This window comes from Pseudomonas sp. KCJK9058, assembly GCF_046230975.1.
Taxonomy (GTDB): domain Bacteria; phylum Pseudomonadota; class Gammaproteobacteria; order Pseudomonadales; family Pseudomonadaceae; genus Aquipseudomonas; species Aquipseudomonas alloputida.
In genome coordinates, this window is sequence record NZ_JBJJLR010000007.1 from 57,256 (window position 1) to 111,801 (window position 54,546).

General features: G+C 63.1%; 59 protein-coding genes and 1 riboswitch (2 of these 60 cut by a window edge). Of the genes, 19 read left to right on the top strand and 40 right to left on the bottom strand.

Translation table 11 applies throughout. From position 1 onward, the window contains the following. Positions 1-357, top strand: partial view of a PAS domain-containing hybrid sensor histidine kinase/response regulator gene (locus ACK59Z_RS06625; protein WP_012053438.1) — the 3' end only. Its footprint begins 3,123 nt before the window's first position; only the last 357 of its 3,480 coding nucleotides appear in the window; its start codon lies off the left edge, out of view; it ends in the stop codon at positions 355-357. Here ACK59Z_RS06625 and rmuC read toward each other — a convergent pair. Both rmuC and ACK59Z_RS06635 read right to left on the bottom strand, forming a co-directional pair. Further along, positions 329-1,702, bottom strand: a complete 1,374-nt coding sequence (gene rmuC, locus ACK59Z_RS06630) for a DNA recombination protein RmuC (RefSeq protein WP_161774447.1) — start codon at positions 1,700-1,702, stop codon at positions 329-331. The genes ACK59Z_RS06625 and rmuC overlap by 29 nt on opposite strands. A gap of 675 nt (positions 1,703-2,377) precedes the next feature. Further along, complete coding sequence (locus ACK59Z_RS06635; RefSeq protein WP_012053440.1) at positions 2,378-2,797, bottom strand: tetratricopeptide repeat protein; 420 nt, start codon at positions 2,795-2,797, stop codon at positions 2,378-2,380. Between the two features lie 950 nt (positions 2,798-3,747). On the opposite strand from ACK59Z_RS06635, the gene ACK59Z_RS06640 reads away from it, so the two are divergent. From ACK59Z_RS06640 to ACK59Z_RS06650, 3 genes are all read left to right on the top strand, one after another. Further along, on the top strand, positions 3,748-3,972 hold the full coding sequence (locus tag ACK59Z_RS06640) for a hypothetical protein (protein WP_010952743.1): 225 nt from the start codon (positions 3,748-3,750) through the stop codon (positions 3,970-3,972). A 249-nt stretch (positions 3,973-4,221) separates the two neighbouring features. Further along, a complete protein-coding gene (locus ACK59Z_RS06645; RefSeq protein WP_003252489.1) occupies positions 4,222-4,704 on the top strand; it encodes a hypothetical protein in 483 nt (160 codons plus the stop codon). Positions 4,705-4,850: 146 nt separating this feature from the next. Beyond that, entirely contained in the window at positions 4,851-6,131 is a 1,281-nt protein-coding gene (locus tag ACK59Z_RS06650) for an OmpP1/FadL family transporter (protein WP_003252486.1), read from the top strand. A 42-nt stretch (positions 6,132-6,173) separates the two neighbouring features. Here the strand turns inward: ACK59Z_RS06650 and ACK59Z_RS06655 are convergent, their stop codons facing one another. Continuing rightward, positions 6,174-7,103, bottom strand: coding sequence for a LysR family transcriptional regulator (locus ACK59Z_RS06655; protein ID WP_004575321.1), 930 nt, complete (start codon positions 7,101-7,103; stop codon positions 6,174-6,176). Positions 7,104-7,217: 114 nt separating this feature from the next. On the opposite strand from ACK59Z_RS06655, the gene ACK59Z_RS06660 reads away from it, so the two are divergent. Then, the gene (locus ACK59Z_RS06660) at positions 7,218-7,478 is read left to right on the top strand and encodes a DUF2798 domain-containing protein (protein ID WP_004575322.1); all 261 of its coding nucleotides are present in this window, start codon (positions 7,218-7,220) and stop codon (positions 7,476-7,478) included. 144 nt (positions 7,479-7,622) lie between these two features. Here ACK59Z_RS06660 and ACK59Z_RS06665 read toward each other — a convergent pair whose 3' ends face one another. From ACK59Z_RS06665 to ACK59Z_RS06760, 20 genes are all read right to left on the bottom strand, one after another. Continuing rightward, positions 7,623-8,174, bottom strand: coding sequence for a glutathione peroxidase (locus tag ACK59Z_RS06665; protein ID WP_003252479.1), 552 nt, complete (start codon positions 8,172-8,174; stop codon positions 7,623-7,625). A 46-nt stretch (positions 8,175-8,220) separates the two neighbouring features. Beyond that, positions 8,221-8,343 (bottom strand): hypothetical protein, encoded by a 123-nt coding sequence (locus ACK59Z_RS06670; protein ID WP_258229846.1) that lies wholly within the window; start codon positions 8,341-8,343, stop codon positions 8,221-8,223. After that, positions 8,340-9,542 (bottom strand): MFS transporter, encoded by a 1,203-nt coding sequence (locus ACK59Z_RS06675; protein WP_003252475.1) that lies wholly within the window; start codon positions 9,540-9,542, stop codon positions 8,340-8,342. Before ACK59Z_RS06675 ends, ACK59Z_RS06670 begins: the two co-directional genes overlap by 4 nt. A 63-nt stretch (positions 9,543-9,605) precedes the next feature. Further along, positions 9,606-10,010, bottom strand: coding sequence for a MarR family winged helix-turn-helix transcriptional regulator (locus ACK59Z_RS06680; RefSeq protein ID WP_003252473.1), 405 nt, complete (start codon positions 10,008-10,010; stop codon positions 9,606-9,608). A 62-nt stretch (positions 10,011-10,072) separates the two neighbouring features. Then, on the bottom strand, positions 10,073-11,188 hold the full coding sequence (locus tag ACK59Z_RS06685; protein WP_003252471.1) for a glycoside hydrolase family 5 protein: 1,116 nt from the start codon (positions 11,186-11,188) through the stop codon (positions 10,073-10,075). A gap of 225 nt (positions 11,189-11,413) precedes the next feature. After that, complete coding sequence (locus ACK59Z_RS06690) at positions 11,414-12,136, bottom strand: adenosylcobinamide-GDP ribazoletransferase (protein WP_108191545.1); 723 nt, start codon at positions 12,134-12,136, stop codon at positions 11,414-11,416. Position 12,137: 1 nt separating this feature from the next. After that, entirely contained in the window at positions 12,138-12,704 is a 567-nt protein-coding gene (locus tag ACK59Z_RS06695) for a histidine phosphatase family protein (protein WP_409292658.1), read from the bottom strand. After that, the gene (cobT, locus tag ACK59Z_RS06700) at positions 12,701-13,756 is read right to left on the bottom strand and encodes a nicotinate-nucleotide--dimethylbenzimidazole phosphoribosyltransferase (protein WP_060538690.1); all 1,056 of its coding nucleotides are present in this window, start codon (positions 13,754-13,756) and stop codon (positions 12,701-12,703) included. The genes ACK59Z_RS06695 and cobT overlap by 4 nt, the downstream gene beginning before the upstream one ends. Then, positions 13,753-14,274, bottom strand: coding sequence for a bifunctional adenosylcobinamide kinase/adenosylcobinamide-phosphate guanylyltransferase (cobU, locus tag ACK59Z_RS06705; protein ID WP_003252463.1), 522 nt, complete (start codon positions 14,272-14,274; stop codon positions 13,753-13,755). The genes cobT and cobU overlap by 4 nt, the downstream gene beginning before the upstream one ends. Position 14,275: 1 nt before the next feature. Then, positions 14,276-15,730, bottom strand: coding sequence for a cobyric acid synthase (locus ACK59Z_RS06710; protein WP_108191547.1), 1,455 nt, complete (start codon positions 15,728-15,730; stop codon positions 14,276-14,278). Further along, positions 15,727-16,719 carry a threonine-phosphate decarboxylase CobD gene (gene cobD, locus ACK59Z_RS06715; protein ID WP_108191548.1) on the bottom strand — a complete coding sequence of 331 codons (993 nt, stop codon included), beginning with the start codon at positions 16,717-16,719 and terminating at the stop codon, positions 15,727-15,729. Before cobD ends, ACK59Z_RS06710 begins: the two co-directional genes overlap by 4 nt. Beyond that, positions 16,712-17,620 carry an adenosylcobinamide-phosphate synthase CbiB gene (cbiB, locus tag ACK59Z_RS06720; protein ID WP_108191549.1) on the bottom strand — a complete coding sequence of 303 codons (909 nt, stop codon included), beginning with the start codon at positions 17,618-17,620 and terminating at the stop codon, positions 16,712-16,714. Before cbiB ends, cobD begins: the two co-directional genes overlap by 8 nt. Next, positions 17,617-18,267 carry a 5,6-dimethylbenzimidazole synthase gene (bluB, locus tag ACK59Z_RS06725; protein WP_003252453.1) on the bottom strand — a complete coding sequence of 217 codons (651 nt, stop codon included), beginning with the start codon at positions 18,265-18,267 and terminating at the stop codon, positions 17,617-17,619. Before bluB ends, cbiB begins: the two co-directional genes overlap by 4 nt. Further along, positions 18,264-19,559 (bottom strand): cobyrinate a,c-diamide synthase, encoded by a 1,296-nt coding sequence (locus ACK59Z_RS06730; RefSeq protein WP_012053452.1) that lies wholly within the window; start codon positions 19,557-19,559, stop codon positions 18,264-18,266. Before ACK59Z_RS06730 ends, bluB begins: the two co-directional genes overlap by 4 nt. Beyond that, positions 19,556-20,167, bottom strand: coding sequence for a cob(I)yrinic acid a,c-diamide adenosyltransferase (gene cobO, locus ACK59Z_RS06735; RefSeq protein WP_014754250.1), 612 nt, complete (start codon positions 20,165-20,167; stop codon positions 19,556-19,558). The genes ACK59Z_RS06730 and cobO overlap by 4 nt, the downstream gene beginning before the upstream one ends. A 119-nt stretch (positions 20,168-20,286) precedes the next feature. Beyond that, a riboswitch (cobalamin riboswitch) is annotated at positions 20,287-20,508 on the bottom strand. Positions 20,509-20,727: 219 nt separating this feature from the next. Next, a complete protein-coding gene (locus ACK59Z_RS06740) occupies positions 20,728-21,261 on the bottom strand; it encodes a C40 family peptidase (protein WP_003252446.1) in 534 nt (177 codons plus the stop codon). A 139-nt stretch (positions 21,262-21,400) separates the two neighbouring features. Continuing rightward, complete coding sequence (locus tag ACK59Z_RS06745; protein ID WP_003252444.1) at positions 21,401-22,039, bottom strand: C40 family peptidase; 639 nt, start codon at positions 22,037-22,039, stop codon at positions 21,401-21,403. A gap of 127 nt (positions 22,040-22,166) precedes the next feature. Then, positions 22,167-22,874, bottom strand: a complete 708-nt coding sequence (gene hda / locus ACK59Z_RS06750; RefSeq protein WP_003252443.1) for a DnaA regulatory inactivator Hda — start codon at positions 22,872-22,874, stop codon at positions 22,167-22,169. Positions 22,875-23,113: 239 nt separating this feature from the next. Further along, complete coding sequence (locus tag ACK59Z_RS06755; RefSeq protein ID WP_409292662.1) at positions 23,114-24,187, bottom strand: AI-2E family transporter; 1,074 nt, start codon at positions 24,185-24,187, stop codon at positions 23,114-23,116. A gap of 12 nt (positions 24,188-24,199) precedes the next feature. After that, positions 24,200-25,252: a DUF2066 domain-containing protein gene (locus ACK59Z_RS06760; protein WP_409292664.1), complete on the bottom strand. Its 1,053-nt coding sequence runs from the start codon at positions 25,250-25,252 to the stop codon at positions 24,200-24,202. Between the two features lie 320 nt (positions 25,253-25,572). On the opposite strand from ACK59Z_RS06760, the gene purM reads away from it, so the two are divergent. The 4 genes from purM to ACK59Z_RS06780 all read left to right on the top strand — a co-directional run bounded on the left by purM (position 25,573) and on the right by ACK59Z_RS06780 (position 28,386). After that, positions 25,573-26,631 (top strand): phosphoribosylformylglycinamidine cyclo-ligase, encoded by a 1,059-nt coding sequence (gene purM / locus ACK59Z_RS06765; RefSeq protein WP_003252437.1) that lies wholly within the window; start codon positions 25,573-25,575, stop codon positions 26,629-26,631. Next, complete coding sequence (gene purN / locus ACK59Z_RS06770) at positions 26,631-27,284, top strand: phosphoribosylglycinamide formyltransferase (RefSeq protein WP_409292666.1); 654 nt, start codon at positions 26,631-26,633, stop codon at positions 27,282-27,284. The genes purM and purN overlap by 1 nt, the downstream gene beginning before the upstream one ends. 8 nt (positions 27,285-27,292) lie before the next feature. Continuing rightward, the gene (locus ACK59Z_RS06775) at positions 27,293-28,003 is read left to right on the top strand and encodes a DUF3108 domain-containing protein (protein WP_070096280.1); all 711 of its coding nucleotides are present in this window, start codon (positions 27,293-27,295) and stop codon (positions 28,001-28,003) included. A gap of 200 nt (positions 28,004-28,203) precedes the next feature. After that, positions 28,204-28,386, top strand: coding sequence for a hypothetical protein (locus tag ACK59Z_RS06780; RefSeq protein WP_181318783.1), 183 nt, complete (start codon positions 28,204-28,206; stop codon positions 28,384-28,386). A 100-nt stretch (positions 28,387-28,486) separates the two neighbouring features. Here ACK59Z_RS06780 and ACK59Z_RS06785 read toward each other — a convergent pair whose 3' ends face one another. From ACK59Z_RS06785 to ACK59Z_RS06830, 10 genes are all read right to left on the bottom strand, one after another. Further along, complete coding sequence (locus tag ACK59Z_RS06785; protein WP_108191552.1) at positions 28,487-30,745, bottom strand: GMC oxidoreductase; 2,259 nt, start codon at positions 30,743-30,745, stop codon at positions 28,487-28,489. Beyond that, positions 30,742-31,233, bottom strand: a complete 492-nt coding sequence (locus tag ACK59Z_RS06790) for a hypothetical protein (RefSeq protein ID WP_003252427.1) — start codon at positions 31,231-31,233, stop codon at positions 30,742-30,744. Before ACK59Z_RS06790 ends, ACK59Z_RS06785 begins: the two co-directional genes overlap by 4 nt. A gap of 4 nt (positions 31,234-31,237) precedes the next feature. Then, positions 31,238-32,578, bottom strand: a complete 1,341-nt coding sequence (locus ACK59Z_RS06795; protein WP_108191553.1) for a cytochrome C — start codon at positions 32,576-32,578, stop codon at positions 31,238-31,240. Between the two features lie 310 nt (positions 32,579-32,888). Then, a complete protein-coding gene (locus tag ACK59Z_RS06800; RefSeq protein WP_003252424.1) occupies positions 32,889-33,428 on the bottom strand; it encodes a DUF2058 domain-containing protein in 540 nt (179 codons plus the stop codon). A 26-nt stretch (positions 33,429-33,454) separates the two neighbouring features. After that, on the bottom strand, positions 33,455-34,288 hold the full coding sequence (gene mazG, locus ACK59Z_RS06805) for a nucleoside triphosphate pyrophosphohydrolase (protein WP_003252422.1): 834 nt from the start codon (positions 34,286-34,288) through the stop codon (positions 33,455-33,457). 124 nt (positions 34,289-34,412) lie between these two features. After that, positions 34,413-36,653 carry a GTP diphosphokinase gene (relA, locus tag ACK59Z_RS06810; RefSeq protein WP_003252420.1) on the bottom strand — a complete coding sequence of 747 codons (2,241 nt, stop codon included), beginning with the start codon at positions 36,651-36,653 and terminating at the stop codon, positions 34,413-34,415. A 96-nt stretch (positions 36,654-36,749) separates the two neighbouring features. After that, positions 36,750-38,108 (bottom strand): 23S rRNA (uracil(1939)-C(5))-methyltransferase RlmD, encoded by a 1,359-nt coding sequence (gene rlmD / locus ACK59Z_RS06815; RefSeq protein WP_003252418.1) that lies wholly within the window; start codon positions 38,106-38,108, stop codon positions 36,750-36,752. Beyond that, positions 38,109-39,008: a cysteine synthase CysM gene (gene cysM / locus ACK59Z_RS06820; protein ID WP_003252416.1), complete on the bottom strand. Its 900-nt coding sequence runs from the start codon at positions 39,006-39,008 to the stop codon at positions 38,109-38,111. It lies immediately after the preceding gene. 141 nt (positions 39,009-39,149) lie between these two features. Continuing rightward, positions 39,150-40,541, bottom strand: coding sequence for a cell wall metabolism sensor histidine kinase WalK (locus tag ACK59Z_RS06825; RefSeq protein WP_108191555.1), 1,392 nt, complete (start codon positions 40,539-40,541; stop codon positions 39,150-39,152). 3 nt (positions 40,542-40,544) lie between these two features. Then, complete coding sequence (locus tag ACK59Z_RS06830; protein WP_004575336.1) at positions 40,545-41,264, bottom strand: response regulator transcription factor; 720 nt, start codon at positions 41,262-41,264, stop codon at positions 40,545-40,547. Positions 41,265-41,457: 193 nt separating this feature from the next. Between ACK59Z_RS06830 and ACK59Z_RS06835 the strand changes: the two genes are divergently transcribed. The 4 genes from ACK59Z_RS06835 to ACK59Z_RS06850 all read left to right on the top strand — a co-directional run bounded on the left by ACK59Z_RS06835 (position 41,458) and on the right by ACK59Z_RS06850 (position 46,147). Continuing rightward, a complete protein-coding gene (locus ACK59Z_RS06835; RefSeq protein ID WP_004575337.1) occupies positions 41,458-44,211 on the top strand; it encodes a response regulator in 2,754 nt (917 codons plus the stop codon). Between the two features lie 76 nt (positions 44,212-44,287). Then, the gene (locus tag ACK59Z_RS06840; protein WP_409292670.1) at positions 44,288-45,277 is read left to right on the top strand and encodes a 2-hydroxyacid dehydrogenase; all 990 of its coding nucleotides are present in this window, start codon (positions 44,288-44,290) and stop codon (positions 45,275-45,277) included. 31 nt (positions 45,278-45,308) lie between these two features. Next, positions 45,309-45,746, top strand: a complete 438-nt coding sequence (locus tag ACK59Z_RS06845; RefSeq protein WP_108191557.1) for a hypothetical protein — start codon at positions 45,309-45,311, stop codon at positions 45,744-45,746. After that, positions 45,743-46,147, top strand: a complete 405-nt coding sequence (locus tag ACK59Z_RS06850; protein ID WP_003252405.1) for an META domain-containing protein — start codon at positions 45,743-45,745, stop codon at positions 46,145-46,147. Before ACK59Z_RS06845 ends, ACK59Z_RS06850 begins: the two co-directional genes overlap by 4 nt. A 117-nt stretch (positions 46,148-46,264) precedes the next feature. On the opposite strand, the gene ACK59Z_RS06855 is transcribed toward ACK59Z_RS06850, so the two are convergent. Continuing rightward, complete coding sequence (locus ACK59Z_RS06855; RefSeq protein WP_003252403.1) at positions 46,265-46,729, bottom strand: peroxiredoxin family protein; 465 nt, start codon at positions 46,727-46,729, stop codon at positions 46,265-46,267. An 85-nt stretch (positions 46,730-46,814) separates the two neighbouring features. On the opposite strand from ACK59Z_RS06855, the gene arsC reads away from it, so the two are divergent. From arsC to ACK59Z_RS06870, 3 genes are read left to right on the top strand one after another with little or no spacing between them, the layout of a single operon-like run. Then, a complete protein-coding gene (arsC, locus tag ACK59Z_RS06860; protein ID WP_004575340.1) occupies positions 46,815-47,168 on the top strand; it encodes an arsenate reductase (glutaredoxin) in 354 nt (117 codons plus the stop codon). Beyond that, the gene (wrbA, locus tag ACK59Z_RS06865) at positions 47,165-47,770 is read left to right on the top strand and encodes an NAD(P)H:quinone oxidoreductase (protein ID WP_003252400.1); all 606 of its coding nucleotides are present in this window, start codon (positions 47,165-47,167) and stop codon (positions 47,768-47,770) included. Before arsC ends, wrbA begins: the two co-directional genes overlap by 4 nt. Then, a complete protein-coding gene (locus ACK59Z_RS06870; protein ID WP_108191558.1) occupies positions 47,763-48,176 on the top strand; it encodes a DUF2069 domain-containing protein in 414 nt (137 codons plus the stop codon). Before wrbA ends, ACK59Z_RS06870 begins: the two co-directional genes overlap by 8 nt. A gap of 103 nt (positions 48,177-48,279) precedes the next feature. On the opposite strand, the gene ACK59Z_RS06875 is transcribed toward ACK59Z_RS06870, so the two are convergent. After that, the gene (locus ACK59Z_RS06875; protein WP_108191559.1) at positions 48,280-48,951 is read right to left on the bottom strand and encodes a DNA-3-methyladenine glycosylase I; all 672 of its coding nucleotides are present in this window, start codon (positions 48,949-48,951) and stop codon (positions 48,280-48,282) included. A gap of 4 nt (positions 48,952-48,955) precedes the next feature. Next, positions 48,956-49,780, bottom strand: a complete 825-nt coding sequence (gene ttcA, locus ACK59Z_RS06880) for a tRNA 2-thiocytidine(32) synthetase TtcA (RefSeq protein ID WP_012053468.1) — start codon at positions 49,778-49,780, stop codon at positions 48,956-48,958. Between the two features lie 263 nt (positions 49,781-50,043). Here ttcA and ACK59Z_RS06885 point away from each other — a divergent pair, with 263 nt between their 5' ends. Together ACK59Z_RS06885 and ACK59Z_RS06890 are read left to right on the top strand one after the other, a co-directional pair. Next, positions 50,044-50,643, top strand: a complete 600-nt coding sequence (locus tag ACK59Z_RS06885; protein WP_003252385.1) for a Yip1 family protein — start codon at positions 50,044-50,046, stop codon at positions 50,641-50,643. Between the two features lie 131 nt (positions 50,644-50,774). Beyond that, a complete protein-coding gene (locus ACK59Z_RS06890; protein WP_003252383.1) occupies positions 50,775-51,269 on the top strand; it encodes a SprT family zinc-dependent metalloprotease in 495 nt (164 codons plus the stop codon). A 186-nt stretch (positions 51,270-51,455) separates the two neighbouring features. Here the strand turns inward: ACK59Z_RS06890 and fpr are convergent, their stop codons facing one another. Further along, positions 51,456-52,235, bottom strand: a complete 780-nt coding sequence (gene fpr / locus ACK59Z_RS06895) for a ferredoxin-NADP reductase (protein ID WP_003252381.1) — start codon at positions 52,233-52,235, stop codon at positions 51,456-51,458. Positions 52,236-52,352: 117 nt separating this feature from the next. Between fpr and finR the strand changes: the two genes are divergently transcribed. Continuing rightward, positions 52,353-53,279 carry a LysR family transcriptional regulator FinR gene (gene finR / locus ACK59Z_RS06900; protein ID WP_004574844.1) on the top strand — a complete coding sequence of 309 codons (927 nt, stop codon included), beginning with the start codon at positions 52,353-52,355 and terminating at the stop codon, positions 53,277-53,279. On the opposite strand, the gene ACK59Z_RS06905 is transcribed toward finR, so the two are convergent. The 3 genes from ACK59Z_RS06905 to ACK59Z_RS06915 form a co-directional block, all read right to left on the bottom strand. Continuing rightward, on the bottom strand, positions 53,276-53,641 hold the full coding sequence (locus tag ACK59Z_RS06905) for a diacylglycerol kinase (protein ID WP_003252377.1): 366 nt from the start codon (positions 53,639-53,641) through the stop codon (positions 53,276-53,278). The two genes, finR and ACK59Z_RS06905, sit on opposite strands and share 4 nt — an antisense overlap. Positions 53,642-53,714: 73 nt before the next feature. Next, positions 53,715-54,365, bottom strand: coding sequence for a response regulator transcription factor ErdR (gene erdR, locus ACK59Z_RS06910; RefSeq protein WP_003252375.1), 651 nt, complete (start codon positions 54,363-54,365; stop codon positions 53,715-53,717). A 179-nt stretch (positions 54,366-54,544) separates the two neighbouring features. Beyond that, on the bottom strand, positions 54,545-54,546 hold a 2-nt sliver of the coding sequence (locus tag ACK59Z_RS06915) for a tRNA-uridine aminocarboxypropyltransferase (RefSeq protein WP_004574842.1). The gene runs 709 nt beyond the window's last position; only 2 of the gene's 711 nt are visible here; the start codon falls outside the window, past its right edge — the gene reads right to left on this strand; its stop codon straddles the right edge of the window (only 2 of its three bases are visible, at positions 54,545-54,546).

Sequence of the window (54,546 nt, forward strand, 5' to 3'; positions counted from 1 at the left end):
TGCGTGGACAACGAAGACAGCATCCTGATCGGCATGAACAGCCTGCTGAGCCGCTGGGGTTGCCAGGTATGGACCGCGCGCAACCAGGCCGAATGCGAAGCCCTGCTGGCCAAAGGCATGCGCCCGCACCTGGCATTGGTGGACTACCACCTGGACGACGGCGAGACCGGCACCGGACTGATGGGCTGGCTTCGAGCACGGCTGGGTGAGCCGGTACCCGGTGTAGTGATCAGCGCCGACGGCAGCAAGGAAACCATCGCCCTGGTACATGCATCAGGGCTGGACTACCTGGCCAAACCGGTCAAGCCCGCGGCCTTGCGCGCCCTGCTCAATCGCCATCTGAGCCTGGCTCAGTAACCGCTACGTCGGGCAGCGCCTCGTCGGACAGCGCCCGCTCCAGCAGGTCTGCCGGCAAGCTCTTGCTGGCACGGGCGCCCAGTAGCTTAAGCTGCTCGCTGCGGCTGACCAGGTTGCCACGCCCTTCGCACAGCTTGTTGCGCGCGGCGGCATAAGCCTTGTCTACCTGCTGCAAGCGGCTGCCCAGCTCGTCCAGGTCCTGGATGAACAGCACGAACTTGTCGTAGAGCCAGCCGGCACGCTCGGCAATTTCGCGGGCGTTCTGCCCTTGACGCTCCTGCTTCCACAGGCTGTCGATCACTCGCAAGGTCGCCAGCAACGTGGTAGGGCTGACAATCACGATCTGCCGGTCGAAGGCCTCCTGGAACAGGTTCGGCTCAGCCTGCAGGGCCGCCGAAAAGGCCGCCTCGATGGGCACGAACAACAACACGAAATCCAGGCTGTGCAGGCCTTCAAGGCGGCTGTAGTCCTTGCTCGACAGGCCTTTGACGTGGCTGCGCAGCGACTGCACATGCTGCTTGAGCGCAGCTTCGTCGTTGCCGGCAACGAACTGCTGGTACGCAGTGAGGCTGACCTTGGCGTCCACCACCACCTGCTTGTCGCCGGGCAGCATGATCAGCACATCCGGCTGGAAACGCTCGCCATCGGCGCTTTTCAGGCTGACCTGGGTCTGGTATTCGCGGCCCTTTTCCAGGCCAGCATGCTCCAGCACGCGTTCGAGGATAAGCTCACCCCAGTTACCCTGGGTTTTCTGGCCCTTCAAGGCCTGGGTAAGGTTGGTGGCTTCGTCGGACAGGCGCAGGTTGAGCTGTTGCAGGCGCTCCAGCTCCTTGCCCAGCGAGAAGCGCTCGCGGGCCTCTTGTTGATAGCTTTCCTCCACGCGTTTTTCGAAGGCCTGGATGCGCTCCTTGAGCGGGTCGAGCAACTGGCCAAGGTGCTGCTGGCTGGTCTGGGCGAAGCGCTGCTCGCGCTCGTCGAAGATCTTGGTGGCCATGTCGGCGAACTGGGCGCGCAAAGTGTCACGGGCCTCCTGCAGGTCTTCCAGGCGTTGCTGGTGGCTTTCCTGCTGTTCACGCAGTTCTGCGTCCAGGCGCGCGGTTTGCGCTTCCAGGCGGCGCAGTTCGGCTTCGCGGTTGGCGCGCTCAAGGCTCCAGGCGTGGGCCGCATCACGGGCATTGTCGCGGTCGATCTGCAGCAGCTCCAGCTCACGGCCTTGGGCGGCCAGCTGGGCCTGTTTGACGGCGTTGGCCTCACTGAGGTCGCTGACCTCGTCGCGACTGGCGTCCAGTTGTGCCTGCAGGCCAGCCTGGGCAAGTTGGGCAGCGTTGAGGCGCTCTTCGAGCAAGGCCTGCTCACCTTGCCGTGCGCCCTGGCGGCGCTGCACCTGCATGACCCACACCAGGCAGGGTATTACGCCTGCCACCAAGCCCAGCAGAATGCTGGCCAGATCCACTGTCATGCTTACCCCGAACGCTCTGATGCAAATTGAGTGCAGCTTATCAGCCTGACTGGCGTGTTGCCTGCATCGGCCTCATCGCGGGCCTGCCCGCTGCGCAAGCCTGAAGGCAAAGGTAATGCCTGCACGGTCGCCCGTAGGAGCGGGTTCACCCGCGAAGAGGCCGGCCCTGCTGGCCAATCTCCACCCGCCGTTCACCGTTGCCGCCACCACCGTATTCGCGGGTAAACCCGCTCCTACACACGCATTGGAGGTTGAACACAGGCCGCCGTAGGAGCGGGTTTACCCGCGAAAGGGCCGGGCCTGCTGGCCAATTTCCACCCGCCATTCACCGTTGCTGCCGCCACCATATTCGCGGGTAAACCCGCTCCTACACACGCATCGGGGGTTGAACACAGGCCGCCGTAGGGACGGGTTTACCCGCGAAAGGGCCGGGCCTGCTGGCCAATTTCCACCCGCCGTTCACCGTTGCCGCCGCCACCGTATTCGCGGGTAAACCCGCTCCTACCACGGTGGACACACATCGGTGATTGCTCGCGAAAGGGCCCGCGCAGGCAAAAAAGCTCAGACAGAAAACCACTGTCGCAACAAGCGCCGCGCTTCCTGCGACCCCTGCCCTGCCGCAAGCTCAAGCCAATAGCGCGCCTGCTCCGGCTCGTTGTGCTGACACAGCCGAGCGTACTCCAGCTGCGCCCGCCGATCCCCTGCGCGGGCAGCCTGACGCAGCAGCTCATGGCCTATACGCCGGTCACGGGCGTTGCCACAATCGCGGCACAGCATCTGCCCCAGGCGGCTCTGCGCCACAACCACACCTTGGCGCGCCGGCTGCTTCAGCAAGCGCCCGGCCAGGTGCTTGACCTGAGGGTTGTCGCCTAGGCGCGGGCTGTCGAGCAACCACAAGGCCACTTTCAGGGAAAAGCGTTTGGCAGGAGGTGCAGGTGTCGATGCAGCGGGGCTGGAAAGGTGTTTACCGCGAAACTTCATGAGCAACAGGTTTGGTAACTCGAAAGGCGCGCCACTCTACTCTTTTTTTCTCGCCCTGGCCTGTCGATTTCTGGAGGATTGAAAAAAATTTCAATGATCTTTTCTTGACGTTTCCAGGTGGATGACCAACCGGTCTGTTGGAGCATGGCGATTGTCGGACAGTTCATCCCATTGCTGGCACGCCCGTGCTAGAGCAAGCGCTCGGGACAATCCACAGTTCCTGTGGATAACTCGGTGGACAACCCCCTCTCACACCCCTCAAACCCCCGTGAATTGGGGGCTTTGGTCAAACTGACGATTTTTTCACCAGCTAAAAATAGTGTTTTTTTTCATTGACTTAACCACGCAGTCAAGGCATTGGCGAGGCTGCTGGGTGGTGTTGCCAAGCCGTTACAAGCGCTGCCCCGAATGTGAACAAGTGCACCATAAACCTCCATTTGGGTGCACGAAAAGGGCACATCGGACGGCATTCGGGCCATTTACCCCCTCTTCCCAGCAGCGAAAATTCGCGCCATACTGCGCGGCTCACCTGAACAAACGTAGTGCTTGCCAAACATCTTCGCTTCCGGTAAGGTGCCCCTCGTTAGTACCAAGCTGAAAGTCAATTCTGGCCGCAAGCGTCCTTGCAGACTCGCTCCCCCCAAGAGCGTCCCTGCTGAAACAAGGACCGGCCCATTCAATGATTCCCTCGCCAGCCTTACGCTGCGCAAGCACGAATCACATGACAGATTGATCAGGATCCCACCTCGACGGCCTAGAACCTTGGCCCCGGCGTGCTGCCTGCCTTCCGAAGTACCTACCAGTCAGCCCAAGCGCCCACATTTGATTGCGCCCCCTCTGGCTGCCCTGTTCCAGTCAGGTTCGTTCGTCCCTTAATAAAGGCGTCACTGGAACGTTTCTATCATGCACGGATCATATCCCCCGTGTTTAAAGCAGGAACCTCCAACAATATGCAAACTCATCATCAGATTCAGGCTGCCATTGGCACCCTCTCCCAGGCCTTCTCGCCGTTGAAGTGCCTTATCGTTGCCCCACGCAAGGGCAGCTTCAGCTTTACCTTGGTAGACGAACACGGCGTTGCCTGCCACACCGAACGCCTGTACCACGAGCAGTACAGCCGTCATGAACCGCTGCAGGCGGTGATCGCCCGGACGCGTCAGTCGCTCACCGCGTGACCGGCGAATACCGGGGTATTCAAGCGCTGAATCATCCAATCGCAAGACTGCCTGAACGCTTTTGGCGTAATTGCCTTAGGGCATATAGCCCGGAGCATCAGGCAGTAATCGATTTAAAAACAGCTCTTTACACCACGATTATCACACTACACTTCAACTCGAGCGGTGCTTTCCGCTCCCGGCGGGCCTGACCATTCACCAGCTGCCAAGCTCCAGCGCCCGTCCGGCCCTTACCTGCTCGAGGGCATCATGGGTATTGCGGCGAATGAATTGTGTCAGTATGTGATCCGACCCACCCTGGTCTACCTGAACCGTCACTGCGCCAGCGCCGAAGCCTTGCTACTGGGTATCGCCGCCAGCCAGTCAGCACTCGGCTCAGCCCTGCACGACCGACGTGGGCACGGCCTTTACCGCATCGGCGAACATCGTCACCAGGCGCTCTGGGACGAATACCTGGCCCGTGACCCCGACCTGGCCAGCCTGGTCCGCGGCCTGGCCAGCCAGCACGCCTTCCTGGGTGGCCCGCACCTGGAGCTCACCGTCAACCTGCGCTATTCCACTGCCATTGCCTGGATGCTCATCGAAGAGCAGGCCACCCCATTGCCTGCGGCGGACGATCTACTGGCACTGGCGCGAATCTGGCGGCAGATTTTCAACCCCCAGGGTCGTCTGCGCGACTTCACCCACGCCTGGCATGCCTGCATAGATCAGAAATTGCCACAGGCATCTTGAGACGCGTCCTACAAGTAAACCGGAAAAAATGGAATTTTGGTCGGATTGTCCTACAAAACCGCACTAACTCCTGCGATTGAGCCTATAGCGCGGCGCGTGATTTGTTGGTAGCTTTTCGCCCCGGAGACCCAAGGAGTTTTCTAATAATGAAAAAAGTAATGCTCAAAACCTCCCTCGGCGTAGCTGTTGCGCTTGCTTCCAGCCAACTGCTCGCCGCCGGGTTCGCGCTGAACGAACAAAGTATCAGCGGCATGGGAACCGGTTTTGCGGGGCGCTCGTCCTCTGCCGAAGATGCCAGCACTGTGTATGGCAACCCGGCCGGCATGTCCCGCCTCAAGCGCGAACAATTCACCGTGGGCGGCGCTGCCGTCATCGCCAAGACCGACATATCGGGCCCAGGCAGCAACTTCGGGGGGGAAACCGATGGTGACATGGTGCCTCTCGTCGGCGTACCCATGGGCTATTACGTCAAACCGATTGATGATCACTGGAGCGTTGGCTTCGGCGTTTACGTGCCATATGGCCTGATCACCGACTACGGCAGCGATGACGCTGCACGCTACTGGGGCAAGAAGAGCAAGGTCGAGGTTGTCACCTTCCAGCCAACCGTCAGCTACGCATTCAACGACAAAGTGTCGATCGGTTTTGGCCCGACTATCAACCGTATCAAGGGTGAACTGGGTTCGAACCTGAGCAGCAAGGCCCTCCTGGGGCCCAATGGCCCTGATGGCGAGACCAAGATCAAGGGCGACGACACTGCGATCGGTTACAACATCGGCGTTATGGTGCAAGCTACGGACCGTACCCGTCTGGGCCTGACCTATCACTCGATGGTCGACTACAAGCTTGAAGGCAATACCCGCGTTTCCTACCCGATTCCACAGCTTGGCCTGAACGGCAAGTTCGACGCCAGCCTGAAAATCAAGACACCAGAGTCAGTGGACTTCTCGGTCACTCATGAACTGGATGACCATTGGACACTGTATGCGGGTAGCACCTGGACGCGCTGGAGCCGCCTGGAAAGCATCGTCGTCGAGAACGAAGCGCCGGCAGGCTACCCGTTGAAGACCATCACCGAAGAGCAGAACTGGCACGACACCTGGGCCCACGCCATTGGTGCGTCCTACAAGGTGAACAAGGAGTGGACCCTGCGCGCAGGCTTCTCCGTCGACCAGTCGCCCACCAACAACCATGATCGCTCGCCACGCATTCCGACTGGCGATCGTAAAGCGGTCAGCTTTGGTGCCGGCTGGAGCCCGAACGATGACATGACCATCGACGTTGCCTATTCGTATCTGTGGGAAGAGGATACCAAGGTCAACAACCTGCCAAGCTCGCAACAACAAGGGCTGTTGAAAGGCAGCTACCAGGCCAAGTACGAGAACAGCGCTCACGGTATCGGTGCATCCCTTACCTACCGCTTCTGATTCCTGTGCGTTACATGAAAACCGCCCTCGTGGCGGTTTTTTTCATGCCTGCACTTGCCAGCTGTCGCCCAGGCATTCGCGCAGATAGTCCATGAATGCGCGCACCTTGGTGGTCATGGCAAAGCGATCGGCCAGGCACAGGTAGATGTCCATGGGCTCGGTCTGGGCGTAAGCCTGGCTGCTGTCGCAGTATTCGAACAGCGGCACCAAGGCCCCCGAGGCCAGGTGCGGCCGCACGATGAACTCGGCCAGACGGGTGATGCCACCATCGTGCAAGGCCATCTGGGTCAGGGCATCGATATCGTCGCTGATCAATACAGTGCCGAATTCCGCTTCGAAGCGCAGGCCGTCCCGCATGAAGCCCCAGCGCAAGAAGCGGCCATCCACCGGATAGCGAAACACCAGGCAACGGTGCCCGCGCAAGGCCTCGGGCGTGGCAGGTACGCCAGCACTTTGCAGGTATCCGGGTGAGGCACAACAAATGAACGGGATGCGGGCGATGCGCCGGGCCAACAGCTGGTCTTCGAGCTGCGGGGCAATGCGCAGGCTCACGTCAACGTCTTCACGGGCATGGTTGACCCGACGATCAGTCGTTACCAACTCTATCGAAAGTAAAGGGTAGCGGGCACTGAAAGCAGGAATCAATGGCGCCAGCACATGGCGGCCGAAGGCAGAGGTCGAGGCAATGCACAGCCGCCCCTGAGGCTCGCTGTCGGGCGTTGTCACCGCCTGTTCGGCCAGGGCCAAATCACGCTCGATATGCTTTACACGCTCGTAATACTGGGCGCCAGAGGGCGTCATGGCCATGCTGCGGGTGGTTCGACTGAGCAGGCGAACTTGCAGGTGGCTTTCCAGCCGCGCCAGGTTCTGGCTGACGGCTGCCGGACTAAGGCCGAGGATACGGGCACCAGCGGCGATGCTACCGGCTTCGACCACTTTGATGAAGCAGCGAATGGCGTTGAGCAGGTCCATGGGGAGCGCCTGGATTCGTAAGAATTTCTTTATAAAGAACTCAATGCCGCGGGTCTACAGCTGCAGGCGTGCAGGTTGCTAATCTGCGCTTCCACTCAGTTTTCAGGAGTTCGCATGAGCAACCTGCCCCGATCGCGCAGTCGACGTAAATTGCACCCGGTCGCTACCCCCTACGTTTTCGCGTTCTACATGTCGTCGATCATGGCGCTGTTGATGTGCTTCGTGATCACGGCGGCCAATGCCGGGGTTACCCCGGAGTATCTGGGCAATGTGCTCAAGGCCTATCAGCTGGCGATGCCGGTGGCATTTGTGTGTGTGCTGGTGGTCCGGCCGGTGGTGGTGCGGTTGGTGGCGATTACCGTGCATGCCCGGTGAAGTCACCCGCAGCCAGCCACTTCCTGTTTTTGATCTTGATCTTCGCGACTTCAGGAGGCCTGCGCTCGGCCTCCTGAAGCCGCAATCTGCGTCGCCTGAACTACCGCGCGCTTAGACGCAAAAGCCGCACCAAGCACAGCCTGGTTACTGCTGTGAGGCGATGGCCTTTTCGATAGCGGCGCGGAACGCAGGATCATCCGGTTTGGTCAGGCTGGAGAAGTTACCGATCACCTTGCCCTTGCGATCGACAACATACTTGTAGAAATTCCACTTCGGCGCACTGCTCTGGCTGGCCAGCTCCGCAAACAGCGGTATCGCATCCTTGCCCCGCACCGCCTGCGTCTTGGTCATGGTGAAGGTGACACCGTAGTTGGCATAGCAAACCTTGGCAGTCTTCTCACTGTCGGCGTCTTCCTGCTTGAAGTCATTGGACGGTACGCCGAGCATTTCCAGGCCTTGCTCGTGATATTCCTTGTACGTCGCCTCAAGCCCCTCGAACTGCGGGGCAAAACCGCAATAACTGGCAGTATTCACCACCACGAGCGGCTTGCCGGCAAAGCGCTCGCAGAGGTCGACCTGCCCCTTACCGCGCAATTCCGGCAGGCTGCCCTGCAACAACGCCGGGCAATCTGCAGCCCAGCTTGATGTACTGGCAAGCAGGGCCAGCACCGGCACCGTCAACCAATGTGCACGCATGACTCGTCTCTCCTGCATCGCTACCTTTGAACTTGCAGGGTAGCGCCTAACAAACACCCATGCCCAGTTGCATCAACGCCATCCCTCCCTGATGCCAGCCCCACCACACCAGTGCCAGCACCAGCACCACGGCAATAGCCAACAGCCCGCGGACCAGGTAACGGTTCATGCAGCCTGTGCCTGCAGGCGTGAAACCGGGCGTTCGCGCACCGGCCAGTTAAGGGCAGCGGCCAACAAGCTGAGCAGGATGGAAATCTGCCAGACCAGGTCGTAGCTACCGGTACGGTCATACACCACCCCACCCAGCCAGCCCCCCAGGAACGCACCCAACTGATGGAACAGGAACACGATACCGCCCAGCATGGACAGGTTACGCACCCCGAACACCGTGGCCACGGTGCCATTGGTCAACGGAACCGTGGACAACCACAGCAGCCCCATGGCAATGCCGAACAGGTAAGCACTGAACTCGCTCACCGGCGCCCACAGGAACAGCACGATCACCACCGCACGCAGCAGGTACAACCCGGTCAGCAGGCGCGGCTTGGACATGCGCCCGCCCAACCAGCCAGCAGTGAAGGTACCGACGATGTTGAACAGGCCGACCAGCGCCAGCACTGTCGTACCGGTGGCCGCAGCCAGGTGCTGATCAACCAGGTAGGCCGGCAGGTGAACGCCAATGAATACGACCTGGAAGCCACAGACAAAAAAGCCCAACGCCAGCAACCAGAAGCCAGAGTGCGTGCACGCCTCGCGCAGCGCCTGGCCCAGGGTCTGCTCGGCACCGTGACTGGGTAACGGGCGATCGCGCAGCAGGCCGACGAAAGGCACGATGAACGCCACCAAAAGGCCCAGTACCAGCAACGCTGCCGACCAGCCCAGCCACTGAATCAGGCCTTGGGTGCCCGGCAACATGGCGAACTGGCCGAATGACCCGGCAGCGCTGGCGATCCCCATGGCCATGCTGCGCTTTTCGGCCGGCACGGCACGCCCGACCACACCGAGAATGACCGAGAACGACGTGCCAGACAGGCCGATGCCGATCAGCAAGCCCGCACTCAGCGACAACGACCAGGGCGAATCAGCCAAGCCCATCAAGATCAAACCGACGGCATAGAGAATACCGCCGATGATGACCACCCGCGCCGCGCCAAGCCGGTCGGCCAAGGCGCCGGCGAACGGCTGCGCCAGGCCCCAGATCAGGTTCTGCAGGGCAATGGCGAAGGCAAACACCCCACGCCCCCAGCCGAAATCAGCACTCATCGGCCCCAGAAACAGGCCAAAGCCGTGCCGTACGCCCAGAGACAGCGCCAGTATCAAGGCCGCCCCCACCAACACCCATCCGCTGGTTCGCCACACCGAAGTCATTGTCGTTATCTCCAGCACATCGCAAGGTTTTGCGGGTATATACCCGCTTATAGTCGTTTCACTTCAGGCCAGTTGTTCCAGCAGTCGCACCAGTTCATCCCGCTGCCCCACCCCAAGCCGTTCAACCAGTTCTTTCTGGGCCTGCTCCCAGGCTGGGTGGGCAACGTGCAGCAGTTGCTTGCCCGCCTCGGTCAACAGCACCACGCGGTTACGCTGGTCGTCACCATCCCCCAGCGCTACCAGCCCATCCGCCTCCAGCACACGCAGGTTGCGGCCCAGGGTACTGCGCTCGAGCCCCATGGCTTCGGCCAGGGCTGTGATGCTGGGTCGGTCGAGCCGCTGCAGGTGCCGCAGCAGGGAAAACTGGGCGACATTGACCCCGAAGCCGGCAAGGGCTTCGTCGTAATGCCGGCTCACCCCGCGGGCGGCGCGACGTAGGTGGGTACAGATGCATTCACTGGTCAGCATGGATACGTGTATATACCCGCGTACTGAGTGTTGCAAGAAGTTTCACGAAAGAGTGAGAAGCGTCAGTCCGGGTTCAAGCGCCTGCGGATCGGTTCGAACTCAACCGTGGCCTTGCGCGCCAAGGGGTCTGGCGCGCCCTGCTCGACCGCCTGCCAGTAGCGCCACGGCACCTTCGCCGTGCCCAGCTCGTAGTCCATGCCATCCCAGTTGTCTTCACGAAAGCTATAGAACGCCCAGTGCAACCGGTTACGATCCAGCACGACGAGCACATCTTCAAGGTACTGCCGGCAACCCGGCAGCCTGCGCATGCAGCCAAACTCACCCACCACCAGGCGAGAAAGCGGCAGCCCCATGGCCTCGGCCCATGCCAGCGGCTGGCGCAGGTAGCCTTCAACTCGCCGCCCATCCCACAGCTGTGTCTGCCCGGCAAAAGATACGGGGCCTGGATAGGCGATGGGCTGTTTGCGCGCCATATTCGGCGCACTGGTTGCGGCATAGGGCTCGTACATGTGCACGCTGTACAGCACTCGCGGGTCTTCCAGCGGCGCCGACCAGTAGCCGAACGCGTCTGCGCCTGCATACCAGCCGGCATCGACCATGATCGGCGTGTCAGTGTCTTCTTCGCGTATGGCCGCTATCAGTTGCCGGTACAGCAAGGGCAGATCGCGCGCACCGCCCTGCGCTTGCGCATACCACTGCTGCATCTGCCCGAGTTCGGCATGTTCAGCAAGGCCGCCCTGTTTCTCCGGTGCTGGCTCATTGATCAGGTTGTAGGCCGCGATGGCCGGATGACTTTTCAGTTCGCGCGCCATATCTCGCCAGAACGCCGCAGCCTGGGACCAGTAGCGTTTGTCTTGCCACAGGCGATCATCGAACTGGCCCTGGTTGTTTTGCGACCAGCGCATACCCGGTAGCGAGAGTGGCGCGATGACCACCTTGAGCCCCGCCTGGTGCGCCCGGTCGAGGGTGGCACGCAGCACAGCCAGGTCGGCGTCGGGCAGGCCTTCATAGGTATCGGCGCTGCCGAGGAGGAAATCACGTTTCACGGGTTGCCATTTGTCGTACGACAGCCGCACCCATGTGGCGCCGTACCCCCTCAGGGCATCGAAGTAGGCTTGATCGGGTGGTAGCCGGTTGAAGCTGTTGCCGCCGTGGCGTGGGGTGTCCCAGAACGCCATGAGGTCTGCAGCAGAGGCTGGGAGGGTGGACAGGGCCAATAGACTGGCAAAGATCCAGTGACGCACGGGAAGCCTACCTGGTTGCTTGGGGGAGGCTGAAGATACGCCGACAAGGAAGAGGCAGGCGCTTCCGGACCGTTTCTGGAAGTTACTGCCCCTCCACACCTATGGCGTGCTGCGAAAGCACCGCAAAGCAGCCACTAAAGGGCCGTCCAGATCAAGCGCTCAAAGCCCCAGCGCCAACCCGAGCACGATGGCCAGCTCCAGCAGCTCCAGCAACGCACCGGCGGTATCACCGGTGGTCCCGCCCAGGCGCCGGCACATCAGATGCCGCAACCAGGCAAACACCGCCAGCGCCAGCAGCACGCTCCATCCGCCCAAGAAGAGGCAGAACAGCACACAAACCAGCAACACCCACCCCGCCGCGCGCCGGGGCAAATGTTCGGCCAACGCCTGGCCCAACCCGCCAGGTCGCACATAAGGTGTGCCAAGGAACAGGCCCAACATCGCCGCCCGCCCGATCAACGGCGCCAGCAGTAATTGCGCGCCGATGCCCTGCCCGACCAGTACCCACAATGCGCAAAACTTCAGCAACAACACCAAGACCAGGGTGACCACGGCAATCGGCCCACTGCGCGGGTCTTTCATGATCCGCAAGGTGCGCTCACGGTCGCCGAAACCACCTAGCCAGGCGTCGGCACTGTCCGCCAGGCCATCCAGGTGCAAGGCACCACTGAGCAGTACCCACAGTGTCAGCAGCAAAGCCGCGTGCAGCGGCGACGGCGTGCCCTGAAGCAGATGACTGGCCAACCACAGCAGCAAGCCGAACAGCAACCCGACCAGCGGGTAGTACAGCAGCGAACGCCCTACCTCACGCGGTGCCGGCATGCCCGGCAGGCTCACCGGCAGGCTGCTGAGAAATTGCAGGGCGATCCAGAACGGCAACATCTCAGGGTGCCTCGACCAGTTGCCCATCGCCACCTGGCACCAGCCGCATCAACGCGCCATGGCCCACCTCGACCTGCAGCAACTGCTCCCTGGGCAAGCCACGGGCACGGGCCAGTAACAGCCGCATGACGCCGCCATGGGTGACCAGCAGCACGCGCTTGCCGGCATGTTGAAGGCGCAAACGCTCGACAGCCGCCAGCACCCGTTCGGCAAACGCTTCGACCGGCTCGCCATTGGGCGGTGTGAAGGCGTAAGGGTCGGCCCAGAAACGGCCCAGTGCATCAGCCTGGTGCTCCATGATCTGCGCGGCACTTTGGCCCTCCCAATCACCGAAGTGCAGTTCCTGCAGGGCGGGCTCACGCTGCACAGGCAGGTTCAACTGCGCACCCAGCTCATCGGCAAAGCGCCCACAGCGTTGCAGCGGCGAACTGACCAGCACCTGCCACGGGCCGGCGTCGGCCACGGCGCGGTGCATCTGCGCCCAGCCCTTGTCGGTCAAGGCATCATCAAGGCTGCCACGCAGGCCGCCCTGTTCCGTTTCACCATGGCGCAGCAAGTCGAGGATCATGCCGGGCGGTCCGCCACCGCGGCCTCGGCAAAGGTCGCCATCTGCCCATGCAGCGCACAGGCCAGGCGCAACAGCGGCACCGCCAGGGCAGCGCCACTGCCCTCACCCAGGCGCAAGCCCAAGGCCAGCAAGGGCTCGGCCTGCAGCGCAGCAAGCAAGGCCTTGTGCCCGGGCTCAGCCCCCTGGTGAGCGAACAACAGCCAGGCCCGACACTGCGGGTTGAGGCGCACTGCCACGAGCGCAGCGACACTGCAGATAAAGCCATCCACCAACACCGCGACACCCGCCTGCGCGCAACCTATGTAGGCACCGACCAACGCCGCGATCTCGAAACCGCCAACACAGCCCAGTACCTGCAACGGGTCTTCAGCACGCAGGCCATGCAGGCGCAGCGCCCTCTCGATGACTTCAGCCTTGTGCTGTACCCCGGCGTTGTCCAGGCCAGTGCCAGGGCCACTCAGCTCCGACGCCGGACACCCCAGCAGAACACTGGCCAAGGCTGCGGCGGCTGTGGTGTTACCAATGCCCATCTCGCCACCGATGAACAGCTGTGCGCCCTGTTCGGCGCCGCGCTGGGCACTGTCGCGACCGGCCTGCAAGGCCGCTTGCAGCTGGTTTTCGGTCATCGCGGGTTGACGGGCAAAGTTGGCAGTACCGGTGCCCAGGCGCAGATGGCGCACGCCGGGCAACTCTAACTGCGCGTCAATGGTGCCCAGGTCGACCACGTCCAGGCTGGCCTGCAGCTGCCGCGCCAGCACACTGATCGCCGCGCCCCCGCCGACGAAGTTACATAGCATCTGCCCGGTTACCGCCTGCGGATAGGCCGAGATGCCCTCTTCGACCACGCCGTGGTCGCCGGCAAAAATGGTGATGGCGACCTGATCCAGCGTGGGTCGTTCAAGCCCCTGAAGGCCAGCCAGCTGAATCGCCAGCGCTTCAAGTTGGCCGAGCGAGCCTGCAGGTTTGGTCAGTTGCTGCTGACGGGCGCGGGCCTGGTCCATGGCGGCGTTGTCGAGGGATTGGCAGGCGTCACGCCACCAGGCTTGGGTCATAGTGCAGGTCCTTTGAGGATTAAGGGCAGGCCGGCCACGGTCAGCACGACACGCTGACAGCGTTCGGCCACCGCCTGGTGCAGCCAGCCGGCCAGGTCGACATAGCGCCGGGTCAGCTCGCCCATGGGCACGACGCCCAGGCCGGTTTCGTTACTGACCAGGATAAGGGTGCCAGGTAACTGTTCCAGGCACGCCAGCAGGGCATCACGCTCCTCGGCCAGGCGCTGGTCATCTTCCAGCATCAACAAATTGGTCAGCCACAGGGTCAGGCAATCCACCAGCAGGCAGCGCCCTTCGGCCGCTTCGGCGCGCAGTACCGCGGCCAGGGCCAAGGGCTCTTCGATCAACCCCCAGTCATCCGGCCGGCGCTGACGATGCAGCAACACGCGTTCGTTCATTTCGCCATCCAGCGGCTGGCTGGTGGCGATGTAGGTCACCGGCAAGCCGCTGGCACTGGCCAACTGTTCGGCCAGGCGGCTTTTGCCAGACCGGGCGCCACCGAGAATCAGGTTACGCATGTCAGGCTACCCCACACAGCTGGCGCAACTGCGCGGTGTCCAGGTGCTTCTCCACCAGATCGGCCAGGCGCTCGATGTCGTGTTCGCGCAACGCTTCGTAGTCGATAGCCTGCACATCCTCCAGCCCGGCCCAGCGCAATAGCGCGGCACACGACTGGCTGCCTTCGAACAGGCCATGCAGGTAGGTGGCGAGGATCTGGCCATCGGCACTGACAGCGCCATCATGGCGGCCATCAGCCAGTTGGACCGCGGGTTGCGCCAGCGCAGGCCCCGTCGTAACGCCAGCATGAATTTCATAACCGGTTACCGCTGCCGCTTCAAGGCTCAGCGTGCCGGCCACATTGCGCAGTTGCTTCTCGGCTTCGAGCACTGTGGCATAGTCGAGCAGGCCGAGCCCCTGGCTAGAGCCTGCGGCCCCCTCGAGCCCCAGCGGGTCATGCACTTCCCGCCCCAGCATCTGCAGGCCACCGCAGATACCGATCAGCTTGCCGCCATAGCGCAGGTGCCGCTCGATGGCCTTGTCCCAACCGCGCTCGCGCAGTTGTGCCAAGTCGCCCCGCACGCTCTTGGAGCCCGGCAAGATGATGAGGTCGGCAGCCGGAATAGGCTGGCCAGGGACGATGAACTGCAAGTCCACCTGCGGGTGCAGGCGCAGCGGGTCGAAATCGGTGTGGTTACTGATACGCGGCAGCACTGGCACGATCACCTTGAGCACACGCGCGTGCTTGACGCCTTGACGCACATCGATACCGTCTTCGGCTTCCAGGTGCAGGTCGGTAACGTAAGGCAGTACGCCCAGTACCGGTTTGCCGGTGCGTTGTTCCAGCCAGTCCAGCCCTGGCTGCAGCAGGGCGATATCGCCACGGAAGCGGTTGATGACAAAACCTTTGACCCGCGCCTGTTCAGTGGTCGACAGCAGTTCCAGCGTGCCCACCAGATGGGCGAACACACCACCGCGGTTGATGTCGGCCACCAGGATCACCGGGCAGTCCACCGCTTCGGCAAAGCCCATGTTGGCGATATCGCCGGCACGCAGGTTGATCTCTGCCGGCGACCCCGCGCCCTCGACCATGACCACCGGGTACGCGGCACTCAGGCGTTGGTGAGACGCCAGCACCGCTTGCATGGCCGTGGTTTTATAGTCGTGGTAGGCCACTGCATTCATGCTGGTGACCGCCCGACCGTGGATGATGACCTGGGCGCCGGTATCGCTGTTGGGCTTGAGCAGCACCGGGTTCATGTCGGTGTGCGGTTGTAGCCGGCAGGCCTGGGCCTGCACCGCCTGGGCACGGCCGATTTCCCCGCCATCAGCCGTCACCGCGCTGTTCAGCGCCATGTTCTGTGGCTTGAAGGGCACCACAGCGACGCCCTGGCGCAACAGCCAGCGGCACAATGCGGTCACCAGTGTGCTCTTGCCTGCGTCGGAGGTGGTGCCTTGCACCATGAGGGTCGTCATGCCGTTTCCTTCTGATAAGCCGCCAGGGCCTGGGCCAGGCGCTGTTCGTCCGCCGTGCAGGCAGGCAACCCCAGGCGCACGGCTGCTGGCTGTTCGAACAGCCGTACCAGGATGCCGCGCCGGGCGAGAAATTCATGCAGGCGTGCAGCGTGCTCGCTACGCACGTACTGGAACAAGTCGCAGCCACCACTAGGCGCCAGGCCGGCACTGCGCAACACGTGCGCAAGCCGCTGGCCGGCAGCAGCACAGCGTTCGGCCTGCGCGCGCTGGGCAGTTTGATCGGTCAGGCTGGCCTGGGCCAGCACCCGGGTCGGGCCGTTGACGGTCCAGGGGCCGAGCAGCTCGGCCAGGCGCAGCAGCAAGCTGTGTTCGGCGGCAACGAAGCCCAGGCGCACGCCAGCCAAGCCGAAGAACTTGCCAAACGAGCGCAGCACGATCAGCCCCGGGCGTTCGGCGCAGTCCACCACGCTGTCCGCCGGAGAGTTGTCCATGAATGCTTCGTCGACCAGCAGCCAGCCACCGCGGGCCGCCAGGCGAGCATGCCAAGCCAGCAGACGTTCGCGCGACACCCGTTGGCCGGTCGGGTTGTTGGGGTTCACCAGCACCAGCACATCGAGGCCGTCGAGCGCAGCCTCAACTTGCGCCTCATCCAGCGCCAGCAGTTGGTGCCCCGCCCGTTGCCAGGCATAAGGGTGTTCGGCATAGCACGGCGTCAGCACGCCAACCCGGGCCGTTGTACGCAGCAGCGGCAAGGCCTGGATAGCGGCCTGGGAGCCGGCTACCGGCAGCAACTGGCGGGCGCCGTAATACGCGCGCGCGGCGTCCTCCAGGCCGTCCTCGGTTTCTGGCAGGCGGGCCCAGGCGTCGACGGGAATCGGCGGTACAGGAAATGGCCAGGGCGCAATGCCGCTGGACAGGTCGAGCCACTGCTCACGGGCAATACCGTATTGCTGCACCGCGCGTAACAGGCGGCCACCATGTTCAAGCATTGATATAGGCCCCCAGGCAAATCATCAGCAGCCACAGCCACACGCCGCGCTGCACCAGCTGCCAGCCGCGCTCGATGGCATCGGCATCGGCCACTGGCCCCTCGCCCAGACGCGGCCGCTCATGCAGTTCGCCGTGGTACACCGCCGGGCCACCAAGCTCGACGCCCAGCGCGCCGGCGCCGGCAGCCATCACCGGCCCGGCGTTGGGGCTGTCCCACAGCGGGCCCTGCTTGCGCCAGCAGGCCAGGGCCAGACGGGTCTTGCCCAACAGGGCATAAGTCAGGGCCACCAGCCTTGCAGGTATATAGTTGAGCACATCGTCGATGCGCGCCGCGCACCAGCCAAAGCGCTCGAAACGTTCGTTACGGTAGCCCCACATCGCATCCAGCGTGTTGCTCAGGCGGTACAGCACCACGCCTGGCGCGCCGGCCACCACAAACCAGAACAACGCGGCGAACACTGCGTCGCTGCCGTTCTCCAGCACCGACTCGGTCGCCGCTCGGGCCACTGCTGGCTCGTCCAGTTCGCGCGTTTCGCGGCTGACCAGGTAGCCAACGCGGTGCCGCGCCTCCGCCAGGTCGCCCTGGCGCAAGGCGTTGGCCACCGGCAGCACATGCTCGCCCAGGCTGCGCAGCCCCACGGCGCAGTAAAGCGCCAGCACATCAACCAGCCAGCCAATATACGGCAGCCACGAAAGGACCAGCGCCACCAGGGTCAGCGGCACCACCGCCAGAAACCACGCGCTCACGCCGTGGCTGCGCCAGCCGCGCCCGCACGCATTCAGGCGGCGCTCCAGGTTGCCGGCCATGTTGCCGAACGCCACCAAGGGGTGGCGCCGCTGTGGTTCGCCCAGCAAAGCGTCCAGGGCCACCCCGGCCACAGTCAGCAAGGCCACGCTCATTGACGCTCTCCCCATTGGTTTTCGTAAAGCATTTCACTCAGGGGCCGCTCTTCGGCCCAGCTTTCCTGCACCAACATCGGCACCGGATAGAACGCGGCGACCGGCCCAAGGCACAGTACCGCCACCGGCTTGGCCCCGGCGGGCATGCCCAGCAGCGCGGCCAACGCCTGCGGGTCGAACAGCGACACCCAGCCCATGCCCAGCCCTTCGCCACGCGCGGCCAGCCACAGGTTCTGGATGGCACAGGCCAGCGAGGCCAGGTCCATCTCCGGCAGGGTGCGGCGGCCGAAGATGTGAGGCTCGCGGTTGTCCATCAAGGCCGCCACCAGCAGCTCGGCACAATCGTTTATGCCCTCCACCTTCAATTTCATGAAGGCATCGGATCGCTCGCCCAGCGCCTCGGCCGTGCGTACCCGCTCCGCCTCCACCAAGGCCTGGATGCGCCCGCGCAGGTCACGCTGGGTGATGCGGATAAAGCGCCACGGCTGCATAAGCCCGACACTGGGCGCCTGATGCGCGGCCGCCAGCAAGCGGCCAAGCAGTTCAGGTGCCACCTGGCCACCCGCAAAATGGCGCATGTCGCGGCGCTCGCCGATGGCCCGGTAAATGGCGGCGCGCTCGGCGTCGCTATAGGCGTGATCATTCATGGTCGCAACAGCGCCGCTGCCGCATCCGGGCAGGAAGGGAAATAGAAGTGCACGTAAGAGGCCGTCAGCCGGCCCAGACGATAAACCGCCTCGTTGCCACGCCCGCCGTTGGGGCTCAGACCTCGGGCAATCGGTTCCAGCGCAGTGCTGGTCAGCGAATGGTGATAGGTGTGACCGCGCAAGGTCCCCTCCGGCAGCTCCACCGCCTGCAGCGCCAGGGCGGCCAGGCGCTTCTGCATGGTCGCCTCACCCGGCAGCAGGCCGAGCAGTTCGGCACGTTCACCGGCCACGTCAGTCAGGGCATCGAGCAGGTAAAGCATGCCGCCGCACTCGGCCAGCAATGGCTTGCCCTGCGCGTGGTGGGCGCGGATCGCCTCGCACATCGGTGCGTTGGCGGCCAGCGCATGGTGATGCAGCTCAGGATAACCACCCGGCAGATACAGGCTGTCTACCGCCGGCAGTTCGTGGTCGTGCAGCGGCGAGAAGAACACCAGCTGGGCACCCTGGTTGCGCAACAGGTCGAGGTTAGCGCCATACGTGAAGGCGAACGCCTCGTCCCGCGCCACGCCAATGCGCACACCGGCCAGCGAGGCCACGCAGGCTTGCGGTTCAGGCTCGGCAAAGCTGACTGGCGGCGGCAACGCCGCATCGCAACTGGCGCCCAACGCTTCGGCGGCAGCGTCCAGGCGGGTGTCCAGGTCATTCAGCTCGCTGGCCTGCACCAGGCCCAGGTGGCGGCTGGGCAGTTCGATGCCGCGTTCGCGGGACAAGCCGCCATACCAGCGCAAGCCCTCGGTCAGGCTGCCTTCGAGCAGTTGCGCATGACGCAGGCTGCCTACCCGATTGGCCAGCACGCCGGCGAACGGCAGATCGGCCTGGTACCGCGCCAGGCCCAGGGCCAGGGCACCGAAGGTCTGGGCCATGGCTGTGCCGTCGATCACCGCCAGCACCGGCACGCCAAAGTGGCGCGCCAGGTCAGCGCTTGACGGGGTGCCGTCGAACAGCCCCATCACCCCTTCGATGAGGATCAGGTCAGCCTCGCCAGCAGCTTCCCACAGCAGCCGACGGCTTTCCTCGGCACCGATCATCCACAGGTCCAGCTGATACACCGGCGCGCCACTGGCCCGTTCGAGAATCATCGGGTCAAGAAAGTCGGGCCCGCATTTGAACACCCGCACCTTGCGCCCGAGGTTGCGGTGCAGGCGGGCCAACGCAGCAGTGACGGTAGTCTTGCCCTGGCCTGAGGCGGGTGCCGCGATCAACACGGCGGGGCAGTGGCGCGATCGACTCACAGTTCGACGCCCTTCTGTGCGCGGATACCGGCCTGGAAGGCGTGCTTGAGCATGCCCATTTCGGTCACGGTGTCGGCCAGTTCGATCATCTCAGGCTTCGCAGCGCGGCCAGTGACAATCACATGCTGCATGGGCGGGCGGGCCTGAATGTCGGACAGTACCTGGTCCAGGTCGAGGTAGCCATGTTTGAGGGCGATGTTGAGCTCGTCCAGCACCACGAACTGTACACCTGGGTCCTGCAGCAACTGGCGCGACACCGCCCAGGCGGCTTGCGCAGCGGCGATGTCACGCTGGCGGTCCTGGGTTTCCCAGGTAAAGCCCTCGCCCATCACGTGGTAGCGCACCTGTTCGGGGAAGCGACGGAAGAACAGCTCCTCGCCGGTGCTGTTGCGGCCCTTGATGAACTGCACCACACCGCATTGCATGCCGTGGCCCAAGGCGCGCGCGAGCATGCCGAAGGCCGAACTGCTCTTGCCCTTGCCATTGCCGGTCAGCACCAGCAGCAGGCCGCATTCGTTAGGGGAATTGGCGATGCGTTCGTCGATGACCGCCTTCTTGCGCTGCATGCGCGCCAGGTGGCGTTCGTCGCGTTCGGTGGATTCGCTCATCAGGGTTCTCCGCTGGCTGTCACCACGGCAATGCGCGGCGACAGGTAATAGGCAGGCAAACGGAGAACGCGCAGAGGCCATGGCTGGGCGCCACGGTGCACCGCGCATCACCCTCCGTGATGCCGTTGGCAGTATCAGGCCGGTCTCCGGGCTTGTGAGTGGGCCTTGGCCCTGGCCTGCGCGCCTTCCCGGATGCTGGCATCCAGTGGCCCTGCGCGGCCTTTTACTCATCCACCGTTGCGGGGGCAGCGCCGGAATCGCGCCATGCTGGCGCCCACCGGCTTCCCAGTTTCACCCTGCCCAGTCGGGGCTGGCAGGGCACCTGAAACACGCCGCGAAGGTTAGAGGGTTGCACCGGGAGCGTCAATCGAAGCGGGTGATGCCGCCAAAGTATGCGCGACTTCAATGAGGCCGGCGCGAGGCCAGCTGAAGCCGGCCAAGGCGGGATAACGGTGGCCGACGATGGCGGCAATGTGATTTTGGCGGGTGGGCATAGCCCCCTGAATCTCGGCAGCCTGTAGCGGCCCCAAGTTCAACGGGACCGCTTACAGGCATGGATATCAAGGGTTCTGTGCCAGATGCCCTTGCGGAATCACCCGCTTGGCCTGCAGGTAGGCCTTGGCCCAGTAGCTGTTCGACAGGTAGTCCAGGCGCACGGTGCCACCGGTGGAAGGTGCATGCACGAAGCGCCCGTCCCCGACATAGATGCCGGCATGGCTGACCTGCGAGCCGCCACTGGTGGCGAAGAACACCAGGTCACCAGACTGCAGCGAACTGACATCCACCGTCGGTGCGCGCATGACAATCATCTCTCGCGTCGAGCGCGGCAGGCTGATGCCAGCAGCATCACGGTACACATACTTGATCAGGCCGCTGCAGTCGAAGCCGGAGTCCGGCGTATTGCCCCCCCAACGATAGGGCGTGCCAACCAGACCAATGGCACGGATCAGTACGTCATCGGCAATCGGTGAAGGACTGGGCTGGCTATAGGTAACCTGCGGCTGTACCACAGGGGCCGGCGCAGGCGCACGGCTGGAGCATGCAGCCAGCAAGGCTGCCAAGGAGAAAAATGCGAAGCGCGCCATCTTTACCATGGCCAGAACATCCTGTCTGAGACCGCTGCGCTGCAGCCGAAAAGAGTTGAGAATTTAGATTAGACGCTTTCTGTAAATGCGCACGGCGGCGAGCTTTTTTTAAAGCATCACCGCCGCGGCAGGGTACATCATTTTGATATCAGTTGCGCGCGATGTTGGTCGGCGCCATGGCCAAGGCTCGCTTGGCTTCAATGAAGGTCTTGCTCCAGTAACGATCACCGAGGCTGTCGATGCGCACACCACCACTGCGGCGGCTGCTGGAGTGGATGAACTGGTTGTCACCCAAGTAGATCCCGGCATGGCTTACCCGGCCACGGCCATTGGTGCTGAAGAACAGCAGGTCACCTGGCTTGAGCTTGTTGCGGGCCACTTTCGGGGCATCGACGTTGATCATTTCACGCGTGGAGCGCGGCAGCGTCATGCCCGCCTCTTCGCGGAACAGGTAACCGATGAAGCCACTGCAGTCGAAGCCGGACTTTTCCGAGGTACCACCGAAGCGGTAGCGGGTGCCGATCAACGACATGCCGCGCTCGAGAATGCTGTCAGCCAGAACCGGCAATTGGTAAGGCTTGCTGCCGGAGAAAGACGCCAGGTCATCTTCGGTGGCCAGCTCTTCCGGCTCGCCGAACACCGACGAAGAAGAGGCTTTGGCGTTGATTGCCGATTGTGCAGTGATCGGCGTGTGATCCTGGGGCTGGGATACCGGGCCTTGGGCCGCGCAGCCAAAAAGCAGGGTCACGAGTGCGAGTGGCACGAGGGGTGCGAAGCGCTTCAGCATGGGCACGACCGTGTCTGTAATCCTTTAGAAGGGTGAAACTATGCCCTCTATCATGGCCATTTGCAAATTTTATCGAAAAAGATGTGACTTTTTTGTTTTACCGCTCTGGCCCAAGGTTTTCAGGGGGTTACCAGCCGAGGGTTTCCTTGAGAAACGGAATGGTGAGCTTGCGTTGTGCCTGCAGCGACGCCTGATCGAGGCGCTCGAGCAAGTCGAACAACGCGCTCATGCTCCGCGCGCCGCGCGTGAGGATGAAATGGCCGACCTCGTCGGTCAGGTGCAGGCCACGGCGCGAAGCTCGCAGCTGCAAGGCGCGCAGCTTGTCTTCGTCGGACAGGCCGCGCATCTGGAACACCAGGGCCAGGGTCAATCGCGACTTCAGGTCCGGCAGCTTGATCGGCAGCTCACGCGGTGATGCCGAGGCAGCCAGCAGCAAGCGTCGGCCGCTGTCGCGCAAACGGTTGAACAGGTGGAACATGGCCTCTTCCCAATCAGCCTTGCCGGCGATCACGTGCAGATCGTCGATGCACACCAGTTCGTACTGGGCCAGGTAGTCGAGCAGTTCGACGCCACGATCGAGCAATTGCGCCAGCGGCAGGTACACAGCAGGCTCGCCACGTTGCTGGAAGCGATGGGTGGCGGCCTGCAGCAGGTGGGAACGGCCAACACCCTGCTTGCCCCACAGGTAGATAAGGCTCTCGGTCCAGCCGGCGTCGGCTTCGCATAGCCGCTCGACGTAACCCAATGCCGCAGCATTGGCGCCCGGATAGTAGTTGATGAAGGTGGCGTCATCGCGCAGGCGCACACCCAGGGGCAACTGGATCGGTGGTTTCATGCTCGCGGGCGGTCGACGGGACCGCTGGGGGCCTTTGGTGAACAATCTGCAAAGTCTATACCCGCAACGCGGGGCGCACAATCTCGACTGCAGATAGGGCAAGCAAAATCAACAAGTTGCGCTGCACAAGCGAACGACGGATGCAGGACAAACCGTGCTCAGCGCCCGCGAGATCGGGCGCCGCGAGGCGGCGCTCAATTTCGCGCGCGCGAAACAGCTCAAGACGAAACACAGGGGGTTCAAAGCTCCGGGTCGATGTTCCCGGCGTACATATCCGATTCCTTGTACAGGGCATGCACATGCCGCAGCAGCACCATGATCACCGCCGCCACCGGCAGCGCCAGCAGCACACCGGTAAAGCCGAACAGTTCACCCCCGGCGAGGATGGCAAAGATCACCGCAACCGGGTGCAGGCCGATGCGATCGCCCACCAGCAGAGGGGTCAGCACCATACCCTCCAGCGCCTGCCCGACCATGAACACCGCAACGATGCCCAGCATCGGATACAGGTCGCCACCGAACTGGAACAGGCCGGCCACCAGCGCGGCACCAATGCCAATGATGAAGCCCATGTAAGGCACAATGGCCGCAAGGCCTGCAAGCATGCCGATCAGCAGACCGAGTTCGAGCCCCACCAGCATCAGGCCGGCTGAATAGATGACGCCCAGGGCCAGCATCACCATCAGTTGCCCGCGCACGAATGCCCCCAGCACTTCATGGCATTCACCTGCCAGGCCCATCACTTGCGGCTCACGCTGGCGCGGCAGCAGGCCGCGCAGCTTGCCCATCATCAAGTCCCAATCGCGCAGCAGATAGAAGCCCACTACCGGAATCAGCACCATGTTGGCCAGCCAGGCCACCAACGCCAGGCTTGAGGCGGTGGCCTGGGACAGCAGCATGCCGACGATATCGGTGGTCTGCCCCATGTGCGCGCCGATGGCGGCCTTGATCTTGTCGAACTTCCAGAAACCATCGGCCAGGCCAAGGCGGCCCTGTACCCACGGCAGCGCGACATGCTCAAGCCAGTCGAGCATCTGCGGCGCCAGCTGGTACAGGCGCACCAGCTGCTTGGCCAGCATCGGCACAAGCACGAGCAACAACGCCAACAGCAACAGGGTGAACAGGCCGAACACCACCACCACACCCCAGGTACGCGAAAGCCCCAGGCGCTCGAGACGATCGACCAGCGGGTCGGCCAGGTAGGCCAGCATGATGCCGACCAGGAACGGCGTAAGAATATTGTGCAGGCTATAAAGCAGCACAGCGATCAGCAGTGCAGCGCCCAGCCAGATCCAGCGACGCATGTCAGTCACGGTAAGCGCCCCTTACCAGCGAAAACGCAAGCCGTCGAACGGCTTGGGTGCGGGCTGCGCGGCTGCGGCATCCACTGCCGGTGCTGGCGTGGCCGGTGCTGGCGGTGCCTGCTCGACCGGCACTTCCTGCAGCTTGGCCAGGCCAAGCTGGGCACGCAGCTGTTCACGATTGCCCGTAACCCCGTAGGTCAGGGTAGTGCCTTCAGCCGCCTGCAAGCGTGGGCCATAGGGCTCCAGCACGCGAGCCAGTTCGGCATAGCGCTGCAGGTTCATGCCCTGCACTTGCACCTGCAACTGGCTGCTGGCACCCGGCCGGGTAACGTAGCGCGGCGCCAGGCGGCTGCTTACCGCCATCATCACCGCGTCAGCCAAGGCGGCCTGGTCGGCGCCCTCGGCAGTGCCCTGCTCACGCTGGTCGCCCAGCCACAGCTGCCACTTGCCCTGCCACTTGCCGTCGGCTTCCTGGGCATGTACCGCCAGCAAAGCATCGGCGCCGTAGCGCTCGGAAGCTTCGCGCAGCGGTGCCGGATCGTTGCCTTCGACCTGCTTGGCATTGGCGACCAGCTGCTCCTGCAAGTCGGCCAGCGGCAAGCGCAACGGCAGACCACGGTGCTGGGCGGCGCGGCGCAGGGGTTGGGCACTGGCCTGGCCATCACCGACCAGGTTGCTGCCCTCAACGGTGTCGTTCAACCACCACCCCAGTATCGAGGGCCGGTTACTGCCCCACAAAGCCAGGCCAGCCTTGCGCAAAGCCCGCTCGGTGCTACCGGGGTCGAACTCGACCACGACCGACTCAGGCGGGCCGGCTTCGCTGCCCACCTGGTTGATGATCTGCTGTGGGTCCTTGCGCAGCTCGGCCAATGCAGGGCTCTGCACGGCCTTCGGGTCACCGGTCAGACGCTGCACCAACGTGTCCAGGGCTTTGACTGTGGCCGCGGTACGGGCTTCGGCGCCCGGCCCGGTGACCGGCTCGCGCACCTGATAAAGGCCGGAGACATTTTCAGCCAGGGCCGTGGCCGAGATCAGGGCCAGGCAACCGGCTGCCAGAATATTGAACAAACGCATGGAGGATTCCTGTCCAGTCGAGCTTCAAGCCGTAAGCTTCAAGCTGCAAGAAAAAGCAGGCCGAGCGCCAAGCTGCATTGTCGTGCAGCCGCAAGCTCGTTGCTTGCAGCTTATACACATGCAACCGCATCAACCACCCTCCCGCTTTTTTCAACAATTACCGCCCTGCCCGTCGGCCTGAGGATGGCCGCTGCCCGGCAACCCTGATAAAATCGCGCGCCTTCACAGACCACTGACGTTTCAGACCGCCGCCGCTTATCAGCCGGCCTTGGCCGTCATGGTCGTTTTTAAGAATCCCTCCCTCCTAAAGGCCTGGATCAATGAGCAAGCAACCCTCCCTGAGCTACAAGGACGCCGGTGTAGACATCGACGCCGGCGAAGCACTGGTCGAACGCATCAAGGGCGTGGCAAAACGCACCGCACGCCCTGAAGTCATGGGTGGCCTGGGCGGCTTCGGCGCCCTCTGCGAGATCCCGGCCGGCTACAAACAGCCGGTGCTGGTCTCCGGCACCGACGGCGTCGGCACCAAGCTGCGCCTGGCGCTGAACCTGAACAAGCACGACAGCATCGGCCAGGACCTGGTCGCCATGTGCGTCAACGACCTGGTCGTTTGCGGCGCCGAGCCGCTGTTCTTCCTCGACTACTACGCCACTGGCAAGCTGAACGTTGACGTGGCCGCCACCGTGGTCACCGGCATCGGCGCCGGTTGCGAACTGGCCGGCTGCTCGCTGGTCGGTGGTGAAACCGCCGAAATGCCTGGCATGTACGAAGGCGAAGACTACGACCTGGCCGGTTTCTGCGTAGGCGTGGTGGAAAAGGCCGAAATCATCGACGGCTCCAAGGTTGCCACCGGTGATGCGCTGATCGCCCTGCCGTCCTCGGGCCCGCACTCCAACGGCTACTCGCTGATCCGCAAGATCCTCGAAGTGTCGGCTACCGATATCGAGAACACCCAGCTGGACGGCAAGCCGCTGACCGACCTGCTGATGGCGCCGACCCGCATCTACGTCAAACCGCTGCTGCAGCTGATCAAAAACACCGGCGCCGTCAAGGCCATGGCCCACATCACCGGCGGCGGCCTGCTGGACAACATCCCGCGCGTACTGCCGAAAAACGCCCAGGCCGTGGTTGACGTGGCCAGCTGGCAGCGCCCGGCGGTGTTCGACTTCCTGCAGGAAAAAGGCAACGTCGACGAGCACGAAATGCACCGCGTACTGAACTGCGGCGTGGGCATGGTCATCTGCGTGGCCCAGGACCAGGTCGAAGCCGCCCTGAACGAACTGCGCGCCGCCGGTGAGCAACCGTGGGTAATCGGCCACATCGCCGAAGCCGCCGAAGGCGCTGCCCAGGTCGAGCTGCAGAACCTCAAGGCACACTGATGCCGAGCAAGACCTGCAATGTAGTGGTACTGCTGTCGGGCTCCGGCAGCAACCTGCAAGCCCTGATCGACAGCTGCCAAGGGCAGGACAACCCGGTGCGTATCCGCGCGGTGGTTTCCAACCGCGCCGATGCCTACGGCCTGCAACGCGCCGCAGCGGCCGGCATCGACAGCGTCGTGCTCGACCACACCCAGTTCGACGGCCGTGAAGCCTTCGATGCCGCGCTGATGGCGCGCATCGACGGCTTTGCCCCGGACCTGGTCGTGCTGGCCGGTTTCATGCGCATCCTCAGTGGCGACTTCGTGCGCCACTATCAGGGCCGTCTGCTCAACATCCACCCGTCGCTGCTGCCCAAGTACAAGGGCCTGCATACGCATCGCCGGGCATTGGAAGCTGGCGACGCCGAGCATGGCTGCAGCGTACACTTCGTGACTGAGGAACTCGATGGCGGCCCACTGGTCGTACAGGCTGTGGTACCGGTGGCGTCTGATGACACCGTCGAAAGCCTGGCACAGCGGGTACACCATCAGGAACACCTGATCTACCCACTGGCGGTGCGCTGGTTCGCTGAAGGGCGCTTGCGTCTCGGCGAACACGGTGCATTACTGGACGGCCAGCCACTGGCGGCCAGCGGTCACTTGATTCGATCCTAGGAGAATTTATGCGTCGCGCCCTGCTCTTGGCTCTCGCCGTGCTCGCCCTGCCCCTCCAGGCAGCTGAACTGAAGCCCTTCTCGGCCAGCTACACCGCCGACTGGAAGCAGCTGCCCATGAGCGGCACCGCCGAGCGCAGCCTGGTCAAAAATGCCAACGGTACCTGGGACCTTAACTTCAAGGCTTCCATGATGATCGCCAGCTTGACCGAGCAAAGCACCCTGCGCCTGGACAACGACACCCTGCTGCCACAGAAGTACCACTTCGAGCGTGGCGGCCTGGGCAAGGCCAAGAAGGTCGACCTGAACTTCGACTGGAGCACCAAGAAGATCACCGGCAGCGACCGTGGCGATGCCGTCAACCTGACACTGAACCGCGGCGTACTGGACAAGTCCTCCTACCAGTTGGCCCTGCAGCACGACGTAGCCGCGGGCAAGAAGAGCATGACCTACCAGGTGGTGGACGGCGACGAGATCGACACCTACGACTTCCGCGTACTGGGCACCGAAAAGGTCACCACCAAGACCGGCCAGGTCGATGCCGTGAAGGTCGAGCGCGTGCGCGATCCCAGCCAGAGCAAGCGCATCACCGAGCTGTGGTTCGCCAAGAACTGGGACTACCTGCTGGTGCAACTGCGCCAGGTAGAGACCGATGGCAAGGAGTACGTGATCGTGCTGCAGGATGGCACGGTCGATGGCAAGCCGGTGAAGGGAAACTGATCGCACACTGCCTGCAACACCTGAAGCCCCGCCCAGTGCGGGGCTTTTCTTTGCTGCGAAAAAGCCCACCCAGGCAGCATCCCTTTGAGCTTCATGAAACTTGTTTCATGCCTGTTTTACTTACTTAGCCTGCTAACAAACTCTATAAAGAAGACGTGCGACACACTGTCGCAGCCATCTTGAAGAAGTGGAGTTTACCGATGACTGTCCAAGTAACCGAACGCGACGAATCGAGAATGTCCCACGAAGGCCTGGCCGCTGGCGTGCGGATCTGGGATGTGTACCAACAAGGTCAACTGGTGGGCATGTTCCATAACGAACACGAAGCACACCAATACCGCGTAGAGCTTGAAGACCTGGAAAAACAGCGCACCACGCAATGACCCTGCCCATTGCGGCGACCCCCTGACTCACCAGGGCTGAGTGAGCAACCCCACAATACTGCGGCATTACCGGAGCATTGTGGGGTTGCCATGTCAGGGCCTACACCGCCCCGAAACGCACCTCTACCGACAGGCTGCCCAGGTTATCGCTCAGGCCAGCCCCGTAACGCCCGTCCAGGTCGTCATTGATGCACAGCTGCAGCTCACCTTGCTGGCCACGCGGCAATTGCACCTGGTTGCCGACCAGGAACGGCGCACCGCTGTTGCCGATACGCCCGATCAACGCCCCTTCCGGTTGACCAGGCAAGGCATAACCGGGCTTGGCGATCAACCTTGGGTTGCCCGCCGCGCCAACCATGCCGGTGGCCGGGTTCGCTGTCCACTGCCCGCCCGTGCATACCGCCAACTGCCAGCTCTGCCCATTGACCTGCATGCCCGTGCCCTGCCATGCCTGGTTGGCCTGCACCTGCACGGTGCGCTTGAGCAGGTCGCTGGCCACCACGTCGGCGGCCTGGAACGTCAACGCGGTGATGGTCAAGGTCGGGTTGGCGGTGCCGGTAGTGGGGAACACGCCGTCGCCGACCAGGAACAGGTTGGGGTGGTCCCAGCTGCGCTGGTCCTTGTCCACCACCGACTTGGTGCGGTCCGAGCCCATGCGGTAGGTGCCCATCAGGTGGCCAGCGCCGTAGAACGCGTAGTTCTGGCCGTCGTACTCGAACACCGTTTGCGAGCCGGGCTCGAGCTTAGGGTTCAGGTCGGTCAGCTCGGTAGCGCCCATCAGCTCGGTGATGATGTGCGTGGCGGCCAGGCGCGCCTGCTTGAAACCCTCCTTGGTGTAGTCGGACAGTTCGTAGGTGATCTGCGGCCGAGGCAGGCCCAAGCCGTCGGCGAACTCCGTACTCCTCTCCACCCGGCACAGCGCATTATCGGGGTCTTTCTCCACCTGCTCGACCAAGAAGCCCAGACGGAACTGGCGGGTCAGCACGCTGTTGAGCTGCTGCACCAGCGCCTGGCCGGACAACGCCAGCTTGCTGGGGTTAGCGCCGCCGTGGTTGGTGCCGTCGATGAAATCGCAGACCGAGGTGTAGGGGTCGTTCACCGACCAGTTCCAGCCCTCGTTGCCGATTTCGATACGCCAGGCGGCACGCTGGCTGCGGAACGGGCCATCGCGCATGTCCTCAATCCCCGAGGTTGACAACGGCCCACGGAACGGGAACAGCGGCTTGCCTTCGGGCATAAGCCCCCAGGCCAGGTACACCGGGTGGTCTGCCAACGCCTGGCCGACCTGGCCGCTGCTGTTGGCGACCCCTTTAGGGCTGTTCGGACCGATGGAGTTGAGCAGCAACTTCGGCGTTTCGATCGCGTGGGCGGCGATTACGTAGCGTTTGCCCTGGGCCGTGCCGTTCTGGCGCGTACCGTTGTTCTGGTACTGGATGAAATCAATGCCCGTGACCCCATTGGCATCGACCTGTACCTGGCTCGCCACGGTCTGGTAAAGGATGCGCACGTTGCCGGTATCCAGTGCCTTGGCCATGGTCACGGTGGCGTCGTACTTGGCCTGGATCGGGCAGATCGGCGTGCAGCTGGTGTTGCCAGCGCACACCCGGCGGCCGTTGTCATTCTGCGAGTTGCGCCCGGCCGGGGTCTGCCGGACGTTGAGGGTGACACCTGGGTACGGCTTGCCGTCAGGCCCCTTCTCCGGGCTTTGGTACACGGTGCCCGTGACGTGCTTGCCCAGGCCTTGGTCGACCAGCGACGGCGGGATGCCATGCATGCTGTATTTGTAGCCCTGCGGAAAGGTCACGCCCAGGTAAGTCTGCGAGGCGACATCCGCGGACACGCCCATCTCTTCCTCGGCGCGGCAGTAGGCAGTCTGCAGGTCGTCGTAACTGAGCGGCCAGTCGACCCCGACGTTGTACGCAGTGCGCATGCGAAAGTCGTTGGGCAACAGGCGCAGGGCCGTGCCCATCCAGTGCCACATGGTGCCGCCGCCTACCCGCTCGTAGGTGCTGGCGAACAGGTGCGGCCCCTTCTGCACCAGGTAGCTCTTCTGCGCCTTGTTCGGATCTTGGCTACCCGCGGTGATCAGGTCCTGGATGGTCGCCCGTGGCGCGAACTGCGTGGCCGGGGTCTGCTCGCTCTGCTCAGGTGGGTACGGCGACTCGGGCGCCTTGAGCACCGCGGTGTAGAAGCGCTCCAGGTACTCGCTGCGATTGGGCGGAATGGCCGGGCCCGATTCGAGCACCAGCACTTTCAACCCGGCCAGGCCCAACTGGTAGGCCATGACACTGCCGGCCATGCCGGCGCCCACCACGATCACATCGGCAGTTTCGATGTTCTGGGTTTGTACATTGCTCATGGCTGCTGCCCTTCCTTGGCGTCGACACCGGTGAATTGCTTGAGGGTCGGTGGCTGCTCACCCCAGTATCCGAAGTGGAACTGGCTGTAGCCCATGGGGTGGGATTGGGCGATCTTCCACGCCCAGCTCTCCTTGTAGGCCTGGTCGGAGACCACACGCGTGTCACCCGTGCGGGCGTTGCCCAGGTCGTAGGGTTGGTACCAACTGCCGAGCAGCCACAGCTTCATGATCGAGCGGGCGCCCTGGGCGATTTGCGGGTTCGCGTTAGCGAGCACGGCACTGGCGATTTGCGCGGGCGGCTGGCTCTGGATGCTGGCGTACAGCTCCAGCAGGCTGCTGAACGCCTCAAGGCCCATGCCTTGCTGGGCGGTGGCGAAGAACACCGGCGGCAGGTTGATCGGGTCGACGGAAGGCGCCAGCAGCTTGGCCGACAGGCCAGTGAGCACGGCGGACAAGCCGATGAAGTTTTGCAGGTTCTGGTCGCTCATGGCATCACTCCTTGGCGCCGGTGGATTGGGCACGTTCAAGCAGGAAAGTGAAATCGGCGAAGCTGGTGCGTGGCGACTGGGTCACGCGGGTGGTCGCGTTGTTGTGGCACTCCATGCAGCTGGACGAGGCCTGCGGGGTGGTGCCCTGGTTGTAGGTCTCCAGGGTGGCGTTAGCCAGGAAGTTCGGCGCAGGCGTACCTAGCGGGTTGGTCGGCGACGGCACCTGGCAGTCATCGGCCGGGTCGGTGGGCCACTGGGTGCTGATCAGGTGGTAGTTGGCCCACACCGTGCCCTTGAGAGCGCCTTGCCACTGCGCGTTGAGCTGTTGGGTGGCGGCGGTGATGGGAATGTCACGCACGATCTGCGAGGGGATGGCCTTCTTCGACGGGTCCCACGGTTGCGCGGGCGGCTCGTTCACCGGGCGGTTGCCGGCCTGGGCGTCGTAGAACAGGTAGGGCCCCTTGCGCTCGTTCATTGGCGTGGTCTTTTCCGGCACGTTGCGCACGTGCTCGAACGTCGACCATACCCACTGCGGTGCGCCCTCGGTCTTGTGCACGATGTGCAGGCCTACCAGCCCGACCTTCTGCGCATTGCACGATTCGGGGATCACTGCCCCCTTGTTCGGGTCGGCGTTGCCGGGGGTGTAGACCAGCGCGTCGACGGCGTGGAACTCCTGCGGGTTGTCGCTGCCACCGAGCACTTTCCAGGCCGACTTGACCATGATCGCGCCGACCTGCTGGGCCTTCTGCGAACCGCAGGCGAAAGCGATGCGGTTGTCGGCCTTGCTCAGGAACGCTTGCTGGCCTTCCTTGCTGTACAGGCCATTGTTGACGATGTCATCGAACATTGGCTGGTTGACCATGATCGCGTTGCGCGTGTAGGTGCCGCTTTGGTCGACCAGCGGGCCGGTCTTGAACGGCTGGATGAACTCATCGAGCACCCCGGCGACCTTGCCCATCTGTTGCAGCACCGGCAAGTCACCCTTGCCTTGGCAGGCCGCGGGCACGGGCGCCTGCTGGTCCCAGGCGACGGGTTTCTGACCCTTGGGCAGAAAGATCTCGTAGCTTTCTTTCCACGACTCCCACACGGTCTTGCCGGGCGCGCCGATCTTCGCCGAGGTGTTGGCACTGCCGTCGGCGTTGGCGGGCCAGTTCAGGGCGACGAAGGTTTGCCACGACAGCACGTCGAAATCGTGTTGCAGGTTGTCCAGGGTGAAGGGGGGATTGGCGGTGACATCGAAGGGAATCGCAGGTGACAGCACCGGCGGGCTGGCCGCATCGGCCATGGCGAACGCGCTGGTGAAGCTCGCACCCAGGCACGCCAACCGTTTCAGGGTTATTTTCATTGTCGTCTCCTCAGCAGATAAAGCGTCGGGACGACGAGGCGTACTGGCCCTTCCTGGACCGAATGTTCAGCGCTATCCCTGACGCTAAGCTGGAGGCTAGCCGTTGTGCCGGAACCCTAAGAAATGTCCGACGAACGGAGGGAACCAAGACGATAGTACAAGTGATTAACCGCGCCGGTTCGGTGAGCGGCGAACCCTTTCGCGACGCAAGGCCAGCGTCTTCTTGAGAACGCGCGTGTCGCGAAAGGGCCGCAGAGCGGCCCTGCGATCTTGAATGAACCGCATTAACGCCAAGGCGGGATTTTCGTGGTTACCACATCAGATCATCAGGGATCTTGTAAGCCGCGTACGGGTCGTCTTCGTCCGTTTCCTCGACATGGCTGTTGAGCAGCAGAATACGGCCAGGGTCGCGCTCCTGGATCTTCAATGCGGCCTCACGGGGGATAACCTCGTAACCACCGGCATGGGCTACCACGGCCAGCGCGCCGTTGCTCAGCTTGGTGCGCATCAGGGCGTTGACGGCAATGCGCTTGACCTTCTTGTCGTCGACGAAGTTGTAGTAATCCTCGGTGCTCAGTTTGGGTAGGCGAGTGGCCTCGATCAGTTGCTTGACCTGCGCGGCACGGGCCTTCTGCTCGGCCTTTTCCTGCTGCTGGCGGTTCAGTTCCTGGTCACGCCGGGCTTTTTCAGCCATGGCTTCCTTGGCCATGCGCTGCTGGCTGTCGTCGACTTCGACCTGGCCTTTGTGCTCCATACGCTTCTGTTTCTTTTCAGCTTTGTTGGTCTGCGAGACCTGTTTCTGGTTGACCAGACCGGCTTTGAGCAATTGGTCGCGAAGGGAAAGGCTCATGAATATTCACTCACTTATGCAACAGCTCAGCCGCAGCTGGGCAGGTTCTTTTCCTGACGTTTGGCTTCCCCCCAAAGGGCATCCAGCTCGTCAAGGTCACAATCTTCAATGGGGCGGCCACTGTCGCGCAATGCCTGTTCGATAAAACGGAAACGTCGCTCGAACTTGCGATTGGCGCGGCGCAGCGCATGCTCTGGGTCTTGCTTGAGGTGGCGGGCCAGGTTGACCGCAGCAAACAGCAAGTCGCCGACTTCATCTTCCAGCGCATCGGCGTCGCCGTCGGCCATGGCCTGCAGCACTTCATCCAGCTCTTCGCGGACCTTGTCCAGCACCGGCAACGCCGCCGGCCAGTCGAAACCGACCGTGGCCGCACGTTTTTGCAGTTTGGCTGCCCGCGACAGCGCCGGCAAGGTTGCCGGCACGTCATCAAGCAGCGACAGCTGTTCGGGCTGGCTCTTCTCCGCGCGCTCTTCGGCCTTGATTTCTTCCCAGCGCGACTTGACCTGGGCTTCGCTCAGGCTGGGCGTATCCACCGGCGCGTACAGCTCGCCAGTGGGGAATACGTGCGGGTGGCGGCGGATGAGCTTGCGGGTGATGCTGTCGACCACGCCATCGAACTCGAAACGCCCTTCTTCGCGGGCCAGCTGGCTGTAGTAGACCACCTGGAAAAGCAAATCGCCCAGCTCGCCTTGCAAGTGCTCGAAATCGCCGCGCTCAATGGTGTCAGCGACCTCGTAGGCCTCTTCGATAGTGTGTGGGACGATGCTGGCGTAGTTCTGCTTCAGGTCCCACGGGCAGCCGTACTGCGGGTCGCGCAGGCGGGCCATGAGATGCAGCAGGTCGTCAAGGGTGTAGGTCATACAGGCAGGTCCTTCGGTGGTGGCTTCTTCGCGGGCTTGCCCGCTCCCACAGGTACGGTGCAGATTTCGAAACCTGCATCCATCCTGTGGGAGCGGGCAAGCCCGCGAAGCAGACGCCCCGGTCTCAAGGGGTACGATTACGCCGCGTCTCGATGATGTTCGGCAACTGCGAGATCCGCCCCAGCAGGCGCCCCAGCGCGTCCAGGCCTGGAATCTCGATGGTCAGCGACATCAGCGCGGTGTTGTCTTCCTTGTTCGAACGGGTATTCACCGCCAGCACGTTGATCTTCTCGTTCAGCAGCACCTGCGACACATCGCGCAGCAGGCCCGGGCGGTCGTAGGCACGGATGACGATGTCGACCGGGTAGGTCTGCACCGGGATCGGCCCCCAGCTCACCTGGATCATGCGCTCTGGCTCCTTGCCCGCCAGCTGCAGTACCGAGGCGCAGTCCTGGCGATGAATGCTCACGCCACGGCCCTGGGTGATGTAACCGACAATGGCATCGCCCGGTAGCGGCTGGCAGCAGCCGGCCATCTGTGTCAACAGGTTGCCGACACCCTGGATCTGAATGTCGCCACGCTTGCCGGTACGCGGCCCGGTAGGCTTGCGCGGCACCAGCTCGATCTGCTCGATACGCTCAGGCTCCAGCAACTGCTGGGCAGCGTTGACCAGATGAGCCAGGCGCAGGTCGCCAGCACCGAGCGAGGCAAACATGTCCTCGGCGGTCTTGACGTTGGTCTTCTCGGCCAGCCGCTCGAAATCAACCTGCGGCAGGCCCAGACGACTGAGCTCGCGCTCAAGCAAGGTCTTGCCGGCAGCAACGTTCTGGTCGCGGGCCTGCAATTTGAACCAGTGGACGATCTTGGCCCGCGCCCGCGAGGTGGTCACGTAGCCCAGGTTGGAGTTCAACCAGTCACGGCTAGGGTTGCCGTGCTTGCTGGTGATGATCTCCACCTGCTCGCCAGTCTGCAGGCTGTAGTTCAGCGGCACGATACGGCCGTTGATCTTCGCGCCGCGGCAGTTGTGGCCGATCTCGGTGTGCACGCGGTAGGCAAAGTCCAGTGGCGTGGCGCCTTTGGGCAGGTCGATGGCGTGGCCGTCGGGGGTGAACACATAGACCCGGTCAGGCTCGATGTCGACCCGCAACTGCTCGGCCAGGCCACCGATGTCGCCCAGCTCTTCGTGCCATTCCAGCACCTGGCGCAACCAGGAAATCTTTTCTTCGTAGTGGTTGGAGCTGGGCTTGACGTCGGTGCCCTTGTAGCGCCAGTGGGCGCATACCCCAAGTTCGGCCTCTTCGTGCATGCCGTGGGTACGGATCTGCACCTCCAGCACCTTGCCCTCGGGGCCGATTACCGCAGTGTGCAACGAGCGGTAGCCGTTCTCCTTGGGGTTGGCGATGTAGTCGTCGAACTCCTTGGGAATATGCCGCCACAAGGTGTGCACGATGCCCAGCGCGGTGTAGCAGTCGCGGATTTCCGGCACCAGCACGCGCACCGCACGCACGTCGTAGATCTGGCTGAACTCCAGGCCTTTGCGCTGCATTTTGCGCCAGATCGAATAGATATGTTTCGCCCGACCGCTGATGTCGGCATTTACGCCAGTGGCGAGCAACTCGTTCTGCAACTGGTTCATCACGTCGCTGATGAAGCGCTCGCGGTCCAGCCGCCGCTCATGCAACAGCTTGGCGATCTGCTTGTACTGGTCGGGCTCCAGGTAGCGGAAGGACAGGTCTTCCAGCTCCCACTTGATGTGACCGATACCCAGGCGGTGCGCGAGCGGCGCGTAGATGTCGAACACTTCACGCGCGACACGCAGGCGTTTCTCGTCATCGGCGGACTTGACCGCCCGGATTGCGCACGTGCGTTCGGCCAGCTTGATCAGCGCCACGCGCACGTCGTCAACCATGGCCACCAGCATCTTGCGCAGGTTCTCGACCTGCGCCTGCGAGCCCAGCACCAGCGACTGTCGTGGGCTGAGGCTGGCACTGATGGCGGCCATGCGCAGCACGCCGTCGATCAGCTTGGACACCACCGGGCCAAAACGCTGGCTGACCTCGGCGAGGGTGACCTTACCCTCGCGCACCGAGCGGTAGATGACCGCAGCCACCAGAGAGTCCTGGTCGAGCTTGAGGTCAGCAAGAATTTCGGCGATTTCCAGGCCTGCCTGGAAGCTGGACGTACCATCCGCCCAGGAATGCTTGGCCGGGTTGCCCTTTTTCTCTACCTCAAGAGCAAACTCGCAGGCTTCTTTCAGCGCTGCGCGATCCAGTGCCGAATCGACGCTTACCACATGGTCCAACCATGCTTCGAGATTGATACTGCCGTCGGTGTTGACCGGCTGGTGCACTCTCACCTGTACCATCTTTGTTTTACCTTTCCATGCAGCACACCATACGGGTGTGCTGGCGATCACCGTGCGGCCGCCATTCCGTGGCAACCGCACCAAGGGGCCAGTCAGCTAGCCCGCTTCGAATAACGCCATGGCCTCGACATGCGCCGTCTGAGGAAACATGTCGAGAATCCCGGCCCTTTTTAACCGGTACCCCTGGCCGACCAGCACTTGGGCGTCTCTCGCCAGCGTGGCCGGGTTGCACGATACGTAGACCAGCCTTCTGGCCTTGAGGCGGGCGATGCCTTGCACCACCTCGAAAGCACCGTCGCGCGGTGGATCCAAGAGTACCGCAGAAAAGCCCTCGGCGGCCCATCCGGTGCCTGCCAAAGGCTGCGATAAATCGGCCTGAAAAAACCGTGCGTTATGCACATTGTTGTTCCGGGCATTGGCCGCGGCCCGATCGACCATGGCCTGTACACCTTCCACTGCCACCACCTCACGCGCCTGGCGGGCCAGCGGCAGGGCAAAGTTGCCCAGACCGCAGAACAAGTCCAGCACACGCTCGTCGGCTTGTGGCGCGAGCCAGGCCAGGGCCTGCTCGATCATCGCCGTATTGACCTGGGCATTCACCTGCACGAAATCGCCCGGGCGCCAGGCCAGCTCCAGCTGCCAAGGTGCCAGGGCAAAGCCCAACTGCGCCGCTGGGTCCACGGGCGCCGGCTCACCTTCGCCTTGCAGCCACAGCTGGGCGTTGGCCTGCTCGCAGAACGCTTGCAACCTGGCCTGGTCCTCAGCCGGCAACGGCGCGACGTGGCGCACCAGAACCGCCTCGGCGGTGCCACTGAACAGCTCTACATGGCCCAGCGCCTGCGGCTTGCTCAACGAACGCAGCACCGTCGGCAAGTGGCGCAAAATGGACTGCAAGGGTTGTACCAGCACTGCACAATCGTCGATGGCAATGATGTCCTGGCTGGCTTCGGCGCGGAAACCCACCTCCAGCTGACGCGCCTTGACGTCCCAGCGCACGGCCACACGGGCGCGGCGCCGGTAGCCGAATTCCGGCCCGCTCAGGGGGGCAGCCCACGCCTCGGGTTGCACGCCGGCCACCCGCTGCAACTGCTCGGCGAGGGTGCGCTGCTTCAGCGCCAGTTGCGCGTCGTGCGGCAGGTGCTGCAGGTTGCAGCCACCGCAGCGGTCGTAGTAGCGACATGGCGCCTCACGGCGCTCGGGCGCGGCCTGCAGCAACCGCTCCAGGCGTGCCTCGACCACTTTGCCACGGGCGTTGAGCACCCGCGCCTCCACGGCCTCACCGGCCAAGGCGCCGCTGACGAACCAGGTACGCCCGTCGAGGAAGGCAATGCCACGGCCGTCACCGGCCAGGCGCTCGATGTCCAGGCGCTGCTTCTTGCCCACTGGGACCTGGGGGGTGCGATTGCCGCCGGCCGGCTGGAAGCGCAGGCCGCTGTTGCTTTTTTTCTTGGACATTTAGCGTGGATCAAACAGGCCAGTGGACAGATAACGGTCGCCGCGGTCGCAAATGATCGCAACCATGACCGCATTTTCCACTTCGCGGGACAGGCGCAACATGGCCGCGACCGCACCACCAGAAGACACGCCGCAGAAAATGCCCTCTTCACGCGCAAGGCGACGGGTGGTGTCTTCGGCTTCCTGCTGCGACATGTCGACCACGCGGTCGACGCGGGTGGCGTCGAAGATTTTCGGCAGGTATTCCTCGGGCCAACGGCGAATCCCCGGAATAGCCGAGCCTTCCATCGGTTGCAGGCCGATGATCTGCACCGCGGGGTTCTGTTCCTTGAGGTACTGCGAGCAGCCCATGATGGTACCGGTGGTCCCCATGGAGCTGACGAAATGGGTAATGGTGCCCTGGGTCTGCTGCCAGATCTCCGGGCCGGTGCTGTTGTAGTGGGCGATCGGGTTGTCGCCGTTGGCGAACTGGTCGAGCACCAGGCCACGGCCTTCGGCCTGCAGCTTCTCGGCCAGGTCACGGGCGCCTTCCATCCCCTCCTCCTTGGTCACCAGGATCAGCTCGGCGCCATAGGCCGTCATGGCGGCCTTGCGCTCGGCGGTGGAGTTGTCGGGCATGATCAGAATCATCTTGTAGCCCTTGATCGCCGCCGCCATCGCCAGGGCGATGCCGGTGTTGCCGGAGGTGGCTTCGATCAGGGTATCGCCTGGCTTGATCTGGCCGCGCAGTTCGGCGCGAGCGATCATCGACAGTGCCGGGCGGTCTTTCACCGAGCCGGCAGGATTGTTACCTTCGAGCTTGAGCAGGAGGGTATTGCTGGTTTCGCCAGCGATGCGCTGCAGGCGAACCAGTGGCGTATTGCCGACGCAATCGGCGATGGTTGGGTACTGCACGGTCATGGCGTATTTCGCAATCCGGACGGCGGGGGTGCCTATCATACCGGCAAACCCTTCGCGGCCATATCACGCAATCTGTAGTGCATATAGCTACAAGCTATAACGGTGTGACATGTGCTGGCCGCTTCGCGGGTAAACCCGTTCCTACGGGGATTCGCTAGCCTGCAGGAGCGGGTTTACCCGCGAAGCGGCCGGCACATGCAACGGCAACCTCATCCACAAGCGCAACCCGCGTTTGCCATTCTGCGCCCACAAGGTGCCGCCCTGGCGCTGGATGGCACTGCGGGCGATGCTCAGCCCCAGGCCGAAGCCACCATCCCCGGGCCGCGAACCGTCCAACCGCGAGAACGGCGCGAAGATCCGTTCCAGGTCCTCTTCAGCGACACCGCCACCCTCATCCTCAAGCCACAGCCACCAATAGCTGCCCTCACGCTGCCCACCCAACCGCACCACACCCTCGGCCGGCGAGTGGCGAATGGCATTGCGCAAGATGTTCTCCAGCGCCTGAGCCAGGTGGTTGAGGTTGCCCTGCACCCAGCAGTCGGCCGGTACTTCGCAGCGCAGTTGCGCAGGCGACCAGCCGCTCTCGTAGCTGGCATTTTCGGCCAGCAACTCCCACAAGGCGTGGACCTCGATCGGCTCAAGGTTCATCGGCGCACGCTCGGCGTCCTGCCAGGCCAGTTGCAGGGTGTCTTCGACCAGTTGCTGCATGCAGTCCACTTCACGGATCAGGCGATCACGCAAACGCTGCAGGTCGGTTTCACCATCGCAGGCCACCCGCAACCGGCTCAGCGGCGTACGCATTTCGTGGGACAGGTCGCGCAGCAACTGCTGCTGCATAGCCACCGTGCCTTGCAGCCGCTCGGCCATCTGGTCAAAGGCACGCGCCAGTTCGCCCAGCTCGTCATGCCGGGCGATGGTGCGCGAGTCCAGGCGGGCCGACAGCTGATCGGCCCGCCAGGCATTGGCCTGCTCGCGAAGGTGATTCAGCGGCACGATCAACATGCGGTACAGGCCCACACACAACAGCAAGGTGAACAGCCCCGGAATGATGCCGTTGGTGACAATGCGCCACAGCAAGCGGTGCTGGCCCGGATTGAAGCGCTGCGGCAGTTCGATCACCAGCATGCCCTGCTCCGGCGCCCCCGGGAACGGTATGCGCACCCACGGCTGGTCGACACTGCGCCGACTCATCGGCCAATCGACACCGCGCAGGCGTGTCAGACGCTGCATGATCTGTGGGTTGAGGGAGGCGCTGTCGAGCGGGCGCAGGTTAATGTCGAGCACGCCGACCCAGCCCCGTTCGCGCTGATGCATGGCCGCCACCCACTGGTCCAACCCTTCCCGCCCGCCGCTGCGCCAGGCCTGCTCAGCTTCGGCGGCATAACCCCGCAGGGTCTGCCGTGCCGACTCCGAGAGGAAGGCATTCTGGGTTTCCATGTGTCGGCCCCAGGTATAACTGAGGCCGATCATCAGCAGGCAGAAGCCCACCAGCAAGATGGTCAGCTTCCAGAACAGCGAATGGCGGTCGAGCATGGTTCACTCCGCCTCGCTGGCACTGAGCACGTAACCCTTGCCCCACACGGTGCGGATCTGCCGTTCGTGATAACCGATACCCTTGAGCTTGCGACGGATCTGGCTGACGTGCATGTCCAGGCTGCGGTCATGCCGTGAATAGCCGCGCTGCAACACGTGCTGGTACAGGAACGGCTTGCTGAGGACTTCGTCGAGGTTGCGGTTGAGGATGTCCAGCAGGCGGTATTCGCTGGGGGTCAGACCTGCCAGACGGCTATTCAGGCGCACGTCACACAGCCCCTCATCGAACTGCAGCTCGCCGCAGCCGGCTTGCTCCAGCGGGCCCTGATGCCGCCGCTCCAGGGCCACGCGGCGCAGAATCGCCTCGATGCGCACCTGCAACTCGGCCATGCTGAATGGCTTGGGCAGGTAATCGTCGGCGCCGCGCTGAAAGCCGCTGATACGATCCGCCTCGGCCCCCAGCGCCGACATCATGATTACCGGTGTAGCGCTGTGCCTGCGCAACTGCGCCAAGGCGTCCAGCCCATCAAGCCCGGGCAGCAGGATGTCCATGAGCACAACATCGAAAGCCTGGCGGCCAGCCGTTTCCAGGCCCTCCAGGCCATTGCGGCACCAGGTGACCTGGCAGCCGCCACGCTGCAGCTCTTCCTGCAGATAGGCGCCAAGCACCGGGTCGTCCTCGATGGCAAGGATGTGGGTGTTGTAAATAGATACAGGATTCATTGGCAACTGCCATGCATTCTCAATTACGTGATTATTGAGCATTCGCCACCTGCCAGGCAACCGCACTGCGACCAATGCCCCGGCAACGGCGCATAACACGTACTAAAGAGATGCAATGGTGCGGCAGGCGGAGTAACTTCGCGGCTTGGCCGTTACCACTTGACGGCATCCAGGCACATCAGAGGAGGCGAGTGTGCTCGATCGCTTGGGAATCCGCAGCCGGGTACTGCTGCTGGCACTGCTACCGGCCGGCTTGATGGCCCTGGTGCTGGGTAGCTATTTCACCTGGCTGCAACAGAACGACCTGCGCACCCAGCTGCTGCAGCGCGGCAAGATGATCGCCGAACAACTGGCGCCCCTGGCCGCACCCGCCATGGCCCGGCTCGCGCCTGCGCAACTGGAGCGAATTGCCGCACAAACCCTGGAGCAGGCCGATGTGCGCGCAGTGGCGTTTCTGGCCCCGGACCGCACGCGCCTGGCCCACGCCGGCCCGAGCATGCTCAACCTGCCGCCCAGCGGCGGTACCGGCACCCAACTCCTGCAGCGCAGTGGCAACGACGCCACCCGCTACCTGATGCCCGTGTTCGGCCACCACCGCGACCTGGCCACCGACGCCGTGCCGGCCGAAGCCGAGCGCCTGCTGGGCTGGGTAGAGATCGAGCTGTCGCACGACGGCACGCTGCTGCGCGGCTACCGCAACCTGTTTACCAGCCTGTTGCTGATCCTCGCCTGCCTGGCACTCAGCGGCCTGTTGGCGCTGCGCATGAGCCGCACCATCAACGACCCCATCGAACGCATCAAGCACGCGGTCAATCAACTCAAGGACGGCCACCTCGAAGAACGCCTGCCGACCATGGGCAGCCATGAGCTGGACGAACTGGCCCACGGCATCAACCGCATGGCCGAAACCCTGCAAAACGCCCACGAAGAACTGCAACACAGCATCGACCAGGCCACCGAAGACGTGCGCCAGAACCTGGAAACCATCGAAATCCAGAACATCGAGCTGGACATGGCGCGCAAAGAGGCACTTGAGGCCAGCCGCATCAAGTCGGAGTTCCTGGCCAACATGAGCCACGAAATCCGCACCCCGCTCAATGGCATCCTCGGCTTTACCCACCTGCTGCAAAAAAGCGAGATGACACCGCGCCAGCTCGACTACCTGAACACCATCGAGAAGTCTGCTGACAACCTGCTGGGAATCATCAACGAGATCCTCGATTTCTCCAAGATCGAAGCCGGCAAGCTGGTGCTCGACAGCATACCGTTCAACCTGCGGGACCTGATCCAGGACACCCTGACCATCCTCGCTCCGGCCGCCCACGCCAAGCAGCTGGAATTGCTGAGCCTGATCTACCGCGACACGCCTGCTTCGCTGGTAGGCGACCCGTTGCGGCTCAAGCAGATCCTCACCAACCTGGTCAGCAACGCCATCAAGTTCACCCGCGAAGGCACCATCGTCGTGCGCGCCATGCTGGAAGACGAGCACGAAGACTGCGCGCAGTTGCGCATCAGCGTGCAGGACACCGGCATCGGCCTGTCACCACAGGATGTGCGCACACTGTTCCAGGCCTTCAGCCAGGCTGACAACTCACTGGCCCGCCAGCCCGGTGGCACCGGTCTCGGGCTGGTGATTTCCAAGCGCCTGATCGAACAGATGGGCGGCGAGATCGGTGTCGACAGTACCCCGGGCGAAGGTTCGCAGTTCTGGATCAGCCTCAACCTGCCCAAGGCTCATGACGATGCCGAAGCGCTGCCACCGCAGCCATTGCTGGGCCGCCGTGCCGCCATTGTCGATGGCCACGAACTGGCGCGCCAGGCACTGGAGCACCAGCTGGAAGACTGCGGCCTCAGCGTGAGCCTGTTCGCCTCCTACGACCAGTTGCTGCAGGGGGTGCAGGCCGCCAGCCAGGCCGGCCTGCCCTTCGAGTTCGCGGTGCTCGGGGCCAACCTGGGTAACCTGTCGCCCGAGCAACTGGGCCATTATCATCAGCAGCTCGAGCGTTACCACTGCCAATGCGTGGTGCTGTGCCCGACCACCGAGCAGGCGCTGTACCACCCGTACCTGCCCAACGGCCATGGCCAGTTGCTGTCCAAGCCGACCTGCACCCGCAAGCTGCGTCGCCTCTTGCTGGAGCTGGTACAACCTCGCCGTCCGCTGGCCGAAGGGAGCAACGCCAACGGCCAGCGACGCCCGAAAATACTCTGCGTCGACGACAATGCCGCCAACCTGCTGCTGGTAAAAACCCTGCTCGAAGACTTGGGTGCCGAGGTACTGGCCGTCAACAATGGTTATGCGGCGGTACAGGCCGTGCAGGAGGAGTTGTTCGACCTGGTGCTGATGGATGTGCAGATGCCCGGCATGGACGGCCGCGCCTGTACTGAACAGATCCGCCTATGGGAAAACACCCAGAGCGGCAACCCGCTGCCGATCGTCGCCCTCACTGCCCATGCCATGGCCAATGAAAAGCGCGCGTTGTTGCACAGCGGCATGGACGACTACCTGACCAAACCCATCAGCGAACGGCAACTGGCCCAGGTGGTGATGAAGTGGACCGGCCTGAGCCTGGGCACACCGCAGCAGGCGCAGGCCGAGCTACTGACCAATGGCGACGAACTGAAGGTACTCGACCCCGAAGAGGGCCTGCGCCTGGCCGCTGGCAAGGCAGATCTGGCCGCTGACATGCTGAGCATGCTGCTGGCCTCCCTGGATACGGACCGCGAAGCCATACGCGCCGCCCGCGAAGCCGACGACCGCAATGGCCTGATCGAGCAAGTACACCGTCTGAACGGCGCCTCACGCTATTGTGGCGTACCGCAGTTACGGGCAGCGTGCCAACGCAGCGAGACCTTGCTGAAGCAGGACAATCCGCAGGCGCAGCAGGCCCTGGATGAACTGGACAGCGCGATCAGCCGGCTGTCGGCACAGGCCAGATTGAGCGCTTGAGTGGCTCTGGGCCACGCTGGGTATGCCTTGACAGACAGCGACCCAACCAAGACATGCATTGCAAAGGAGTTCCACCATGCGCGCCCTGTTGTTCAGCAGCCAGCACTACGATCAGGAAAGCTTCACCAAGGCTGTCAGCGGCACCACCCTGGAGCTGCATTTCCAGCCCGCCCGCCTGACCCTCGACACCGCCGCCCTGGCAGAGGGCTTTGAGGTGGTCTGCGCCTTCATCAATGACGAACTCGACGCGCCGGTGCTGCAGCGCCTGGCCACTGCGGGCACGCGGTTGATCGCCCTGCGCTCGGCCGGCTACAACCACGTCGACCTGGCCGCCGCCCAGCGCTTGGGCCTGGCCGTGGTGCGGGTGCCGGCCTACTCGCCACACGCCGTTGCCGAGCACGCCGTGGCGCTCATCCTGGCACTCAACCGGCGCCTGCATCGGGCCTACAACCGCACCCGCGAAGGTGACTTCACCCTGCACGGGCTGACCGGCTTCGACCTGCACGGCAAAACCGTCGGGGTGGTCGGTACCGGCCAGATCGGGGCCGCCTTCGCTCGCATCATGGCCGGTTTCGGCTGCCAGCTGCTGGCGTACGACCCCTACCCCAACCCAGAGCTGCTGGCCCTTGGCGCCCGCTACATGCCCCTGCCCGAGCTGTTGCGCGAAGCCCGCATCATCAGCCTGCACTGCCCGCTGACCGAGCACACTCGCCACCTGGTCAACGCGCAAAGCCTGGCCCAGTTGCAGCCCGGCGCCATGCTGATCAACACCGGTCGTGGTGCGCTGGTCGACACCCCGGCGCTGATCGACGCACTGAAAAGCGGCCAGCTTGGCTACCTGGGCCTGGACGTCTACGAGGAAGAAGCCCAACTGTTCTTCGAGGACCGCTCCGACCTGCCCTTGCAAGACGATGTGCTGGCTCGGCTGCTGACCTTCCCCAACGTGATCATCACCGCTCACCAGGCTTTCCTCACCCGCGAGGCGCTGGATGCCATTGCCGCGACCACACTGGACAACATCAACCGCTGGGCGGCAGGCAATCCACAGAACCTGGTGATGGGTTAATGCTAGGATACGCGGCATTTCTGGAGGACCCATGGTCGAACACGATTTTCGCTACACCCTTTTCAACCCGCAACACACCCTGATCGAGTGCCGCGCTTTGGTGCCGGGCCGCTACCAGGTCACGGGCAACGGCGGTTCGATGCAAAAAGGCGATAGCCTGCTGGTCACGCTCAAGGGCAGCAAGGATTTGTCCATGCGCCTGACCGTGGAAAGCGTGCGCCACCTGATCAACCCACGCGGCCAGTGGGTGGCCGTGGCGAGCGGCCCGGTATTCAACGAGCTGGAAATCCTCACCTGGCAGGTCGAGTGCGATCGCTGCGATGCGGTGCTGGGCTTCGAGTTCGCAGTAGACGCCAAGCTCGGCAAGGCAGCTCGTCAACCGGCTGCCAGCGCCCGTATCGCAGCGCTGGGCTGGGCCAGCCGTGGCGAAAAACACCTGTGTCCGCGTTGCCAGGAGAGCGCCGAGTGAAGAATCTGCTGACCGGCGTGCTGATTGCAACCGGCCTGCTCGGCTGCGCCACTGAACCTTCCAGGCTGCAGCAGGAACGCAGCTACGTGCTGGAGTGGATTGGCGAACGACCACTGATCGACTACAGCCACCTGACCTTGACCCTGGCCAGCGACGGCCGTGCCTATGGCAACGGCGGCTGCAACCACTGGTTTGCGCCTTACACGCTCGATGGCGAGCACCTGAGCTTCGGCAAGGTCGGCAAGACCCGCAAGCTGTGTGCACCCGCGCTGATGGAACAGGAAAAACGCTTCCTGCAGGCGCTGGAAACGGTAGAGCGTTGGGATGTGTCACCGGTGGAGCAGATGCGCTTCTGGCCGGCCGAAGGCAAGCCGCTGCGCTTCTGGCCTGAGGAAGGCTGAGGATTGCCGGGGCCGCTTTGCGGCCCTTCGCGGGCGCGCCCGCTCCCACAGTTTGTCGCGTCCCCCCTGTGGGAGCGGGCGTGCCCGCGAAGGGCCGCGAAAGCGGCCCCGAATGCATCAGGCGCCTTTCAGGGCCTTGATCTTGGCCTGCAACCCTTCAAGGGTCTGCTCGCCCATCAACTGCTCACGCACCTTGCCCTTGTCGTCGATGATGTAGGTCACCGGCAAGGCCTCGCTACGCGGCAGGTCATAGCGCTCGGCCGGGTCCTGGGCGAGCACGGTGAAACCGATACCCAGGGTTTCGGCAGCCTGCTTCAGGTCCTGCCCCTGCAAACCGTCGAAGTTCACCCCCACCACCTTGATGCCCTCAGCCGCCCATTGCTTGGCCGCCGCATTCAGTTCCGGGATTTCGGTACGGCACGGTCCGCACCATTCAGCCCAGTAGTTGAGCACCAGCCAGTGCCCTTCGATCTGTTCGGCCTTAACCGTATTACCGTGTTGGTCCACGCCGTAATCGGCACCGCAACCACCGAGCAACAGGCTCGCGGTGATGGCCAGTACTGCTGCCAGACGCCTTGCCATGGGTCAATCCTTCTCGAGTTTTAAAGCAAATTGGTCAGTCGCTGCGGTTAGAATAGCCGCCACACCCAGCTGGATGCGACCCGACATGACTGATCTCACGCTCTATCATAACCCGCGCTGCTCGAAATCCCGCGGCGCCCTGGAACTGCTCGAAGCCCGCGGCTTGGCCCCGACCATCGTGCGCTACCTGGAAACTCCGCCCGACGCGGTCACCCTCAAGGCCCTGCTCGGCAAGCTGGGCATCGCCCCGCGTCAATTGCTGCGCAGCGGCGAGGACGAATACAAAACGCTGAACCTGGCCGACCCGGCACTGACCGACGCGCAACTGATCGAGGCCATGGCCCAGCACCCCAAACTGATCGAGCGGCCGATCCTAGTTGCCGGTGACAAGGCCGTGGTCGGTCGCCCGCCGGAAAAGGTGCTGGAGATCCTGCCGTGAGCGCGCCCTACATCCTGGTGCTGTATTACAGCCGCCATGGCGCGACCAGCGAAATGGCCCGGCACATCGCCCGCGGTATCGAGCTGGCCGGCATGGAGGCACGCCTGCGTACGGTGCCAGCGATTTCCACCGAATGCGAAGCGGTGGCCCCGGATATTCCGGCCAGTGGCGCGCTGTACGCCACCCTTGACGACCTGCGCCACTGCGCTGGCCTGGTACTGGGCAGCCCGACCCGGTTCGGCAACATGGCAGCGCCACTCAAGTACTTCCTCGATGGCACCAGCAGCCTTTGGCTAGGCGGTGAGCTGGTCGGCAAACCGGCTGGCGTGTTCACCTCCACCGCCAGCCTGCACGGCGGCCAGGAAACCACCCTGCTGTCGATGATGCTGCCGCTGATGCACCACGGCATGCTGGTGATGGGCCTGCCCTACAGCGAGTCGGCACTGCTCGAGACCCGTGGCGGCGGCACGCCTTATGGCGCCAGCCACCACGCAGGCGCCGATGGCAAGCGCGAACTCGACCCGCACGAAATCGCCCTGTGCCGTGCCCTGGGCCAACGCCTGGCGACCACGGCCAAGGCCCTGGAGGCGGCGCGTGGCTAGAAAGCCCAAGGCATTGCCGCCGATCCAATGGCTGGTACCCCGCCTGCGCCTGACGCGGGCATTGAGCCTGGCATGCTTCTTCGGCCTGATCGCCCTGCTGGTGGTGAACAACCTGTGGTTCGCCAACCTGCATGGGGCCCGGGTCGAGGTGATCCTGGCGATCGAACTGGTGCCGTTGCTGTTGCTGTTGCCCGGCATGCTGAAAGGCAGCGCCCGGGCGCATGCCTGGACCTGCTTCGTGGTGAATATCTATTTCATCAAGGGCGTGCTGGCAGCGTTCGACCCGTCGCGGGCGGTATTCGGCTGGCTTGAAGTGCTGGTGAGCCTGGGGCTGTTCATTGCCGGGCTACTGTACGTGCGCTGGAAGTTCCAGCATGAACGGCGCATGGCAGGCGAAGGCAGTTAGATTTTTCGCGAGCACGCCCGCTCCCACAGGTACTGCACAGGCCTTAAGTGCGGTGCGATTCCTGTGGGAGCGGGCGTGCCCGCGAATGGGAGCAACACAAGGCTCAATGGTTGACGGTATGCGCCAGCATCACCGACAACTGGCACAGCGGCCGCCCGCTCTCTGCATGCCACTGGTTGAACGCCTGCTGCACCAGAGCCAGGTCGCGCTGGCTGGTCGGCTGCTTGTCGATCACCTTCTGCGCAATCAACGCCGCTGCCATGTCATCGGTCGGGATGAACGTGTCCTTGCCGACCATGCGCAAGAACCGTGGTGCCGACAACCCGCCCAACTGGTTGCCGTGCTTGGCCAGGTACTTCCACAAGCCGACAATGTCGGTCACTGGCCAGTCGGCGATGAACGCACCAAAACTGCCATGCGCCTTGGCGATGTCCAGCACCATTTGCGCATTGCGCGGCACGCTCTTGAGCTTGCCCAGGTGGCGGATAATGCGCTCATCCTGCATCAACCGCTCCAGATGCTCGGCGCCCATCAGCACCACTTTCTCCGGGTCGAAGCCGAAGAACACCTGCTCGAACGCCGGCCACTTGGCATCCACCAGGCTGTGCTTGAGCCCCGCACGGAACACGCGCAGGGCCAGTGTCGACAGGTAGCGGTCGTCACTGATGTTGCGCAGTTGCGCCGGCGTGCGCGGCTGCGGCAGGAAAGCCTCCAGCGCCTGGGCCGAACCAAAGCGGTTCAGGCAGTACTCATGCAACCACTGGTAATCACGCATGGGCTCAGATGTTCAGCACGTCGAGGAAGCGCGGGGTAGCGTTTTCGTCGATCTTCAGGCTGGTGAAGTCAAACAGGTTCCGGTCGGCCAACTGCGACGGTGCCACGTTCTGCAAGGCACGGAAGATGCTCTCGGTACGTCCCGGGTGCTTGCGTTCCCACTCCACCAGCATGTCCTTGACCACCTGGCGCTGCAGGTTTTCCTGCGAGCCGCACAGGTTGCACGGGATGATCGGGAATGCCTTCATGTCCGAGTAGGCCTGGATGTCCTTCTCGCTGCAGTAGGCCAGCGGGCGGATCACCACGTTGCGGCCATCGTCGGCGCGCAGCTTCGGCGGCATGCCCTTGAGCGCGCCGTTGAAGAACATGTTGAGGAAGAAGGTTTCGACGATGTCGTCGCGGTGGTGCCCCAGCGCCATCTTGGTAGCGCCGATTTCGTCGGCAAAGGTGTACAGGGTACCGCGGCGCAGGCGCGAACACAGCGAGCAGGTGGTCTTGCCTTCGGGTACCAGTTCCTTTACCACCGAGTAGGTATCCTTCTCGACGATGTGGTACTCGACCCCCAGTTCCTTGAGGTAAGCCGGCAATACGTGCTCAGGGAAGCCCGGCTGTTTCTGGTCCATGTTCACCGCAACGATCTCGAACGTGATCGGTGCCACCTTCTGCAGGTGCAACAGAACGTCGAGCATGGTGTAGCTGTCCTTGCCGCCGGACAGGCAGACCATGACCTTGTCGCCATCCTCGATCATGTTGTAGTCGGTGATGGCTTCGCCAGCGAGACGACGCAGGCGTTTTTGCAGTTTGTTCTGGTTGACCGAGAGGGTGCCCATAGCGCTTGGATCCGCGAGGTGTGACAAAAGCCGGCTATTTTACGCACAAACGCGACGCCGCTGTAGGCATTCCGATAAAGACTTCAATGTAATCAACAGCACGGCTTACAGCGCAATTTGCTCTAAAAAGCGCGGTTTATGTGGGTAACGGCTTCCTATACTGCGACATAAGGCCACATTACCGCTTGCATCGGTGTTAGGGCCTCGGGCCGCTTGCGCTCCATATTGGGGGGCGTTTGGCAACATTGAGAGGAGTGATCGGCATGATTCATCACGTTGTGGGGCTGTTTACCCATCCCGATCAGGAATGGCGGGAGATTCGTGGCGAAGAAGAAACCATCAGCCACATGTACCTGACGCACACCCTGATCCTCGCGGCGATTCCTGCCGTTTCGGCGTTTATCGGCACTACCCAGGTGGGCTGGGTGATCGGTGACCGGCCAGCAGTGATGCTGACCATGGAAAGCGCAATCTGGATGAGCATCATGTCCTACCTGGCCATGCTCGCCGGGGTGGCGGTAATGGGCGCATTCATCCACTGGATGGCCCGCACCTACGATGCCAACCCGTCCATGGCGCAATGCATCGCTTTTGCCACCTACACCGCTACCCCCTTGTTCATCGGTGGCCTGGCGGCGCTTTACCCGCACCTGTGGCTGGGCATGCTGATCGGCACTGCCGCCATCTGCTACACGGTGTACCTGCTGTATGTCGGCTTGCCGACGTTCATGAACATACCGTCGGATGAAGGCTTCCTGTTCTCCAGCTCGGTGCTGGCAGTGGGCTTGGTGGTACTGGTGGCAATCATGGCCGCTACCGTGATTATCTGGGGACTGGGCGTGGGGCCCGTCTACACCAACTAGAACAGACCGAACCAACACTGGGGCATCAACCAGGGGCCGCCGCAAGGCGGCCTCTGGCTGTGCACTGACCGGTGACTCGGCAAGCCATCTGCGCTTGCGGCATAATGCCTGGTCAGGAGAACCGCCCCGCCATGCCCGAGCAGCTCAAACAACGCGTCGAAACCTGTTACCAGCAAGCCGAAGCCTTTTTCAAACGCCGCTTCCCGCGCCCCGAAGTCAGCTTCAAACTGCGCGGGCAAAAAGCCGGCGTCGCCCACCTGCACGAGAATCTGCTGCGCTTCAACCTGCAGCTCTACCGCGAAAACCAGGAAGACTTCCTGCGCCAGACCGTGGCCCATGAAGTGGCACACCTGGTTGCCCACCAGCTGTTTGGCGACCGCATCCAGGCCCATGGTGAAGAGTGGCAGTTGATCATGCGAGGGGTGTATGAACTGCCGCCCAATCGTTGCCACAACTATGACGTGCAACGGCGCGCAGTGACCCGCTACATCTACCGCTGCCCGTGCCCGCAAAGCGACTTCCCGTTTACCGCGCAGCGGCACAAGCTGGTGCACCAAGGGCGGCGATACCTGTGCAAGCGGTGCCGGGAAATCTTGGTGTACAGCGGCGAGACGCGGGTCGAATAGATCGGGGGTCGATTGCACCGGCCCTTTCGCGGGCAAGCCCGCTCCTACGGGGTTCGTGTAATTCCCGGGACGTGCGCTGCACCCGTAGGAGCGGGTTTACCCGCGAAAGGGCCGGAACAGGCAATGCACACATCCCAGGCATAAGAAAGGCGACCCGAGAGTCGCCTTCCTGTACCCGCCTGCGCCTTACTTCTCGACGAAGGCACGCTCGATCAGGTAGTCACCCGGCTCGCGCATGCGCGGGGAGATCTTCAGGCCGAAGCTGTCCAGCACTTCGCTGGTCTCGTCGAGCATGCTCGGGCTGCCACAGATCATCGCGCGGTCGTCTTGCGGGTTGATCGGCGGCAGGCCGATGTCACTGAACAGCTTGCCGCTGCGCATCAGGTCGGTCAGACGGCCCTGGTTTTCGAACGGCTCGCGGGTCACGGTCGGGTAGTAGATCAGCTTGTCGCGAACCGACTCACCGAAGAACTCGTTCTGCGGCAGGTGCTCGGTGATGAACTCGCGGTAGGCCACTTCGTTCACGTAGCGCACGCCGTGCACCAGGATCACTTTTTCAAAGCGCTCGTAGGTTTCCGGGTCCTGGATGACGCTCATGAACGGCGCCAGGCCAGTGCCGGTGCTCAGCAGGTACAGGTGCTTGCCAGGATTCAGGTCGTCGAGCACCAGGGTGCCGGTAGGCTTCTTGCTGATGATGATCTCATCGCCTTCCTTCAGGTGCTGCAGCTGCGAGGTCAGCGGGCCATCCGGCACCTTGATGCTGAAGAATTCGAGGTGCTCTTCCCAGTTTGGCGAAGCGATGGAGTAGGCACGCATGAGCGGACGGCCGTTGTCCTGCTGCAGGCCGATCATCACGAACTGACCGTTCTCGAAGCGCAGGCCCGGGTCGCGGGTGCACTTGAAGCTGAACAGGGTGTCGTTCCAGTGGTGCACACTGAGGACACGTTCGTGGTTCATGTTGCTCATCGATGGGGCTCCTGAAGAAAAACGCGCGCGCAAAGCGCACAGTTGCGCAATAGTTTAGGGGCAGCGACAATATCTGTTAACTGGATTATCAAGATATGTGTTATCGGTTATATCGATATGCGATTCACACTCCGTCAAATGCAAGTCTTCGTCGCCGTCGCCCAGCACCAAAGCGTCTCTCGGGCCGCCAGCCTGTTGGCGCTGTCGCAGTCGGCCGCCAGTACCTCTATCACGGAACTGGAGCGGCAATCGAGCTGCCAGCTGTTCGACCGTGCCGGCAAACGTCTGGCCCTCAATGCCCTGGGCCATCAATTGCTGCCACAAGCAGTAGCCCTGCTTGACCAGGCCAAGGAAATCGAAGACCTGCTCAACGGCAAATCCGGTTTCGGCTCACTGGCGGTCGGCGCCACCCTCACCATCGGCAACTACCTGGCCACCCTGCTGATCGGCAACTACATGCAGACACACCCGGAAAGCCAGGTAAAACTGCATGTTCAAAATACTGCGCATATCGTGCAACAGGTCGCGCACTACGAAATTGATCTGGGTCTAATCGAAGGTGACTGCAATCACCCCGACCTGGAAGTTCAGCCGTGGGTCGAGGACGAACTGGTGGTGTTCTGTGCGCCACAGCACCCACTGGCGAAACTGGGCCGCGCCGATATCGAAAGCCTTTCGCAAGAGGCGTGGATCCTGCGCGAACAAGGCTCAGGCACGCGCCTGACCTTCGACCAGGCCATGCGCCATCACCGCGCCAACCTTAATATTCGCCTGGAGCTGGAGCACACCGAAGCGATCAAGCGCGCGGTGGAGTCGGGCCTGGGCATCGGTTGCATTTCACGTCTGGCCCTGCGCGACGCCTTCCGCCGTGGCAGCCTGGTACCTGTGGAAACACCAGAGCTGGACCTGCTGCGCCAGTTCTACTTCATCTGGCACAAACAGAAGTACCAGACCTCGGCCATGCGTGAGTTTCTGGAGCTATGCCGCAGCTTCACTGCAGGCTTTACCCGCAGTGACGAGATCGTGCTGCCGCCGATCGCTTAAAGCAGAATCACTCCCCACACCAGCGCCACCATGGTCAGTGCCACCAACTGTGCGGCGCTGCCCATGTCCTTGGCATTTTTCGACAGCGGGTGGCGCTCCAGCGAAATGCGATCGATGGCCGCCTCCACCGCCGAGTTGAACAGCTCGACGATCAGCCCCAACAGGCAAACGGCGATCATGATTGCCCGCTCGGCGCGGCTGACGGGCAGCCAGAAGGCGATCGGGATCAGCACCACGTTGAGCAGCACCAGCTGGCGGAATGCGGCTTCGCCCTTGAAGGCGGCACGCAGACCGTCCAGCGAGTAACCAGCGGCGTTGAAGATGCGTTTGAGGCCGGTCTGGCCTTTGAATGGCGATGTCATGTGAGTCACTTCACAGCAGAAAGGCCAGCAGACTAGACCGGCTCGGGTCAAAAAAGCGTGAAGCCATGCGCAGTCAGTTGCTGGCGACCGATTCAAGTTGTTGCAGCAGCAATGCAGCCTGGGTCCGGGTACGCACGCCCAGCTTGCGGAAGATCGCGGTCACGTGGGCCTTGATGGTCGCTTCCGACACGCTCAGCTCATAGGCGATCTGCTTGTTCAGCAAGCCTTCGCAGACCATGGTCAGTACGCGGAACTGCTGTGGCGTGAGGCTGGCCAAGCCTTCGCTGGCGGCCTTGGCCTCGGCCGAAACATCGACCTTTTCGAACGCCTGCGGCGGCCACCAGACCTCGCCATCAAGCACCTTGCGTACCGCATCCTGGATCACTTCCAGGGTGCTGGACTTGGGAATGAAACCACTGGCGCCAAACTCGCGGGACTTGACCACCACGGCGGCCTCTTCCTGTGCCGAAACCATCACCACGGGGATCTGCGGGTACTGCCCGCGGAGCAGCACCAGACCGGAAAAACCGTAGGCACCCGGCATGTTCAAGTCCAGCAGCACCAGGTCCCAGTCGGCTTTTTCGCTCAGGCGGGTTTCCAGTTCGGCAATGCTCGCGACTTCGACCAGACGCACATCGGGGCCAAGCCCGAGGGTAACGGCCTGGCGCAAGGCGCCACGGAACAGTGGGTGGTCATCGGCAATCAGGATTTCGTATGTGGCCATCGATCTAAGGATCCTGTTCTGTGCCAGGCACTCGAGTGGAAGGGAAGCGCCCGGCGGGGAATCGGCGCCAAGGATGCCGAGCACGGTCAAGGGAGATCAAGCCAATCGCCCTGCCGTCTCGCCCACCCTGGCTGCCAGCTCCGTCATTATGAACCAAAGCAGGGGTTGTGCCCCTTGGACT

What these genes read in the sequence shown, in the direction of transcription:
- ACK59Z_RS06845 (WP_108191557.1), top strand. Translation starts at nt 45,309, where the DNA reads ATGGTCGAACACGATTTTCGCTACACCCTTTTCAACCCGCAACACACC.
- ACK59Z_RS06740 (WP_003252446.1), bottom strand. Translation starts at nt 21,261, where the DNA reads ATGGTAAAGATGGCGCGCTTCGCATTTTTCTCCTTGGCAGCCTTGCTG.
- cobU (WP_003252463.1), bottom strand. Translation starts at nt 14,274, where the DNA reads ATGCGTAACCTGATTCTCGGTGGCGCCCGGTCTGGCAAAAGCCGCCTG.
- ACK59Z_RS06885 (WP_003252385.1), top strand. Translation starts at nt 50,044, where the DNA reads ATGATTCATCACGTTGTGGGGCTGTTTACCCATCCCGATCAGGAATGG.
- cobO (WP_014754250.1), bottom strand. Translation starts at nt 20,167, where the DNA reads ATGAGCGAATCCACCGAACGCGACGAACGCCACCTGGCGCGCATGCAG.
- bluB (WP_003252453.1), bottom strand. Translation starts at nt 18,267, where the DNA reads ATGAATGATCACGCCTATAGCGACGCCGAGCGCGCCGCCATTTACCGG.
- ttcA (WP_012053468.1), bottom strand. Translation starts at nt 49,780, where the DNA reads ATGGGCACCCTCTCGGTCAACCAGAACAAACTGCAAAAACGCCTGCGT.
- ACK59Z_RS06830 (WP_004575336.1), bottom strand. Translation starts at nt 41,264, where the DNA reads ATGAATCCTGTATCTATTTACAACACCCACATCCTTGCCATCGAGGAC.
- cobT (WP_060538690.1), bottom strand. Translation starts at nt 13,756, where the DNA reads ATGACCCAAGCCTGGTGGCGTGACGCCTGCCAATCCCTCGACAACGCC.
- ACK59Z_RS06875 (WP_108191559.1), bottom strand. Translation starts at nt 48,951, where the DNA reads ATGCGTGATTACCAGTGGTTGCATGAGTACTGCCTGAACCGCTTTGGT.
- ACK59Z_RS06635 (WP_012053440.1), bottom strand. Translation starts at nt 2,797, where the DNA reads ATGAAGTTTCGCGGTAAACACCTTTCCAGCCCCGCTGCATCGACACCT.
- ACK59Z_RS06670 (WP_258229846.1), bottom strand. Translation starts at nt 8,343, where the DNA reads ATGAACCGTTACCTGGTCCGCGGGCTGTTGGCTATTGCCGTGGTGCTG.
- rlmD (WP_003252418.1), bottom strand. Translation starts at nt 38,108, where the DNA reads ATGTCCAAGAAAAAAAGCAACAGCGGCCTGCGCTTCCAGCCGGCCGGC.
- hda (WP_003252443.1), bottom strand. Translation starts at nt 22,874, where the DNA reads ATGAAACCACCGATCCAGTTGCCCCTGGGTGTGCGCCTGCGCGATGAC.
- ACK59Z_RS06650 (WP_003252486.1), top strand. Translation starts at nt 4,851, where the DNA reads ATGAAAAAAGTAATGCTCAAAACCTCCCTCGGCGTAGCTGTTGCGCTT.
- ACK59Z_RS06640 (WP_010952743.1), top strand. Translation starts at nt 3,748, where the DNA reads ATGCAAACTCATCATCAGATTCAGGCTGCCATTGGCACCCTCTCCCAG.
- purN (WP_409292666.1), top strand. Translation starts at nt 26,631, where the DNA reads ATGCCGAGCAAGACCTGCAATGTAGTGGTACTGCTGTCGGGCTCCGGC.
- cysM (WP_003252416.1), bottom strand. Translation starts at nt 39,008, where the DNA reads ATGACCGTGCAGTACCCAACCATCGCCGATTGCGTCGGCAATACGCCA.
- ACK59Z_RS06825 (WP_108191555.1), bottom strand. Translation starts at nt 40,541, where the DNA reads ATGCTCGACCGCCATTCGCTGTTCTGGAAGCTGACCATCTTGCTGGTG.
- ACK59Z_RS06780 (WP_181318783.1), top strand. Translation starts at nt 28,204, where the DNA reads ATGACTGTCCAAGTAACCGAACGCGACGAATCGAGAATGTCCCACGAA.
- ACK59Z_RS06710 (WP_108191547.1), bottom strand. Translation starts at nt 15,730, where the DNA reads ATGACGACCCTCATGGTGCAAGGCACCACCTCCGACGCAGGCAAGAGC.
- relA (WP_003252420.1), bottom strand. Translation starts at nt 36,653, where the DNA reads ATGGTACAGGTGAGAGTGCACCAGCCGGTCAACACCGACGGCAGTATC.
- ACK59Z_RS06790 (WP_003252427.1), bottom strand. Translation starts at nt 31,233, where the DNA reads ATGAGCGACCAGAACCTGCAAAACTTCATCGGCTTGTCCGCCGTGCTC.
- ACK59Z_RS06645 (WP_003252489.1), top strand. Translation starts at nt 4,222, where the DNA reads ATGGGTATTGCGGCGAATGAATTGTGTCAGTATGTGATCCGACCCACC.
- ACK59Z_RS06840 (WP_409292670.1), top strand. Translation starts at nt 44,288, where the DNA reads ATGCGCGCCCTGTTGTTCAGCAGCCAGCACTACGATCAGGAAAGCTTC.
- ACK59Z_RS06855 (WP_003252403.1), bottom strand. Translation starts at nt 46,729, where the DNA reads ATGGCAAGGCGTCTGGCAGCAGTACTGGCCATCACCGCGAGCCTGTTG.
- ACK59Z_RS06785 (WP_108191552.1), bottom strand. Translation starts at nt 30,745, where the DNA reads ATGAGCAATGTACAAACCCAGAACATCGAAACTGCCGATGTGATCGTG.
- cobD (WP_108191548.1), bottom strand. Translation starts at nt 16,719, where the DNA reads ATGCTTGAACATGGTGGCCGCCTGTTACGCGCGGTGCAGCAATACGGT.
- ACK59Z_RS06800 (WP_003252424.1), bottom strand. Translation starts at nt 33,428, where the DNA reads ATGAGCCTTTCCCTTCGCGACCAATTGCTCAAAGCCGGTCTGGTCAAC.
- ACK59Z_RS06685 (WP_003252471.1), bottom strand. Translation starts at nt 11,188, where the DNA reads ATGGCGTTCTGGGACACCCCACGCCACGGCGGCAACAGCTTCAACCGG.
- ACK59Z_RS06795 (WP_108191553.1), bottom strand. Translation starts at nt 32,578, where the DNA reads ATGAAAATAACCCTGAAACGGTTGGCGTGCCTGGGTGCGAGCTTCACC.
- finR (WP_004574844.1), top strand. Translation starts at nt 52,353, where the DNA reads ATGCGATTCACACTCCGTCAAATGCAAGTCTTCGTCGCCGTCGCCCAG.
- ACK59Z_RS06665 (WP_003252479.1), bottom strand. Translation starts at nt 8,174, where the DNA reads ATGCGTGCACATTGGTTGACGGTGCCGGTGCTGGCCCTGCTTGCCAGT.
- arsC (WP_004575340.1), top strand. Translation starts at nt 46,815, where the DNA reads ATGACTGATCTCACGCTCTATCATAACCCGCGCTGCTCGAAATCCCGC.
- erdR (WP_003252375.1), bottom strand. Translation starts at nt 54,365, where the DNA reads ATGGCCACATACGAAATCCTGATTGCCGATGACCACCCACTGTTCCGT.
- ACK59Z_RS06690 (WP_108191545.1), bottom strand. Translation starts at nt 12,136, where the DNA reads ATGTTGCCGTTCTGGATCGCCCTGCAATTTCTCAGCAGCCTGCCGGTG.
- cbiB (WP_108191549.1), bottom strand. Translation starts at nt 17,620, where the DNA reads ATGAGCGTGGCCTTGCTGACTGTGGCCGGGGTGGCCCTGGACGCTTTG.
- fpr (WP_003252381.1), bottom strand. Translation starts at nt 52,235, where the DNA reads ATGAGCAACATGAACCACGAACGTGTCCTCAGTGTGCACCACTGGAAC.
- mazG (WP_003252422.1), bottom strand. Translation starts at nt 34,288, where the DNA reads ATGACCTACACCCTTGACGACCTGCTGCATCTCATGGCCCGCCTGCGC.
- ACK59Z_RS06675 (WP_003252475.1), bottom strand. Translation starts at nt 9,542, where the DNA reads ATGACTTCGGTGTGGCGAACCAGCGGATGGGTGTTGGTGGGGGCGGCC.
- ACK59Z_RS06905 (WP_003252377.1), bottom strand. Translation starts at nt 53,641, where the DNA reads ATGACATCGCCATTCAAAGGCCAGACCGGCCTCAAACGCATCTTCAAC.
- ACK59Z_RS06760 (WP_409292664.1), bottom strand. Translation starts at nt 25,252, where the DNA reads ATGCGTTTGTTCAATATTCTGGCAGCCGGTTGCCTGGCCCTGATCTCG.
- ACK59Z_RS06660 (WP_004575322.1), top strand. Translation starts at nt 7,218, where the DNA reads ATGAGCAACCTGCCCCGATCGCGCAGTCGACGTAAATTGCACCCGGTC.
- ACK59Z_RS06745 (WP_003252444.1), bottom strand. Translation starts at nt 22,039, where the DNA reads ATGCTGAAGCGCTTCGCACCCCTCGTGCCACTCGCACTCGTGACCCTG.
- ACK59Z_RS06775 (WP_070096280.1), top strand. Translation starts at nt 27,293, where the DNA reads ATGCGTCGCGCCCTGCTCTTGGCTCTCGCCGTGCTCGCCCTGCCCCTC.
- ACK59Z_RS06890 (WP_003252383.1), top strand. Translation starts at nt 50,775, where the DNA reads ATGCCCGAGCAGCTCAAACAACGCGTCGAAACCTGTTACCAGCAAGCC.
- ACK59Z_RS06695 (WP_409292658.1), bottom strand. Translation starts at nt 12,704, where the DNA reads ATGATCCTCGACTTGCTGCGCCATGGTGAAACGGAACAGGGCGGCCTG.
- ACK59Z_RS06655 (WP_004575321.1), bottom strand. Translation starts at nt 7,103, where the DNA reads ATGGACCTGCTCAACGCCATTCGCTGCTTCATCAAAGTGGTCGAAGCC.
- ACK59Z_RS06680 (WP_003252473.1), bottom strand. Translation starts at nt 10,010, where the DNA reads ATGCTGACCAGTGAATGCATCTGTACCCACCTACGTCGCGCCGCCCGC.
- purM (WP_003252437.1), top strand. Translation starts at nt 25,573, where the DNA reads ATGAGCAAGCAACCCTCCCTGAGCTACAAGGACGCCGGTGTAGACATC.